55 protein-coding genes (2 of these 55 only partly in view) are annotated in these 56,651 nt (G+C 74.3%); 15 read left to right on the top strand and 40 right to left on the bottom strand.

Annotated features, from left to right (window positions below):
- On the bottom strand, window positions 1–172 hold the start of the coding sequence (locus HS048_RS14865; RefSeq protein ID WP_230880832.1) for an SDR family NAD(P)-dependent oxidoreductase. The gene continues 698 nt to the left of window position 1, outside the view; the window shows 172 of its 870 coding nt (coding positions 1–172); its start codon is at window positions 170–172; its stop codon lies off the left edge, out of view.
- 101 nt (window positions 173–273) lie between these two features.
- On the opposite strand from HS048_RS14865, the gene HS048_RS14860 reads away from it, so the two are divergent.
- Window positions 274–903 (top strand): ABATE domain-containing protein, encoded by a 630-nt coding sequence (locus tag HS048_RS14860; RefSeq protein ID WP_196467252.1) that lies wholly within the window; start codon window positions 274–276, stop codon window positions 901–903.
- A gap of 60 nt (window positions 904–963) precedes the next feature.
- On the opposite strand, the gene HS048_RS14855 is transcribed toward HS048_RS14860, so the two are convergent.
- The 20 genes from HS048_RS14855 to pyrR all read right to left on the bottom strand — a co-directional run bounded on the left by HS048_RS14855 (window position 964) and on the right by pyrR (window position 24,231).
- A complete protein-coding gene (locus HS048_RS14855; protein ID WP_196467251.1) occupies window positions 964–2,484 on the bottom strand; it encodes an RsmB/NOP family class I SAM-dependent RNA methyltransferase in 1,521 nt (506 codons plus the stop codon).
- 3 nt (window positions 2,485–2,487) lie between these two features.
- Complete coding sequence (fmt, locus tag HS048_RS14850; protein WP_068894187.1) at window positions 2,488–3,417, bottom strand: methionyl-tRNA formyltransferase; 930 nt, start codon at window positions 3,415–3,417, stop codon at window positions 2,488–2,490.
- A gap of 5 nt (window positions 3,418–3,422) precedes the next feature.
- Window positions 3,423–3,971 (bottom strand): peptide deformylase, encoded by a 549-nt coding sequence (gene def, locus HS048_RS14845; protein WP_068894188.1) that lies wholly within the window; start codon window positions 3,969–3,971, stop codon window positions 3,423–3,425.
- 144 nt (window positions 3,972–4,115) lie between these two features.
- Window positions 4,116–5,507, bottom strand: a complete 1,392-nt coding sequence (locus HS048_RS14840; RefSeq protein ID WP_068894189.1) for a hypothetical protein — start codon at window positions 5,505–5,507, stop codon at window positions 4,116–4,118.
- A gap of 40 nt (window positions 5,508–5,547) precedes the next feature.
- Window positions 5,548–7,197: a hypothetical protein gene (locus HS048_RS14835; protein WP_307832475.1), complete on the bottom strand. Its 1,650-nt coding sequence runs from the start codon at window positions 7,195–7,197 to the stop codon at window positions 5,548–5,550.
- 49 nt (window positions 7,198–7,246) lie between these two features.
- Window positions 7,247–9,331: a primosomal protein N' gene (locus HS048_RS14830; protein ID WP_196467250.1), complete on the bottom strand. Its 2,085-nt coding sequence runs from the start codon at window positions 9,329–9,331 to the stop codon at window positions 7,247–7,249.
- A gap of 109 nt (window positions 9,332–9,440) precedes the next feature.
- Entirely contained in the window at window positions 9,441–10,628 is a 1,188-nt protein-coding gene (gene metK, locus HS048_RS14825; RefSeq protein ID WP_068894191.1) for a methionine adenosyltransferase, read from the bottom strand.
- Between the two features lie 332 nt (window positions 10,629–10,960).
- A complete protein-coding gene (locus tag HS048_RS14820; protein WP_068894192.1) occupies window positions 10,961–11,329 on the bottom strand; it encodes a hypothetical protein in 369 nt (122 codons plus the stop codon).
- Between the two features lie 81 nt (window positions 11,330–11,410).
- Window positions 11,411–12,637 carry a bifunctional phosphopantothenoylcysteine decarboxylase/phosphopantothenate--cysteine ligase CoaBC gene (gene coaBC / locus HS048_RS14815; protein WP_068894193.1) on the bottom strand — a complete coding sequence of 409 codons (1,227 nt, stop codon included), beginning with the start codon at window positions 12,635–12,637 and terminating at the stop codon, window positions 11,411–11,413.
- 10 nt (window positions 12,638–12,647) lie between these two features.
- The gene (gene rpoZ, locus HS048_RS14810; protein ID WP_068894194.1) at window positions 12,648–12,911 is read right to left on the bottom strand and encodes a DNA-directed RNA polymerase subunit omega; all 264 of its coding nucleotides are present in this window, start codon (window positions 12,909–12,911) and stop codon (window positions 12,648–12,650) included.
- A gap of 11 nt (window positions 12,912–12,922) precedes the next feature.
- Window positions 12,923–13,495, bottom strand: coding sequence for a guanylate kinase (gmk, locus tag HS048_RS14805; protein WP_068894456.1), 573 nt, complete (start codon window positions 13,493–13,495; stop codon window positions 12,923–12,925).
- 213 nt (window positions 13,496–13,708) lie between these two features.
- Complete coding sequence (mihF, locus tag HS048_RS14800; RefSeq protein WP_068894195.1) at window positions 13,709–14,032, bottom strand: integration host factor, actinobacterial type; 324 nt, start codon at window positions 14,030–14,032, stop codon at window positions 13,709–13,711.
- A 186-nt stretch (window positions 14,033–14,218) separates the two neighbouring features.
- Window positions 14,219–14,932, bottom strand: coding sequence for an orotidine-5'-phosphate decarboxylase (pyrF, locus tag HS048_RS14795; RefSeq protein WP_068894196.1), 714 nt, complete (start codon window positions 14,930–14,932; stop codon window positions 14,219–14,221).
- A complete protein-coding gene (locus tag HS048_RS14790; RefSeq protein ID WP_196467249.1) occupies window positions 14,929–15,903 on the bottom strand; it encodes a dihydroorotate dehydrogenase in 975 nt (324 codons plus the stop codon). The genes pyrF and HS048_RS14790 overlap by 4 nt, the downstream gene beginning before the upstream one ends.
- Complete coding sequence (locus HS048_RS14785; protein WP_068894198.1) at window positions 15,893–16,768, bottom strand: dihydroorotate dehydrogenase electron transfer subunit; 876 nt, start codon at window positions 16,766–16,768, stop codon at window positions 15,893–15,895. The genes HS048_RS14790 and HS048_RS14785 overlap by 11 nt, the downstream gene beginning before the upstream one ends.
- A gap of 15 nt (window positions 16,769–16,783) precedes the next feature.
- Window positions 16,784–20,077, bottom strand: coding sequence for a carbamoyl-phosphate synthase large subunit (carB, locus tag HS048_RS14780; protein ID WP_068894199.1), 3,294 nt, complete (start codon window positions 20,075–20,077; stop codon window positions 16,784–16,786).
- Complete coding sequence (gene carA / locus HS048_RS14775) at window positions 20,070–21,296, bottom strand: glutamine-hydrolyzing carbamoyl-phosphate synthase small subunit (RefSeq protein ID WP_068894200.1); 1,227 nt, start codon at window positions 21,294–21,296, stop codon at window positions 20,070–20,072. Before carA ends, carB begins: the two co-directional genes overlap by 8 nt.
- Window positions 21,297–21,413: 117 nt before the next feature.
- Entirely contained in the window at window positions 21,414–22,724 is a 1,311-nt protein-coding gene (locus HS048_RS14770; RefSeq protein WP_231647119.1) for a dihydroorotase, read from the bottom strand.
- Window positions 22,721–23,653: an aspartate carbamoyltransferase catalytic subunit gene (locus tag HS048_RS14765; RefSeq protein ID WP_191893176.1), complete on the bottom strand. Its 933-nt coding sequence runs from the start codon at window positions 23,651–23,653 to the stop codon at window positions 22,721–22,723. Before HS048_RS14765 ends, HS048_RS14770 begins: the two co-directional genes overlap by 4 nt.
- On the bottom strand, window positions 23,650–24,231 hold the full coding sequence (gene pyrR, locus HS048_RS14760) for a bifunctional pyr operon transcriptional regulator/uracil phosphoribosyltransferase PyrR (protein ID WP_068894202.1): 582 nt from the start codon (window positions 24,229–24,231) through the stop codon (window positions 23,650–23,652). The genes HS048_RS14765 and pyrR overlap by 4 nt, the downstream gene beginning before the upstream one ends.
- 330 nt (window positions 24,232–24,561) lie before the next feature.
- On the opposite strand from pyrR, the gene HS048_RS14755 reads away from it, so the two are divergent.
- The 3 genes from HS048_RS14755 to HS048_RS14745 all read left to right on the top strand — a co-directional run bounded on the left by HS048_RS14755 (window position 24,562) and on the right by HS048_RS14745 (window position 28,034).
- Entirely contained in the window at window positions 24,562–25,806 is a 1,245-nt protein-coding gene (locus HS048_RS14755; RefSeq protein ID WP_068894203.1) for an arginine deiminase, read from the top strand.
- A gap of 397 nt (window positions 25,807–26,203) precedes the next feature.
- Complete coding sequence (locus tag HS048_RS14750; RefSeq protein ID WP_068894204.1) at window positions 26,204–26,698, top strand: transcriptional regulator; 495 nt, start codon at window positions 26,204–26,206, stop codon at window positions 26,696–26,698.
- Between the two features lie 148 nt (window positions 26,699–26,846).
- Window positions 26,847–28,034: a PP2C family protein-serine/threonine phosphatase gene (locus HS048_RS14745; RefSeq protein ID WP_084007932.1), complete on the top strand. Its 1,188-nt coding sequence runs from the start codon at window positions 26,847–26,849 to the stop codon at window positions 28,032–28,034.
- A gap of 268 nt (window positions 28,035–28,302) precedes the next feature.
- Here HS048_RS14745 and HS048_RS14740 read toward each other — a convergent pair whose 3' ends face one another.
- Both HS048_RS14740 and HS048_RS14735 read right to left on the bottom strand, forming a co-directional pair.
- Window positions 28,303–28,662 (bottom strand): ArsC/Spx/MgsR family protein, encoded by a 360-nt coding sequence (locus HS048_RS14740; RefSeq protein ID WP_191893173.1) that lies wholly within the window; start codon window positions 28,660–28,662, stop codon window positions 28,303–28,305.
- Window positions 28,659–29,135 (bottom strand): YbaK/EbsC family protein, encoded by a 477-nt coding sequence (locus HS048_RS14735; protein ID WP_068894206.1) that lies wholly within the window; start codon window positions 29,133–29,135, stop codon window positions 28,659–28,661. Before HS048_RS14735 ends, HS048_RS14740 begins: the two co-directional genes overlap by 4 nt.
- A gap of 120 nt (window positions 29,136–29,255) precedes the next feature.
- On the opposite strand from HS048_RS14735, the gene HS048_RS14730 reads away from it, so the two are divergent.
- The 3 genes from HS048_RS14730 to HS048_RS14720 all read left to right on the top strand — a co-directional run bounded on the left by HS048_RS14730 (window position 29,256) and on the right by HS048_RS14720 (window position 31,642).
- Complete coding sequence (locus HS048_RS14730) at window positions 29,256–30,065, top strand: L,D-transpeptidase family protein (protein ID WP_307832474.1); 810 nt, start codon at window positions 29,256–29,258, stop codon at window positions 30,063–30,065.
- A 326-nt stretch (window positions 30,066–30,391) separates the two neighbouring features.
- Window positions 30,392–30,838: an SAV_6107 family HEPN domain-containing protein gene (locus HS048_RS14725; protein WP_068894207.1), complete on the top strand. Its 447-nt coding sequence runs from the start codon at window positions 30,392–30,394 to the stop codon at window positions 30,836–30,838.
- A gap of 252 nt (window positions 30,839–31,090) precedes the next feature.
- Window positions 31,091–31,642, top strand: a complete 552-nt coding sequence (locus tag HS048_RS14720; RefSeq protein WP_153054052.1) for a GNAT family N-acetyltransferase — start codon at window positions 31,091–31,093, stop codon at window positions 31,640–31,642.
- A 64-nt stretch (window positions 31,643–31,706) separates the two neighbouring features.
- On the opposite strand, the gene HS048_RS14715 is transcribed toward HS048_RS14720, so the two are convergent.
- On the bottom strand, window positions 31,707–33,041 hold the full coding sequence (locus HS048_RS14715) for a S41 family peptidase (protein WP_196467248.1): 1,335 nt from the start codon (window positions 33,039–33,041) through the stop codon (window positions 31,707–31,709).
- Window positions 33,042–33,129: 88 nt separating this feature from the next.
- Here HS048_RS14715 and HS048_RS14710 point away from each other — a divergent pair, with 88 nt between their 5' ends.
- Both HS048_RS14710 and HS048_RS38525 read left to right on the top strand, forming a co-directional pair.
- Window positions 33,130–33,783 carry a response regulator transcription factor gene (locus HS048_RS14710; protein WP_068894209.1) on the top strand — a complete coding sequence of 218 codons (654 nt, stop codon included), beginning with the start codon at window positions 33,130–33,132 and terminating at the stop codon, window positions 33,781–33,783.
- On the top strand, window positions 33,780–34,895 hold the full coding sequence (locus HS048_RS38525) for an ATP-binding protein (protein ID WP_068894210.1): 1,116 nt from the start codon (window positions 33,780–33,782) through the stop codon (window positions 34,893–34,895). The genes HS048_RS14710 and HS048_RS38525 overlap by 4 nt, the downstream gene beginning before the upstream one ends.
- On the opposite strand, the gene metF is transcribed toward HS048_RS38525, so the two are convergent.
- A complete protein-coding gene (gene metF, locus HS048_RS14700; RefSeq protein ID WP_196467247.1) occupies window positions 34,885–35,844 on the bottom strand; it encodes a methylenetetrahydrofolate reductase [NAD(P)H] in 960 nt (319 codons plus the stop codon). The two genes, HS048_RS38525 and metF, sit on opposite strands and share 11 nt — an antisense overlap.
- A 102-nt stretch (window positions 35,845–35,946) precedes the next feature.
- On the opposite strand from metF, the gene HS048_RS14695 reads away from it, so the two are divergent.
- Window positions 35,947–37,014 (top strand): polyprenyl synthetase family protein, encoded by a 1,068-nt coding sequence (locus tag HS048_RS14695; RefSeq protein ID WP_196467246.1) that lies wholly within the window; start codon window positions 35,947–35,949, stop codon window positions 37,012–37,014.
- Window positions 37,015–37,170: 156 nt separating this feature from the next.
- Here HS048_RS14695 and thiE read toward each other — a convergent pair whose 3' ends face one another.
- Genes thiE through HS048_RS14680 form a run of 3 tightly spaced genes read right to left on the bottom strand, consistent with a single transcriptional unit; the run spans window position 37,171 to window position 39,406 of the window.
- On the bottom strand, window positions 37,171–37,815 hold the full coding sequence (gene thiE, locus HS048_RS14690) for a thiamine phosphate synthase (RefSeq protein WP_068894213.1): 645 nt from the start codon (window positions 37,813–37,815) through the stop codon (window positions 37,171–37,173).
- On the bottom strand, window positions 37,793–38,167 hold the full coding sequence (locus HS048_RS14685; protein WP_068894214.1) for an Rv2175c family DNA-binding protein: 375 nt from the start codon (window positions 38,165–38,167) through the stop codon (window positions 37,793–37,795). The genes thiE and HS048_RS14685 overlap by 23 nt, the downstream gene beginning before the upstream one ends.
- Window positions 38,168–38,227: 60 nt before the next feature.
- Entirely contained in the window at window positions 38,228–39,406 is a 1,179-nt protein-coding gene (locus tag HS048_RS14680; RefSeq protein ID WP_196467245.1) for an NAD(P)/FAD-dependent oxidoreductase, read from the bottom strand.
- A gap of 303 nt (window positions 39,407–39,709) precedes the next feature.
- Between HS048_RS14680 and HS048_RS14675 the strand changes: the two genes are divergently transcribed.
- The 5 genes from HS048_RS14675 to pgeF all read left to right on the top strand — a co-directional run bounded on the left by HS048_RS14675 (window position 39,710) and on the right by pgeF (window position 45,022).
- Window positions 39,710–41,017, top strand: a complete 1,308-nt coding sequence (locus HS048_RS14675) for an FAD-dependent oxidoreductase (protein ID WP_196467244.1) — start codon at window positions 39,710–39,712, stop codon at window positions 41,015–41,017.
- Window positions 41,014–41,214 carry a sulfur carrier protein ThiS gene (thiS, locus tag HS048_RS14670; RefSeq protein WP_068894216.1) on the top strand — a complete coding sequence of 67 codons (201 nt, stop codon included), beginning with the start codon at window positions 41,014–41,016 and terminating at the stop codon, window positions 41,212–41,214. The genes HS048_RS14675 and thiS overlap by 4 nt, the downstream gene beginning before the upstream one ends.
- 109 nt (window positions 41,215–41,323) lie before the next feature.
- Window positions 41,324–42,082 (top strand): thiazole synthase, encoded by a 759-nt coding sequence (locus HS048_RS14665; RefSeq protein WP_189234915.1) that lies wholly within the window; start codon window positions 41,324–41,326, stop codon window positions 42,080–42,082.
- An 85-nt stretch (window positions 42,083–42,167) separates the two neighbouring features.
- Window positions 42,168–44,126, top strand: coding sequence for a Stk1 family PASTA domain-containing Ser/Thr kinase (pknB, locus tag HS048_RS14660; protein WP_068894217.1), 1,959 nt, complete (start codon window positions 42,168–42,170; stop codon window positions 44,124–44,126).
- 170 nt (window positions 44,127–44,296) lie between these two features.
- On the top strand, window positions 44,297–45,022 hold the full coding sequence (gene pgeF, locus HS048_RS14655; protein WP_307832473.1) for a peptidoglycan editing factor PgeF: 726 nt from the start codon (window positions 44,297–44,299) through the stop codon (window positions 45,020–45,022).
- 37 nt (window positions 45,023–45,059) lie between these two features.
- Here pgeF and HS048_RS14650 read toward each other — a convergent pair whose 3' ends face one another.
- The 12 genes from HS048_RS14650 to uraD all read right to left on the bottom strand — a co-directional run.
- Window positions 45,060–45,716, bottom strand: a complete 657-nt coding sequence (locus HS048_RS14650; RefSeq protein ID WP_196467243.1) for a response regulator transcription factor — start codon at window positions 45,714–45,716, stop codon at window positions 45,060–45,062.
- Window positions 45,717–45,781: 65 nt separating this feature from the next.
- On the bottom strand, window positions 45,782–47,032 hold the full coding sequence (locus HS048_RS14645) for a histidine kinase (protein ID WP_196467242.1): 1,251 nt from the start codon (window positions 47,030–47,032) through the stop codon (window positions 45,782–45,784).
- Between the two features lie 13 nt (window positions 47,033–47,045).
- Entirely contained in the window at window positions 47,046–48,188 is a 1,143-nt protein-coding gene (locus HS048_RS14640; protein WP_196467241.1) for a DUF418 domain-containing protein, read from the bottom strand.
- A gap of 60 nt (window positions 48,189–48,248) precedes the next feature.
- The gene (gene alc / locus HS048_RS14635) at window positions 48,249–49,283 is read right to left on the bottom strand and encodes an allantoicase (protein WP_196467240.1); all 1,035 of its coding nucleotides are present in this window, start codon (window positions 49,281–49,283) and stop codon (window positions 48,249–48,251) included.
- Window positions 49,284–49,470: 187 nt separating this feature from the next.
- Window positions 49,471–50,763: an allantoinase AllB gene (gene allB, locus HS048_RS14630; RefSeq protein WP_196467239.1), complete on the bottom strand. Its 1,293-nt coding sequence runs from the start codon at window positions 50,761–50,763 to the stop codon at window positions 49,471–49,473.
- A 140-nt stretch (window positions 50,764–50,903) separates the two neighbouring features.
- Window positions 50,904–52,238, bottom strand: coding sequence for a glycerate kinase (locus HS048_RS14625; protein ID WP_196467238.1), 1,335 nt, complete (start codon window positions 52,236–52,238; stop codon window positions 50,904–50,906).
- Between the two features lie 96 nt (window positions 52,239–52,334).
- Window positions 52,335–53,732 carry an 8-oxoguanine deaminase gene (locus HS048_RS14620; RefSeq protein WP_196467906.1) on the bottom strand — a complete coding sequence of 466 codons (1,398 nt, stop codon included), beginning with the start codon at window positions 53,730–53,732 and terminating at the stop codon, window positions 52,335–52,337.
- A 128-nt stretch (window positions 53,733–53,860) separates the two neighbouring features.
- Window positions 53,861–54,346 carry a (2Fe-2S)-binding protein gene (locus HS048_RS14615; RefSeq protein WP_196467237.1) on the bottom strand — a complete coding sequence of 162 codons (486 nt, stop codon included), beginning with the start codon at window positions 54,344–54,346 and terminating at the stop codon, window positions 53,861–53,863.
- On the bottom strand, window positions 54,346–55,221 hold the full coding sequence (locus tag HS048_RS14610) for a xanthine dehydrogenase family protein subunit M (protein ID WP_196467236.1): 876 nt from the start codon (window positions 55,219–55,221) through the stop codon (window positions 54,346–54,348). The genes HS048_RS14615 and HS048_RS14610 overlap by 1 nt, the downstream gene beginning before the upstream one ends.
- Window positions 55,222–55,235: 14 nt before the next feature.
- Window positions 55,236–56,132, bottom strand: a complete 897-nt coding sequence (pucL, locus tag HS048_RS14605) for a factor-independent urate hydroxylase (RefSeq protein ID WP_068894222.1) — start codon at window positions 56,130–56,132, stop codon at window positions 55,236–55,238.
- Between the two features lies 1 nt (window position 56,133).
- Window positions 56,134–56,448, bottom strand: a complete 315-nt coding sequence (uraH, locus tag HS048_RS14600) for a hydroxyisourate hydrolase (protein WP_196467235.1) — start codon at window positions 56,446–56,448, stop codon at window positions 56,134–56,136.
- Window positions 56,445–56,651, bottom strand: the 3' portion of a protein-coding gene (uraD, locus tag HS048_RS14595; RefSeq protein WP_196467234.1) for a 2-oxo-4-hydroxy-4-carboxy-5-ureidoimidazoline decarboxylase. 378 nt of this gene lie beyond the right edge of the window; 207 of the gene's 585 nt are visible here — the last part of the coding sequence; its start codon lies off the right edge, out of view; the stop codon is at window positions 56,445–56,447. The genes uraH and uraD overlap by 4 nt, the downstream gene beginning before the upstream one ends.

Below are 56,651 nucleotides of genomic sequence, written 5' to 3'. Positions count from 1 at the left end.
GGAAGCGCTGGGCGAGCTCCGCGAGGCCGTCGACGCGCCGTGCCGCGGCGGCGACGCGGTCACCGCGGCCGAGGGCGGCGAGCGTCAGCTCGCGACCGATGCCGGAGGAGCCTCCGGTGACGAACCAGGAACGGGGGACGGACGTGGCCATGGTCTCTGCTTTGATCGACATGGTTGTGACCGTACAGCGTTTACTCATAACTATCAAATGTTTTGGTCGACCTGCGTTATGGTCTAATAAGTTTCGCTCAGTTCCCGACTATCATGGTGGGCGTGGTCACCGATCAGGGACGGCACAGTCCTCTCAGCCCGCCCGAGGCGGCGGATCTCGTGCTCGACTTCGTCAACACCCGCCCGATCGACGGACGCGAGGAGCGGCTGGCCGACGCCCCGGCGGCGGCCCGATGGCTGCGCGCGGCCGGGCTGGCCCGCGAGGGGACCCTGGTCACCGAGGCGGACGCCGCCGCCGCCCGGGAGCTGAGGCAGGCTCTGGTCACGGTCCTGCTCGCCCACGCCGGCGAGCACGCCGGCGGCGGACCGGGTGACGGCGGACCGGGAGGCGGCACGGCGCTGGAGGAGGCGGAGGCCCACCTGCGCCGGAGCGGTGCTCTGTATCCCCTGTCGCCCGTCGTCACCGCGCACGACGTACGGCTCGTCCCGGCCCAGGAGGGCGTGCCCGGAGCGTTCGGCGGCCTGCTCGCGGCCGTGTCCGAGCTCGCCAGGGGCGGCATCTGGGCACGGGTGAAGGCGTGCCGGAACCCGCCCTGCCATCTCGGGTTCTACGACCGCACCCGCAACTGCTCCGCGGCGTACTGCAGCCCGAAGCGCTGCGGCGCGCAGGTGGCGATGCGCTCCTACCGCAGCCGCCGCGCGGCGGACCCGGCGGACGCCGCCCGGGAGTGAGATCGGCCCGCCGCGGACTCCGCGGCGCTCCGGAGCCGCCACCGCCTCACGGGCGGACGGTCAGCGGCGGCGCAGCAGGGCCAGGAACATGGCGTCGGTGCCGTGGCGGTGCGGCCAGAACTGGGCGTACGGGCCCTCGCCGAGCCCCCCGACCTCCGGGAGGTACGCGCGGGCGTCCAGCGCCTCGGCGTCCTCGCGGCCGCGCAGCACGTCGCCGACCACGGTGACCGTCTCGGCCAGGTGCGGCGAGCAGGTCACGTAGGCCACCACGCCGCCCGGGCGGGTGGCGTCGAGGGCGGAGGCCAGCAGCTCGCGCTGGAGCCGGCCCAGCTCCGGGAGGCTGCGGGGATCACGCCGCCAGCGGGCCTCCGGGCGGCGGCGCAGGGCGCCGAGGCCGGTGCAGGGGGCGTCCAGCATGACCCGGTCGAAGACGCCCGGGCGCCAGGCCGGGACCCGGCCGTCGGCGGCGACCACCGCGGCGTCCCGGGTCGTCTGCCTGACCAGGCGGGCGCGGTGGTGCTGGAGCTCGGCCGCGAGCAGGCGGGAGCCGCCCTCCGCGGCGAGGGCGTCCAGCAGTCCCGCCTTGCCGCCCGGCCCGGCGCACATGTCGAGCCAGCGGGAGTCGCCGCCCGCCACCGGGACCCTGGTGAGTGCGACCGCCACGAGCTGGCTCGCCTCGTCCTGTACGGCGGCGCGCGACTCGGCCACGGCGCGGACCGCGCCGGGGTCGCCCTCGGGCAGGTAGGCGGCGTAGGGGGAGAAGTCGGCCGGCTCGGCGCCGGAGTCGAGGAGCTCCTCCACCGACGAGCGGCCCGGGCGGGCCACCAGGGTGACGCGGGGGCGCTCGTTGTCGGCGGCCAGCAGGGCCGCGGTCTCCTCGGCGTCCCCGCCGACGGCGTCGCGCAGCGCGGTGACGATCCACCGGGGGTGGCTGTGCGACACGGCCAGGTGGCCGACCGGGTCGTCGGCCGGGTCCGGGGCCACGATCGGCAGCCATTGCTCCAGGGAACGGGTGGAGACCTTGCGGAGCACCGCGTTGGCGTATTTCGCGGGGCCCGCGCCGACCCGGAGCCGGACCAGGTCGACGGTCGTGCCGACGGCGGCGTGCGGGGGCACGCGGGTCTTGAGCAGCTGGTGCACGCCCAGCCGGATGGCGTCCAGCAGCGGCGGGTCCAGCTCCTCCGGGGCCCGGTCGCTGCAGGCGGCGATGACCTCGTCGTAGGTGCCCAGCCCGCGCAGGGTGCCGTAGGCCAGCTCGGTCGCCAGCCCCGCGTCGCGCCCCGACAGGCGGCGCTCGCGCAGCAACGCGGGCATCAGCAGGTTGGCGTAGGCGTCCCGCTCGTCCACGGCGCGCAGCAGGTCGTAGGCAGTGTTGCGGGCCTCGTCGTGGACCGGGCGGGGCGGGCGCCCGCCCCGGTTCCCGCCGCCTCCGCGGCCGCCCGCGGGACCCCGGCCGCGGCCGCCCGGCCCCTGGCGCCGGCCTCCGCCGGAGCCCTGCCCTCCGCCGCCGGACCCGCCGCGCGGCCGGCCTCCCTCACGGTCCCCGCCGCGCGGAGCGCCGCCGTTCCCCCGATCGCTCATCGCTCAGACCAGCCGATCCTCGTCGGTGGGCCGTACGCCGCGGGCCCACTCCCCCGCGGTCATCAGGCGCTTGCCCTGCGGCTGCACCTCGCCCAGCTCCACCGGGTGCGTGGCCGTGCCGACCAGGACGGAGTCCTTGGCGGCCGCGACCTGGCCGGGGGCCAGCGCGGGCGCGTCGGGCGCGGGCCGCACCGGGCCGAGCTTGACCCGCTGGCCGCGGAACTCCGTCCACGCGCCGGGGGCGGGGGTGCAGGCGCGAACCAGGCGGTCCACCCGCATCGCCGGGGCGGTCCAGTCGATCCGGGCGTCCTCGACGCTGATCTTCGGAGCGAGGCTCACGCCCTCGGCGGGCTGCGGCCTGGCCTCCAGCGTGCCGTCCTCGATCCCGTCGAGGGTGGCCGCCAGCAGCTCGGCGCCGGACTCGGCCAGCCGGGCCAGTAGCCCGCCGCTGGTGTCGGTGGCGCGGATCTTCTCGGTGACCACGCCGTAGACGGGTCCGGCGTCCAGTTCCTTGACGATCTGGAAGGTGCTCGCGCCGGTGATCTCGTCGCCGTGCAGCACGGAGTGCTGCACGGGGGCCGCCCCCCGCCACGCGGGCAGGATCGAGAAGTGGAGGTTGATCCAGCCGTGGCGCGGGACGTCCAGCGCCGCCTGGGGCAGCAGGGCCCCGTAGGCGACCACCGGGCAGGCGTCGGGCCCGATCTCCCGGAGCCGCTCCAGGAACGCGGGATCACCCGCCTTCGGCGGCCTGAGGACCTCGATGCCCGCCTCCTCGGCCAGCTCGGCGACGGGGCTGGGGTGGACCTTCCGCCCCCGGCCCGACGGGGCGTCCGGGCGGGTGACGACGGCGACGACGTCGTGGCGCGGCGAGTCCAGCAGCGCGCGCAGCGAGGGCAGGGCGGTGTCCGGGGTTCCGGCGAAGACCAGGCGCAAGGTTCCTACAGAGCCTTCCCGTGGGTGGCGTGCGGGGAGAACTTGAACGTGGGCGCGGACAGCCCGCTCCACTCGGCCTGGCGGATCTCCCGCATCGCGAGCTTGCGCTGCGCGGGGTCCATCCGGTCGATGAACAGGATGCCGTCCAGGTGGTCGGTCTCGTGCTGGAAGCAGCGGGCCATGAGGTCGGTGCCCTCGAGGGTGACCGGCTCGCCGTGCATGTCGAAGCCCTTGGCCACCGCGCGGATCGCCCGGGGCGTCGGGTAGGACAGGCCGGGGAAGGACAGGCAGCCCTCCTCCCCCTCCTCGTCGAGGTCCTCGGACAGGTCGAGGTTGGGATTGATCAGATGGCCGAGCTGGTCGTCCACGTAGTAGGTGAAGACCCGCAGCCCGACCCCGATCTGCGGTGCGGCCAGGCCCGCTCCGGGCGCGTCCATCATGGTGTCGGTGAGGTCCTTGACGAGCTTGCGCAGCTCCTTGTCGAAGTCCTTCACCGGCTCCGCGGGCGTGCGCAGCACCGGGTCGCCGAAGAGGCGGATTGACTGAATGGCCAACAGGGCTCCTTCCACGGAATCCCCCCAGTTTAGGGGCCCCGGCGGCGCGGATCGCGCTCACGTCCGCCGCCGGGGGCGGCACGGCGACACCGGACACCGCGGGAGCGCGCCCGGGACCGACCGGGCCCCGACCCGACGGGACCACTACCTGGAGCGGGCCTTCATGACCGCCTTGCGCGCGGCCTTGGCCACGGCGGCGTCGGCGTGGTGCGCGCCGAGCATGTCGAGCACCACGATCGCGTCGGGATGCTCCACGAGGGCCATCTCCTCTACCAGGCGGACCAGGTCCTCGCCCGGCTCGAGCGCGGCGAACTCGCCCATCCCCTCGGGGGCCCGGCCCTGGTGGATCAGCGAGGCGAGCGTGTCGACCGCGATCCAGGTGTTGTCGGCGGGGGTGAGGGTGGGCGCGGGCAGGTCGCGGATGTGCAGCCAGGAGGCCGCGTAGCGCCACAGGGAGGGCTCGGCGAGGGCCTCCCGGACGGGAGTCTCGGCCTCGGGTCCGAGCTCCTCCAGGATCGTGCTCACCACGCCGCGCTGCCCGGCCGCGCCGGAGGCGGCGACCCCGAGCAGCTCCCGGGCGGCGGTCTCGGGGCCGCGCGACTCCAGCCACACGGTGACGGCGCTGGGCGCGGCGGAGCCCTTGACGATCGCCTCGACGAGCTCGCCCGCGCCGAGGTCGGCGAAGACCGCGACCTCCGCGCCGGTGGGCGCGTCGTGGCCCTCCCGCATCAGGTCCTGGCGGACCGCCCACACGCCGAGCGGGGTCAGCCGGGGCCAGCCGGCCGGCGAGCGCTCGACCAGCCCGCAGTAGCCCAGCAGGTCGAGCGCGGCCGCCAGCTCTCCCGGCAGGGAGGCCGCCAGCTGCCGCATCTGCGCCGGGCGGGCCTCGCAGGCCACCTCGTGCGACTGGAGGATGCCCTTGACCAGGGTGGCGGGGGACAGGCCGTCGCTCACGGCGTACATCGTCGCGAGCATCTCGGCGAGGTGCTCGTCCACCACGGCGGACCCCGTCAGGCTCTCGTCGGCCCGGTCCAGCACGTCCATGACCACGCCGTCCCAGAACTCCAGCAGCGCCCGCGGGGGCAGGTCGCCGGTCAGGACGAGCGGCCCGGGGGCGGCCGTGCCCCGGGAGATCCGGAGCATGCCGGTGTTGACCGCGACGACCCAGAGCAGGTGGACCCGGGCGGGACCGGGCAGGCCGAGCTCGGCGGCCGCCAGGAACGGGTCGGGCAGCAGGCACTCGGGGGTCACCTGCCGGGTGCCGGTCCAGGCCGCCAGCCGCCGGGCGTCCCGCACCAGCGGGACCCGGAGCACCGCCCGGGCCAGCTCGGCGTCGGGGGCGAGCTCGACCGGCGGGAAGCTCAGCGCCTCGGTGCCGCAGCTCGGGCAGTCGCAGTCCGCGTCCCCCGCGTCCCCCGCGACGGCCTCGTCGAGCACCGCCGCCCGCGCCTCCCGGGGCGCGGTTCCCAACTCGTCGACCAGCCTCCGCAGTTCGCCGAGATCGAAGACGTTGCCGGTGTTCCCGCTCTTTGCCACCCGTGAAACTTACTCCACAAGAGCCCCACGGATGTACGGCTCAGCCGATCGCGCGCGAACGGGCCTTGAAGGCCGCCTTGCGCGCCGCCTTGGCCGCGTTCTGGTCCGGCAGGGAGCGCCCGAGGAGTTCCAGCACGTCGACGGCGTCGGGGTGGTCCACCCGCCACATCTCCTCGATCATGTGCGACGGAGGGCCGGAGGCCGCCATGTTCTCGGCGAACGCCTCCGGGTCCTCCTCGGCCGCGGGCAGGGCCAGGGCGAGCATGTCCACGCTCATCCAGAGCACCTCGTCCGGGGTGAGCGTCGGTGCGGCCAGTCCGCGCGCGGACAGCCAGTGCACGGCGTGCGGCCGCAGCTCGGCGTCCTCCAGGAAGCCCCGGACGGACTCCTCCGCCTCCGCGCCGAGCCGGTCGACGATCGTGACCGCGATCCCCCGGGCGACGGCGGGCGCGCCCGAGACCGCCCCCAGCAGCTCGGCGGCGGCCTCGGCGGGACTCCGGCGGGACAGCCAGCCGGCGATGTCGGACTCGGCCACGTCGGGGAGCACGCCGGCCAGCAGCCCCTCGATCAGGCCGGTCGCGTCGGCCGCGGCCAGGTCGGGGGCCTCGGGCGCGTCGATGCCGAAGACGTCGTAGAGCTCGTGCAGGCCCCAGACCGCCAGCGGGGTCAGCTCCAGCGTCCCCTCGCCCCGGCTGAGCAGCCCGCAGTAGGCCAGCCGCCGCCCGACCTCCTCCAGGTCGAGCTCGGCGCCCTCGTCGGCCAGGCCGATCTCGTCCTCGAGGTACTCCCGGACGACGGGCACGGGCACGGGCGCCTGCACCCGGTAGAACAGGTCGAGCAGGGTGTAGAGCTCCTCGTCGACGAGCCGGTCGCCGCTGAAGGCCCCGCCGGTGTCCTTCTCCACGGCGAACCGCACCGTCGCGGCCCACACCTCCAGGGGGTCGGGGTCGTCCCCGTCGAAGACCGCCGCGCCCTCCGTCTCGACCAGGCCGGTGTGCACCGCCAGGTCCCACAGGAACGCGGGGTCGCCGACCGCCAGCTGCGCGTTCGCCTCCGCGGCGTCGCGCACCCGCAGGGCGCCCTTGCGGGTGGGCGTGCGCCCCCCGGCCAGCATCCACTGGACCAGGCGGCGGGCGTCGGTCAGCAGGGGGACCCGCAGCGCGGCCTCGGCCAGCGCCTCGCGGGAGGCGAGCCGTACCGGCGGGAGGGGGGAGCAGCCCGGGCACTCGCAGTATTCCCCCTCCTGGGCGTCCTCGGCGGGCGGGGAGTCCTCGCCCGCGTCCAGCGAGTCGGCGCCCATCGCGCTGAAGAGGCTCTTGGCCATGCCGAACCGGGAGGTGTCGGCCAGGGCGGCCGGCATCTCGGGTTCGATCCGGTCCAGGGTGGCGCGCATGCGCGCGGCCATCTTCCCGCCGATCTCCTCGGTCTCGAGAAGGAAGTCGACGAGGGTCCGGGCGGCGGCGACCGTCTCCGGGGCGCTTTCCGGAGGAGCGATGACCTTGCGCGGATAGATGTTGAGCAGCAGCTCCTCGAAAGTGACCGAGGTGAAATCCCCCAGCTCGTTCACGTCCAGGTAGTCGCTGGCGTAGTCGCAGAGCAGACGCGCCTCGTCCGCGTCGACCTCGCGGCCGTGCGCACGCCCCCACGCCCGAAGATCGTCGATGGCCCGATTCACCCATTCAATCGACACAGGGAGAAATTAACGGCTTACTGTCAGCACCGCGAATCGGGGAAACTACTCAAATGGCGTCCATAGGGTCAATGCATACCCTGACCACCTCCGGCGCCTTACGCGCGGAACGCACGCCGGCGGCCCCCTTCAGCGCGGAGGCGAGCACCGGGGCGGCCCCCCACGGCACCCGCACGATGGCGCGTTCCCGCACCTGATCGCCCCGGGGCGTCTCCACGGGCACCGGCCCGAGCACCCGCGCGCTTTCCGGCAGCGCGGTCTCCCCCAGCATCTCCCGGACCGCCGCCGGGGACCCGGTCAGCGTGGCCATCCGCACCGCCGGGGGGAAACCGAGTTCTGTCCTGTCGGCCAGTTCCCGCTCGGCGTGCGTGACCGGGTCCCAGCGCAGCAGCGCCTGCACGACGGCGAGCGAGGAGTCGGCCAGCACGACCAGCTCGGCCCCGGGCCGCAGCAGGGCCGCGGCGTTCAGCCACCGGCGCAGCGTCTCCTCGGCCACCCGCAGGTCCGGCCGCCCCAGCAGGGCCCACCCGTCCAGCAGCACCGCCGCCGCGTAACCGCCCTCCGGCACCGGCTCGGCCCCCGGGGTGGCCACCACCAGCGCCCTGCCCGGCCCGACCGCGGCCAGCACGCCGTCCCGGCCGGACGTCCTGACCGGGACCGAGGGGAAGGCCCGCCCCAGCTCCTCGGCCGTCCGGCGGGCGCCCACGACCCGGGCGCGCACCCGCGTCCCGCCGCAGGCCGCGCAGCGCCACTCCCCCGCGATCCGCCCGCACCAGCGGCAGTACGGCGCCGCGTGGCCGCCCCGCAGCGCGAGCGGCCCGGCGCAGTGCCCGCAGCGCGCCGCGGCCCGGCAGCCCTGGCAGGACAGCGCGGGCAGGTAGCCCCGCCGGGGGACCTGCACCAGCACCGGGCCGTGCTCCAGCCCGGCCCGCAGCGTGCGCCAGGCGAGGCTGGGCAGCCGGGCCGCCCGCGCCGCCTCGTCCCTGGCCAGCTCCGCGTCGTCGCCGGCCGGCCGTACCCTCGGCGCCCGGGCCCGGACCGCCTCGCGGGGCGCGACCAGGGCGGCGGCCCAGCCGGTGGCCACCAGCCGGGTGGCCTCCGCGGTGCGGGCGTGGCCGCCGACGAGCAGGCCCGCCCGCCCCCGGTGGGCGCGCAGGGCCAGGACCTCGCGGGTGTGCGGGTACGGCGCCAGCCGCTCGGCGTGCAGGTCGTCACCGTCGTCCCAGACGACCGCCAGGCCCAGGTCCCGCACCGGGGCGAACGCCGTGCCCCGGGTGCCCAGCGCCACCCGGGCCTCGCCGCGCAGCACCCGCAGCCAGCGCCGGTAGCGCTCGGCGGGACCCAGGTCCGCGGTGAGCGCCACGTGCCGGCCCGGGCCCAGGACCGCCTCCAGCGCCGCACCGGCCAGCGCCACGTCCTTGCCGTCGGGCACCACCACGAGCGCGCCCCGGCCGCCGCGCAGCGTCTCGCGCACCGCCACCGCCACCGCCTCCGGCCACTCCGGGCCCCGCGGCCCGGTCCCCGGCAGCGCGGTCCACACCGCCCGCGGGGCGCGCCCGGTGGCCAGCTCCGCCAGGAACGCCTCCCCGCCCGGGTAGTCGGCCCAGGGGCCCGGCCCGGCGACCTCCAGGGGCTCCTGCGCCTCCTGCGGCTCCCTCGTGCGCGGCTCGGCCTCGACCCTGGCGTGGCGCGGCGGGACGGCCAGGCGCAGGACGTCGGCCAGGGTCCCGGCATAGCGGTCGGCGACGGCGCGGGCCAGGGCGGCGATCTCCGGGGTCAGCACCGGCTCGGCGGAGACCACCCGCTCCAGCCGGGCCAGCTTCCCGGGGTGCTCGCTCGTCTCCACCCGCTCCAGCAGGAACCCGTCGGCGAGCTTGCCCGCGAACCGGACCCGGACCCGGCAGCCCGGGACGGCCGCGGCGTCCAGGGTCGCGGGGACGAGATAGTCGAACGGCCGGTCCAGGTGGGGCAGCGGCGTGTCCACGGCGACCCGAGCGACGGGCAGCTCCGCGGCCGGCTCCGGCACGCCCCGCGCCGGTCCGGCGCTGCGCGCGGGGGCGGGCCGCTCGCGGACGGCGTCCAGCGGGAGCAGGGCGCCGTCGTCCGGGGAGGGGATCGTGTGGGTCACCCCCATGTCCTACCAGACCCCGCGGGCACCTCTCGCCGATCCGCCGGGACCGCCCGGGGACACGGCGAGAGCCCCCGGCGGAACGGGTCCACCGGGGGCTCCTCTCGCGACGGGACTACAGACCGGCGGCGGCGCGCAGCGCGTCGGCGCGGTCGGTGGCCTCCCAGGAGAACTCCGGCCGGCCGAAGTGGCCGTAGGCGGAGGTCTCGGAGTAGATCGGGCGGAGCAGGTCGAGGTCGCGGATGATCGCGGCCGGGCGCAGGTCGAAGACCTGGAGCACGGCGGCCTGGATCTTGGCGATGTCGGTCTTCTCGGTGCCGAAGGTCTCGACGAACACGCCGACCGGGTGCGCCTTGCCGATGGCGTAGGCGACCTGGACCTCGGCGCGGTCGGCCAGACCGGCGGCCACGATGTTCTTGGCGACCCAGCGCATGGCGTAGGCGGCCGAGCGGTCGACCTTGGACGGGTCCTTGCCGGAGAAGGCGCCGCCGCCGTGACGGGCCATGCCGCCGTAGGTGTCGACGATGATCTTGCGGCCGGTCAGGCCGGCGTCGCCCATCGGGCCGCCGATCTCGAAGCGGCCGGTCGGGTTGACCAGCAGCCGGTAGCCCTCGGTCTCCAGCTCCAGGCCGGCCAGGACCGGGTCGACCACGTGCTCCTTGATGTCCGGCGCGAGCATCTCCTTGAGGTCGATCTCGGCCGCGTGCTGGGTGGAGACGACCACCGTGTCGAGGCGGACCGGCTTGTCGCCGTCGTACTCGATGGTGACCTGGGTCTTGCCGTCGGGGCGCAGGTAGGGGACCGTGCCGTCCTTGCGGACCTGCGACAGGCGCTCGGCCAGGCGGTGCGCGAGCTGGATCGGGAGCGGCATCAGCTCGGGGGTCTCCCGGCAGGCGTAGCCGAACATGAGGCCCTGGTCGCCGGCGCCCTGGCGGTCGAACTCGTCGCCGGCCTCGCCCTCGCGGGCCTCGTAGGCGGCGTCGACGCCCTGCGCGATGTCGGGGGACTGCGCGCCGATGGACACCGACACTCCGCAGGAGGCGCCGTCGAAGCCCTTGTGCGAGGCGTCGTAGCCGATCTCGAGGATCTTCTCGCGGATGAGACCCGGGATGTCGACGTAGGTCTCCGTCGTCACCTCTCCGGCGACGTGGACCTGACCGGTGGTGATCAGCGTCTCGACCGCGACCCGGCTCTTGGGGTCTCCCTTGAGCATGGCGTCGAGAATCGCGTCGCTGATCTGGTCTGCGATCTTGTCCGGGTGGCCCTCGGTGACCGACTCGGAGGTGAACAGGCGACGGGACAAGTCAGTGGCTCCTCATGCAGCGGCTGCTGGCGACGGGGCTCCGGTGCGGGGGCGCACCGCGAGCACTCCGCCGAAGTCTAGCCGCTCACCGGCCGTTCGCGATTCTCCCTTCCGCCTCCGGTCGGCGGGAGGACGGCGGGAGTGCGGCGCACACCGGGGATCCGCCCTCTCCCGGCGGCGGTTCCGCACCCGAACCGCTCCCGGAGACCGCCCCGCGCAGAGCCTCCGCAGGCCGCGCGGGAGGTCCCGGGAAGGTCTTGCGGATCCTCGGATGGGCGCGGGAGGTTCCGCTCGGGCCGTCCGCACGCCGTCGGGCGCGGCGGACCGGCGGGTCACAGGTCGGGCAGCGGGTCGGGCGGCAGCGTCTCGGGCGCGAAGACCTCGGCGTCGGCGGCGTGGACCACCGCGGCGTACTCCTCCTCGATCTCGAACACCGTGCCGCCGAGCTCGATGGCCGCGCCCGCGGAGAACTCCACCGGGCCGATCCGGGTCCGCCGGGCGTGGGTGGAGTGGATCGCGGTCGGAACGTTCCTGTCGAAGAAGGCCGTGGACAGCACGTGGATCGCCTGGTCGGACACCACGACCAGGAAGGCCGCCATCCCCGGCGGCCCCACCGACAGCGCGGGCAGGACGTAGCGGATGTCCTGCCCGGGGGGGAGCAGCGCGCGGCAGCGCGCCCTGACGGCGGCCGGCACCGGCATATCGGACCCCTCCCTGACACGGCGTTCCGGGTCGCTCTGTCCGACGCAGTATCCGCCGGGAGGCGATCTCCGGCAAGCGGATCAGGGAAGCCGCTCGGCCACCAGGTCCCAGACCACGTCGGCCAGCGCTTCCTTGGGCCCCCGCGGGATCTCCACCGGCTCCGCGTCCGCGGACAGGACGACCGCCGCGTTGTCCGGGGTGCCGAAGGCGAGGTTCTCCCCGACCTGGTTGACGACGAGCAGGTCGCAGCCCTTGCGGGCGAGCTTGGCCCGCCCGTTGGCGAGCACGTCGTCGGTCTCCGCCGCGAACCCCGCGATCACCGCGGGGTACGGCGCGGCGCCCTCGCGGCGGCGCTCCCCCAGCTCGGCGAGGATGTCCGGGTTCTTCACCAGGTGGACGGCGCCGGGCTCGGCCGAGGTCTTCTTGATCTTCGAGTCGCTCCGCGCCGCGGGCCGGAAGTCCGCCACGGCCGCGGCCATGACCACGGCGTCGGCGTCGGCCACCGCCTCCAGCACGGCGTCGCGCAGTTGGAGCGCCGACTCGACCCGGACCACCGCGACCCCGGCGGGGTCGGGCAGCGCGACGTTGGCCGCGACCAGCGTGACCCGGGCGCCGCGGGCGGCGGCCGTCCGGGCCAGGGCGTATCCCTGCAGGCCCGAGGAGCGGTTGCCGATGAAGCGGACCGGGTCGATGGCCTCGCGGGTGCCTCCCGCGGAGACGACCACGTGGCGCCCGGTCAGGTCGAGGGAGCGGCCGGACAGGACCCGGCGGCAGACCTCGAAGATCTCCGCGGGGTCGGGCAGCCGCCCGCGGCCGGTGTCGGCGCCGGTGAGGCGCCCCACGGCCGGGTCGAGGACGAGCGCGCCGCGCTCGCGCAGGACGGCCACGTTGGCCTGCGTCGCCGGGTGCTCCCACATCTCGGTGTGCATCGCCGGGGCGAAGACCACCGGGCAGCGCGCGGTCAGCAGGGTGTTGGTCAGCAGGTCGCCGGCGATGCCGTGCGCGGCCTTGGCCAGCACGTCGGCGGTGGCGGGGGCCACCACCACCAGGTCGGCGCCCTGGCCGATGCGGACGTGCGGCACCTCGTGCACGGAGTCCCAGACGTCGGCGGTCACCGGGTTGCCGGAGAGCGCGGCCCAGGTGGGCTCGCCGACGAAGCGGAGCGCCTCGCGGGTCGGGACGACGCGGACGTCGTGGCCGGACTCGGTGAACAGGCGGAGCAGCTCGCACGCCTTGTAGGCGGCGATGCCAGCGCTCACCCCGAGCACGACGCTCGGCCTGGCGGGCGCGTCCTCGGACGTTCGCATCGGGCGGGTCTCAGCCCTCGATGGGCTCGGCGGTGAGCAGGCCCTCGCTGACCTCGCGCAGCGCGATGGACAGCGGCTTCTCCTGCGCGTGGGTCTCCACCAGCGGCCCGACGTACTCCAGCAGGCCCTCGCCGAGCTGGGAGTAGTAGGCGTTGATCTGGCGGGCCCGCTTGGACCCGAAGATCACCAGGCTGTACTTGCTGTCGACGATGTCGAGCAGCGCGTCGATCGACGGGTGGGTGATGCCTTCGGTATGAGCGGCGTTGGTTGCCACGTCGTGTCCCCCTAGCTAGTTGAACGTCCGGGGCTCGAAGCCTCGGGAGCACCAGCCAGCAAGGCTATCAGCCGCCGGCACACCTCCTGGACCGACGTGTTCACCAGTGTCAGGTCGAATTCGCGCTCGGCGGCCATCTCGATCCGGCCGGCCGCCAGGCGGCGGGCGATGACGTCCTCCGGCTCGGTGCCGCGGCCGCGCAGGCGCTTCTCCAGCTCCTCCCAGCTCGGCGGGGCCAGGAAGACCAGCAGCGCCTCCGGCATGGTCGCGCGGACCTGGCGGGCGCCCTGCAGGTCGATCTCCAGCAGGGTGGGGATGCCCGCGGCGAGCTTCTCGAGGACGGGCGCGCGCGGCGTGCCGTACCGGTTGCCGGCGAACTCGGCCCACTCCAGCAGCCCCCCGGAGGCGACGAGGCGGTCGAACTCCTCATCGTCGGCGAAGAAGTACTCCACCCCGTGGGTCTCGCCGGGGCGGGGCTTCCTGGTGGTCACCGAGACCGACAGCCACACCTGGGGGTGTGCCCGCCGAAGCTCGGCGACGACCGTGGACTTGCCGACGCCCGACGGCCCGGACAGGACCGTCAGGCGGTTGCCGGTCGGCCCGGCGGAGGCTCGCGCCTCCTCCGGACTCCCGGCCGGGGGTGTGGAGCCACCGGATCCGCTCGCCGCGGTCTCGTCCGGAGCCCGGCCCTCGTCGGGCCGCGATGCTCCGGTTGACGTTCCGGTCACTCCAGACCCCCGTGATGCCGTCCCCGCTGCGCGGGGTGAAGCGTGCGAACTGTGGAACCGAGACTAGTCCTAGCTCTCGGCTCCGCCGAACTCACGCTCCAGGGACGCGCGCTGGTTGGCGCCGAGGCCCCGCACGCGGCGGGACTCGGCGATGCCCAGCCGCTCCATGAGCTGCTTGGCGCGGACCTTGCCCACGCCGGGGAGCGACTCGAGAAGGGCCGACACCTTCATCTTGCCGATGACGTCATCGGCCTGCCCGTCTTTGAGCACCTCAGTCAGAGAGACCGCGCCGTGCTTCAGGCGGTTCTTGACCTCGGCACGCTCTCGGCGGGCCTTGGCAGCCTTTTCCAGGGCTGCGGCGCGCTGCTCGGGGGTAAGGGGAGGAAGAGCCACGCCGGGTCACCTCGAATTTCCTGTGGATGTACTCGGACGGGAAGGGAAACTAGCTGGTCATCGCGATCCAAGCAACGTCAACCCCGGTTTCTGCGCCCAGAAAGCCCGGTTCTTCACCCTGAGTAGTAGAGACATAGCTCACCGTCGGTCAAACGACGCCCGGCCCGGGGTTTTCCGCGACGAAGATCACATGTCCCGGCCGGCGGTGGGGGAGGCCTTCCGGAGCGCCGCGGCGATGCCGGCGGCCGCGGCGCCGGGGTCCGCCGAACCGGTGATCGGACGGCCGATCACGAGGAGGTCGGCGCCGTCGGCGAGCGCCCGCTCGGGGGTGGCCACCCTCGCCTGGTCCTGGGTGTCGGCCCCCGCGGGGCGCACGCCCGGGGTGATGAGCGTGATGTCCGGCCCGACCTCGGCCCGCACCGCGGCCACCTCCCGGGGGGAGCACACCAGCGCCTGCGCGCCCGCCCCGACGGCCAGGACCGCCAGGCGGCGCACGGCGTCGTCGGGGGGTCCCGAGATACCGGCCCGCTCAAGATCGGCCTCTGAGAGCGACGTGAGCACCGTCACGGCCGCGATGCGCGCCGCGGGGGCGGCCTCGACCGCCGCGCGGACCATCGCGGCCCCTCCCGCCGCGTGGACGGTCAGGATCGCGGGCTTGAGCCGCGCCACCGACCGCGCCGCGCCCGCCACCGTGTTCGGGATGTCGTGCAGCTTCAGGTCGAGGAAGACCTGCACCCCGCTCGCCCCCCGGACCGAGGCGATGACGTCCGGCCCGTAGCGGAGGTAGAGCTCCAGCCCGATCTTGACGGTGCTGACGTGCGGGGTCACCAGGCTCGCCCAGCGGGCCGCGGTCTCCAGGTCGGGCGCGTCCAGGGCGACGGCGATGGGGGCGGGGATCACAGCGGGCTCTCCTCGAAGTCCGTACGGTGCCGGGTGGTCGCCCCCGGCGGGCGGTGGGCCAGTCCGACCGCGTCGGCCAGCCGGTGGAACCCCCGCGCCGCCAGGATCTCCTCCAGCTCGCGCAGGACGCGCAGGCCGGCGTAGGGGTCGTGGAACAGCGCGGTGCCCACCGCGACGACGCAGGCGCCGGCCAGGACGAACTCGAAGGCGTCCCGGCCGGTCAGCACGCCGCCCATGCCGATGATGGGCACGCCGGGCAGCGCCGCGTGGACCTGCCAGACGCATCGTACGGCCAGCGGCCGGATCGCCGGCCCCGACAGGCCCCCGGTGACGGCGGCGAGCGAGGGGCGCATGGCGTCGGTGTCGATGCTCATGCCGAGCGGATTGTTGATCATGGACAGCGCGTCGGCGCCCCCGTCCACGCACGCGCGGGCGACGCTCACCACGTCCAGCGCGTCCGGGGAGAGCTTGGCCACCACCGGCACGTCGTAGCGCATCACCGAGCGCACCGAGGCGACCACCTCCGCGGAGGCGGCGCCGTCGAGGGCGAAGACCCGCCCGCGGTCCTCGATGTTGGGGCACGACAGGTTGACCTCCACGGCGGTCACGCCGGGCGCGTCGGTGAGCCTGCGGGCCAGCGCGGTGTACTCGGCGACGGTGCCGCCGCCGATGGACACCACGGTCCTGACGTTGCGCTGGGCCAGCCAGGGCAGCTCCCGCGCCAGGAACGCGTCCACGCCGGGTCCCTGCAGCCCCACGGCGGCCAGCAGGCCCGAGGGCGTCTCCGCCATCCGGGGGGTCGGGCGGCCCGCCCTGGGCGCCATCGTGATCGACCGGGTGGTCACCGCGCCGAGCCTGCCCAGGTCGAAGAACTGGGCCAGCTCGGCGCCGGAGGCCGCGCACCCGGCGGCGGTGGTGATCGGGTTGGCCAGTTCCACGTGCCCGAGGTAGGTCCGCATGTCAACCGGCATGCCGTGTGCCTCCGCCGGGCGCTCCGAGCGCGTCGAACGGGATCGTTCCCACGTCGTCGAAGCGGACGCGCTCGCCCCGGAAGACCGGGCCCTCGACGCAGGAGCGGACCATCCGGGTGACGCCGTCGTCGCCGATGACCGGGAGCACGCACGTCATGCACACGCCGATCCCGCAGGCCATCCGCTCCTCCACGGCCACCTGGACCGGGATGTCGAACTCGACCGCCACGGCGGTCACCCCGCGCAGCATCTCCATGGGGCCGCAGGCGTAGACCGCGTCGGCGCGGACGTCGGCGATCACCCCGGGCAGCACGTCGGTCACCCGGCCGCGCATGCCCAGCGACCCGTCCTCGGTGGTCAGCGTGGTCGTCTCCCCCATCCGGCGGGCGCGCAGCGCGCCGAAGACCCGGTCGGCCGAGGCCGCGCCGAGCACGAAGTCCACCCGGCAGCCGCGCCGCTGGAGGGCGTCGGCGACCGCGAAGAGCATCGCGGAGCCGTACTCGCCGCCGACCAGGACGCAGGTCACCGGGTCCCGGGGCAGCGGGAAGGGCCGGCCGAGCGGACCCACCAGGTCCAGGGTGTCGCGGGCGCGGCGCTCGGCGAGCCAGGCCGTGCCCGGACCGCCCGCGGTGAAGACGAACTCCACCGTGCCGCCGTAGTCGGGCTTGACGTCGTGGACGGAGAAGGCACGGCGCGTCAGCATCGACGTCCCCGGCCCGCCGACGGCCACCGCCACGAAGTGGCCGGGGCGGAACCGCTCGACGATGCCGGGCGCGACCACGGTCAGCGCATGGTAGGCGTCGACCCGGCGCGTCGTCAGCACCGTGCCCGTGACCTGTACCGGAGTGACAGGCGTCTCCCTCACCTCCCGCTCAGGGCATCATCCCCGCAGTCTCTGGGCGTGCTCCTGAAGGGACCGTACGCCGATGTCGCCGCGGACGACGGCCTGAACGCCCTGAACGGCGGCGGCCAGTCCCTGGACGGTCGTGATGCAGGGCACGCCCCGCAGCACGGCCGCGGTGCGGATCTCGTAGCCGTCCAGCCGGGGCCCGGACTGGCCGGGGCTGCCGAAGGGCGTGTTCACGATGAGATCCACCTCGCCGTCCAGGATCCGCCGGCCGATCGTCGGCTCGCCGTCGGGACCGGGTCCGTCGCTCTGCTTGCGCACGATCTTGGCATGGACGCCGTTGCGGCGCAGCACCTCCGCGGTTCCCTCGGTGGCCAGGATCTCGAAGCCGAGGTCCGCCAGGGCCTTCACCGGGAAGATCATGGCCCGCTTGTCCCGGTTCGCGACCGAGACGAAGGCCCGCCCCTTGGTCGGCAGCGAGCCGTAGGCGGCGGCCTGCGACTTGGCGTAGGCCGTGCCGAAGAACGCGTCGATGCCCATGACCTCGCCGGTGGAGCGCATCTCCGGGCCCAGGATGGTGTCCACGCCCCGGAACCGGTTGAACGGCAGCACCGCCTCCTTGACCGCGATCGGCGCGTCCAGCGGCATCGTGCCGCCGTCGCCCTCGGCCGGGAGCATGCCCTCGGCGCGCAGCTGCGCCACCGTCGCGCCCATCATCACCCGGGCCGCGGCCTTGGCCAGCGGCACCGCCGTGGCCTTGGAGACGAACGGCACGGTACGGCTGGCGCGCGGGTTGGCCTCCAGCACGTACAGGATGCCCGCCGACATGGCGTACTGGACGTTGAGCAGGCCGCGCACGCCCACCCCCCGGGCGATCGCCTCGGTGGCGGCACGGATGCGCTTGATGTCGAAGCTGCCGAGCGTCATCGGGGGCAGCGAGCAGGCCGAGTCGCCGGAGTGGATGCCGGCCTCCTCGATGTGCTCCATCACGCCGCCGAGGTACAGCTCCTCGCCGTCGAAGAGCGCGTCCACGTCGATCTCGACGGCCTCGTCCAGGAACTTGTCCACCAGCACCGGGTGGTCGCTGGCGGCGCCCGCCTTGGCCATGTAGGTGACCAGGGTGGCGTCGTCGTAGACGATGGCCATGCCGGCGCCGCCCAGCACGTAGCTCGGCCGCACCAGGACCGGGTAGCCGATCTCCGCGGCGATCTCCAGCGCCTCGGCCTCGGTCACCGCGGTGCCGTGCTTGGGCGCCGGGAGCCCGGCCTCGGCGAGCACGCGGCCGAACGCGCCGCGCTCCTCGGCCAGGTGGATGGACTCCGGCGAGGTGCCGACGATCGGCACGCCCGCGTCCTTGAGCGCCTGCGCCAGCCCGAGCGGGGTCTGCCCGCCGAGCTGGACGATGACGCCGGCGACCGGGCCCGTCTGCTGCTCGGCGTGGACCACCTCCAGCACGTCCTCCAGGGTGAGCGGCTCGAAGTAGAGCCGGTCGGAGGTGTCGTAGTCGGTGGAGACGGTCTCGGGGTTGCAGTTGACCATGACGGTCTCGTAACCGGCCCGCGACAGCTCGAAGGACGCGTGCACGCACGCGTAGTCGAACTCGATGCCCTGGCCGATCCGGTTGGGGCCGGAGCCGAGGATGAGGACCTTCGGGCGGTCGCCGTACGGGACCTCGGTCTCCTCGTCGTAGGTGGAGTAGAGGTACGGCGTGCGGGCGGCGAACTCGGCGGCGCAGGTGTCCACCGTGTTGTAGACCGGGCGGACGCCGAGCGCGTGGCGCAGGTCGCGCACCCGCGCCTCGTCCAGGCCGCGGATCCCGGCGATCTGCGCGTCGGAGAAGCCGTACCGCTTGGCCCTGGTCAGCGCGGCGGCGTCGAGCTGGGAGGCCTCGCGCAGCTCGGCGGCGACCTCGTCGATCGCCAGCAGCTGGTCGATGAACCACGGGTCGACGGCGGTGGCCTCGAAGAGCTCCCCGGCCGTGGCCCCGGCCCGGATGGCCTGCTGCATGGTGGTCAGGCGGCCGTCGTGCGGGGTGCGGCAGGCGGCCAGCAGCTCGTCCTTGTCGCCCGGCTCGCCGGTCCAGGAGAAGGGGGCGCCCTTCTTCTCCAGCGAGCGCAGCGCCTTCTGCAGCGCCTCGGGGAAGGATCGGCCGATGGCCATGGCCTCGCCGACCGACTTCATGTGGGTGGTCAGCGTCTGGTCGGCCCCGGCGAACTTCTCGAAGGCGAAGCGCGGCACCTTCACCACGATGTAGTCGAGCGTCGGCTCGAACGACGCCGGGGTCTCGCGGGTGATGTCGTTGGGGATCTCGTCGAGGGTGTAGCCGACGGCGAGCTTGGCCGCGATCTTGGCGATCGGGAAGCCGGTGGCCTTCGACGCCAGCGCCGAGGAGCGCGACACGCGCGGGTTCATCTCGATGACGACCATGCGGCCGGTCTTCGGGTCGACCGCGAACTGGATGTTGCAGCCGCCGGTGTCCACGCCGACCTCGCGGATGACCGCGATGGCGACGTCGCGCATGTTCTGGTACTCGCGGTCGGTCAGCGTCAGCGCGGGGGCCACGGTGACGCTGTCGCCGGTGTGCACGCCCATCGGGTCGATGTTCTCGATGGAGCAGACGATGACGACGTTGTCGGCCCGGTCGCGCATGACCTCCAGCTCGTACTCCTTCCAGCCGAGGATGGACTCCTCCAGGAGCACCTCGGTGGTCGGCGAGGCGTCCAGGCCCGCGCCGGCGATGCGGCGCAGGTCCGCCTCGTCGTGCGCGAAGCCGGAGCCCACGCCGCCCATGGTGAAGGAGGGCCGCACGACCAGCGGGTAGCCGAGCCCGCCGGCCGCGGCCAGGCACTCGTCCATGGTGTGGCAGACGACCGAGCGGGCCGACTCGGCGTTGAGGCCGCGCTCGGCGGCGACCTTGGCGACGATCTCCTTGAACTTCTCGCGGTTCTCGCCGGCCTGGATCGCGTCCACGTCGGCGCCGATGAGCTCGACCTCGTACTTGGCGAGCACGCCCGCCTCGTGCAGGGCGATCGCGGTGTTGAGCGCCGTCTGGCCGCCCAGGGTGGGCAGCAGCGCGTCGGGGCGCTCCTTGGCGATGATCTTCTCGACGAACTCGGGGGTGATCGGCTCGACGTAGGTGGCGTCGGCGAACTCCGGGTCCGTCATGATGGTCGCGGGGTTGCTGTTGACGAGGATCACGCGGAAGCCCTCGGCGCGCAGCACGCGGCACGCCTGGGTGCCGGAGTAGTCGAACTCGCAGGCCTGCCCGATCACGATCGGCCCGGAGCCGATCACCATGACCGACTGGATGTCCGTGCGCTTAGGCATTCTTCTTCGTCTCCGTGCTCATGGTCGCGCCCGGCTCCTCGCCCGCTGCGCCCGCTCGTCCCCTCGACCGCTCCATCAGAGCGCAGAACTGGTCGAAGAGCCCTGCGGAGTCGTGCGGGCCGGCCGCGGCCTCGGGGTGGTACTGGACGCTGAAGGCGGGCCGGTCGACCAGCCGCAGTCCTTCGACGCAGTCGTCGTTGAGGTTGACGTGGCTGACCTCCGCCGGGCCGTACGGCGTGTCGAAGGCGCCGTCCAGCGGGGCCTGCACGGCGAAGCCGTGGTTGTGCGCGGAGATCTCCACCTTGCCGGTGCGCCGGTCCTGGACCGGCTGGTTGACCCCGCGGTGCCCGTAGCGCAGCTTGTAGGTGCCCAGGCCCAGCGCGCGGCCGAAGATCTGGTTGCCGAAGCAGATGCCGAAGAACGGCCGGCCCGCGTCCAGCACGCCGCGCAGCGCCTCGACGGGGCCGTCGGCCGTGGCCGGGTCGCCGGGGCCGTTGGAGAAGAACACCCCGTCGGGGTCGAGCGCGAGGATGTCGGCGGCGGTGGCCGTGGCGGGCAGGACGTGCACCTCGCAGCCGCGCTCGGCCATCCGCTGCGGGGTCATGGACTTGATGCCCAGGTCCACGGCCGCCACGGTGTACTTCTTGGCGCCGCGGGCGGGCACGACGTACGGCTCGGCGGTGGAGACCTGCTCGGCCAGGTCGGCGCCCTCCATCGAGGGGCTGAGCCGGACCCGCTCCAGGAGCTCCTCGACCGGGGCCACGGCTCCGCCGGAGAAGATCCCGGCGCGCATGGCGCCGCGCTCGCGCAGGTGGCGGGTGAGCGCGCGGGTGCCGGGGATCGCGATCCCGACGACGCCGGAGTCGGCGAGGTAGTCGTCCAGGGAGCGGGTGGCGCGCCAGCTGGAGTGCACCCGGGCGGGCTCGCGGACCACGTAGCCCGCCACCCAGACGCGGGACGACTCGGGGTCGGCGTCGTTGACGCCGGTGTTGCCGATGTGCGGCGCGGTCATCGCGACGATCTGGCGGTGGTAGGAGGGGTCGGTGAGGGTCTCCTGGTAACCGGTCATCCCGGTGTTGAAGACCATCTCGCCGAAGGTCTCGCCCTCGGCTCCGTACGGGGTTCCGTGGAAGACGCGCCCGTCCTCCAGCACGAGAACCGCGGTCCCGGTCCCGCCGTCCGCCGGGCGGCCGCCGGTCCGCTCGCTTCGCTCACTCACAGAACATCCCACTCATCTCGGTCATTACTTCTGAAAGTATGAAATATCCGGCGCATGGGCGGAGGACGTCTCCACGATGTGGGACGCCCGCTGGCACCGCGCGGGCGGGCGCGGCCGTCACGCGAGCTTGCCGTCGAGGACGGTCGGGCGGCCCCGCAGGAAGGTGGCCACGACCCGGCCGGGCAGGGACCGCCCCTCGTAGGGGGTGTTGCGGCTCTTGGACGCGTAGGAGGACGGATCCACCCGCCCGCGCACGGAGGGGTCGTAGAGGGTGATGTTGGCCGGGGAGCCGGCCTCCAGCGGCCGGCCGTGCCCGGACAGGCGGCCGATCCTGGCCGGGGCGTACGACATGCGCTCGGCCACGCCGGCCCAGTCGAGCAGGCCGGTCTCCACCATGGCCTCCTGGACCACCGCCAGCGCCGTCTCCAGGCCGATCATGCCCATCGCCGCGGCGGCCCACTCGGTCTCCTTGTCCTCGACCGGGTGGGGGGCGTGGTCGGTGGCCACGACGTCGATCGTGCCGTCGGCCAGGGCCGCGCGCAGCGCCTCGACGTCGGCGCGGGTGCGCAGCGGCGGGTTCACCTTGTAGATCGGGTTGTAGGCGCCGACCGGCGAGTCCTCGACGAGGTCGTCGGTGAGCAGCAGGTGGTGCGGGGTCACCTCGGCGGTGACGTTCCACCCCTTGGACTTGGCCCAGCGGATGATCTCCACCGAGCCCGCCGTGGAGACGTGGCAGACGTGCAGGCGGGAGCCGACGTGCGCGGCGAGCAGGCAGTCGCGGGCGATGATCGCCTCCTCGGCGACCGCGGGCCAGCCGGTCAGGCCGAGCCTGCCGGAGACCGCGCCCTCGTTCATCTGCGCGCCGGCGGTCAGGCGCGGCTCCTGGGCGTGCTGGGCGACCACGCCGTCGAAGGCCTTGACGTACTCCAGGGCGCGGCGCATGAGCACCGCGTCGGAGACGCACTTGCCGTCGTCGGAGAAGACCCGGACGCGGGCCGCGGAGTCGGCCATCGCGCCGAGCTCGGCCAGCCGCTCGCCGCCGAGGCCCTCGGTGACCGCGCCGACCGGCTGCACGTCGCAGTGGCCGGCCGCCAGGCCCAGCCGCCAGACCTGCTCGACGACGCCCGCGGTGTCGGCGACCGGGGAGGTGTTGGCCATGGCGTGCACGGCGGTGAAACCGCCGAGGGCCGCGGCGCGGGTGCCGCTCTCGACGGTCTCGGCGTCCTCCCGGCCGGGCTCGCGCAGGTGGGTGTGCAGGTCCACCAGGCCGGGCAGGGCGACCAGGCCCGCCGCCTCGACGGTCTCGTCGCCGGCCAGGTCCGGTCCGACCGCGGCGATGACGCCGCCGTCGATCAGGATGTCGGCGGGCTCGCCGCCGAGGATCCGGGCGCCCTTGATGACGGTGGTCACACTGGTCTTCGCGCTCACTGGTCTTCTCCCCCGAGGTTGGCGCCGCCGAGCAGCAGGTACAGAACGGCCATGCGGGTGGTCACCCCGTTGGCGACCTGCTCGACGATCGTCGAGCGCGGCGAGTCGGCCACCTCCGCCGCGATCTCCATGCCCCGGTTCATCGGCCCGGGGTGCATCACGATGGCGTCGTCGTGCATCTTCGCGACGCGGTCGCGGTCGAGGCCGTAGCGGCGGCTGTACTCCCGCTCGGTGGGGAAGAAGGCCGCGTTCATCCGCTCGCGCTGCACGCGCAGCATCATCACCACGTCGGACTTGGGCAGCACGGCGTCGAGGTCGTAGGAGACCGCGCACGGCCAGGAGCCGACGCTCACCGGGAGCAGGGTCGGCGGGGCCACCAGCGTCACCTCGGCGCCGAGGGTGGCCAGCAGCAGCACGTTGGAGCGGGCCACCCTGCTGTGCAGCACGTCGCCGACGATCGTGACCCTCCTGCCGTCCAGCGAGCCCAGCCGGCGGCGCATCGTGAAGGCGTCGAGCAGGGCCTGCGTGGGGTGCTCGTGCGTGCCGTCGCCGGCGTTGACCACGCTGCCGCGCACCCAGCCGGCCAGCCGGTGCGGCGCGCCGGAGGCGCCGTGCCGGATGACCACGGCGTCGGCGCCCATCGCCTCCAGGGTCAGCGCGGTGTCCTTGAGCGACTCGCCCTTGGAGACGCTGGAGCCCTTGGCGGAGAAGTTGATCACGTCCGCGGACAGGCGCTTGGCCGCGGCCTCGAACGAGATCCGGGTCCGGGTGGAGTCCTCGAAGAAGAGGTTCACCACCGTGCGGCCGCGCAGGGTCGGCAGCTTCTTGATGGAGCGCTCGGAGATCTTCGCCAGCTCGTCGGCGGTGTCCAGGATCAGCAGGGCGTCGTCGCGGCTCAGGTCCGCCGCCGAGATGAGGTGCCGCCTCACTTGTCGCCCTCCTTCAGCAGCACGACCGCGTCCCGGCCGTCGTTCTCCTCCAGGTAGACCTTGACGATCTCGCTCTTGGAGGTGGGGAGGTTCTTGCCCACGTAGTCGGCGCGGATGGGCAGCTCCCGGTGGCCGCGGTCCACCAGCGCGGCGAGCTGCACGGCCCGCGGGCGGCCCAGGTCGCCCAGCGCGTCGAGCGCGGCGCGGACGGTGCGTCCGGAGTAGAGCACGTCGTCGACCAGGACGACCGTCCTGTCGTCGACCCCGTCGGCCGGCAGGTCGGTGCGCCCGAGCGGCCGGGCGGGCTTGGTGCGCAGGTCGTCGCGGTACATCGTGATGTCGAGGGAGCCGACCGGGACGGCGCGGCCCTCGAACTGCCGGATGTGCTCGGCCAGGCGGCGGGCCAGGTGGACGCCGCGCGTGGGGATCCCGAGCAGGACGACGTCCTCGCCGCCCTTGGTGCGTTCGAGGATCTCGTGGGAGATGCGGATCAGCGCCCGGTTGATGTCGGGGCCTTCGAGGACGGCGTGCGCGGGGCCGCGGATCTGATCGCGGGCACGCGAAACGGCGTCGGTCAAGAGAACACCACCTTTCCCGCCTCACGGGACGGGTCTTAAAGGAAGTCGACGTCCTCAAGGTATCAGCAGGAGGACGGCCGCTCAGAATCGGGCGTTTATTGCACTAATAGCAACAAAACCTGATCAAGATGACTATTCACCTGGATGGCCTCCGGCCGGCCTCGTGAGGGGCGTTCCGGCCCACCCCGCGGCCGGGAGCGGCGGCGAGGCGCGTGCTCCACAGCCGTCCCCCGCCTCACCGGAGAGACCGGGTTTCGTCCCTCCCCGCCCGGGAATCCCACTCGGCACCGCCCTCCCGCGGACCGTCCCACGGCGACCGAGGAGACTGCCATGGCCTTTCACGTCGGCTCCGAGGTGGGCCGGCTCAGGCAGGTCGTCCTGCACGAGCCGGACCTGGCGCTGAAGCGGCTGACCCCCGCCAACAAGGACGAGTTCCTCTTCGACGACGTGCTGTGGGTGCAGCGCGCGGTGGAGGAGCACGAGGAGTGGCAGCGGGTCCTGCGGGACCGGGGCGTCACGGTGCACCTGCTGTCGGACCTGCTGCGCGAGACGGTCGCCGTCCCCGAGGCGCGCAGGCACATCCTCGACGGCATCGTGGACCCCCGCTGGTTCGGGCCGCTGGCCACCGACGCCATCCGCAACACGCTCGACGCGATGGACCCGGCACAGCTGCAGCCGTACCTCACCGGCGGCCTGACCAAGCGCGAGTTCCTGGAGCTGTCCCCCGAACCCCGCAGCGTCGCCTTCCACACGCTGGGGATGGACGGCTTCGTCCTGCCGCCGCTGCCCAACCACCTGTTCACCCGCGACACCTCCTGCTGGATCTACGACGGCGTCTCGATCAACGCGATGCGCAAGAAGGCCCGCCGCCGCGAGACGGTCAACTACGAGGCGGTCTACCGCCACCACCCGCTGTTCGCCGGCGGCTACGACCGGCCCGGGCAGGGCGGATACCACGTGTGGATGCCCGGCATGGCCGCCGCGCCGGCCACCATCGAGGGCGGCGACGTACTGGTCATCGGGCACGGCGCGGTCCTGGTCGGGATGAGCGAGCGCACCCAGCCGCAGGCCGTCGAGATGCTCGCGTGCAGCCTGTTCGCCCAGGGCTCGGCGAGCCGGATCGTGGCGCTAGACATGCCGAAGGCGCGCGCGTTCATGCACCTGGACACGGTGATGACCCAGGTCGACGAGGGGACGTTCACCAAGTACGCCGGGCTGGGCATGCTGCCGTCCTACACGATCGAGCCGGGCGGCAACGACAAGGAACTCAAGATCACCGACCACCCGCCGGAGGAGATGCACCGGGCGATCGCCGCCGCGCTGGGCCTGGACGACATCCGGGTGCTGACCGCCGTCCAGGACGTGCACGCCGCCGCGCGCGAGCAGTGGGACGACGGCTGCAACGTGCTGGCGCTGGAGCCGGGCGTGGTCGTGGCCTACGAGCGCAACACCACCACCAACAACCACCTGCGCGCGGCCGGCATCGAGGTGATCACCGTCCGGGGCAGCGAGCTGGGCCGGGGGCGCGGGGGTCCGCGCTGCATGAGCTGCCCGATCGAGCGCGACGGCGTCTGACCGCCCGTCCGTTGCCCGCCGCCGTCCCGGACGGCCGCCTCCCCCGGCGCGGCCGCCACCGCCCCGTACGGCCGCCGGCGCTCCCGCCCGGAACGCAGGGTGAGGCCCAGATACCCCGGAGCGGATTCAGGGGCCCGACAGAGGGAACAAATACGACATTCACGGCGGAACCCGCCGGACCGGATTCGACCTCTTTTTTCCAATCAGCTTGACCTTCGGCGTCCGCCCCTTTACCGTCACTGTCCGTAACCACACGTCGTGACGTTACCGGGTGAACCCTCACTCTCCGGTCATCGCAGGCACCTACCCCTGGGCGCCGACCCGGTGACCGGAGCATACGGCGTGAGGTAGCACAATCAAGTGAAAGCAGTACATTAGAGAGCCGGGGGGCCACACGATGCCGTCTGAATACGCCAAGTCGCTGGGTGCACGACTCCGCGCCATTCGCACCCAGCAGGGATTGTCCCTGCACGGAGTCGAAGAGAAGTCCCGTGGACGTTGGAAGGCGGTCGTCGTCGGCTCCTACGAGCGTGGCGACCGCGCTGTCACGGTGCAGAAGCTTGCCGAGCTCGCGGATTTCTACGGGGTGCCCGTCTCGGAGTTGCTGCCCGGAGGCGCCGCCCCGAGTCCGCTGGGACCCACGCCGAAGCTTGTGATCGACCTTGAGCGCCTCTCCCAGCTCCCCAAGGAGAAGGCCGGTGCCCTCGCCCGTTACGCGGCGACCATCCAGAGCCAGCGTGGTGACTACAACGGCAAGGTGCTGTCCATCCGCCAGGAGGACCTGCGCTCCCTCGCGGTGATCTACGACAAGTCCCCCAGCGAGCTCACCGAGGAGCTCATCAACTGGGGCGTCCTGGACCCCGAGGCACGCCGGGCCGTCGACTCCTTCTGATTCCGGACCGTCTCATGGGTGCGCCGGTTCCGGCGTACCCATCCGGCCACGGATACGTTCTTCCGTTGAACCTCGCGTGTAGTCCGCCGCCGATGTCCATCGCTGTGGTAGGAAAAAACAAACGCGCTGTTTAACGAGACGTGGTGAGATGCTCAGGAGAGACGACCGCCAGGATCGCTCCCCGTCACGCCCGAAAAGCCGGCTCGCCTCTCTCCGCGCCTCCCTCTCCTCGACCAGGGCCCGCGCCTTCGTCAGGCTCCTCTCCTCCGTCGAGACCGGCAAGACCCACGCCGTCCTGAAGCTGCTGCCGTTCATCGTGATGGCCGTGGTGGCCACGATCGATTTCGGCACGGGCCCGACGACCGGTCTCCTCCCCCTGCTCGCCCTGGGTCCCGCCTTCGCCAGTGTGGCCTGCGGCCTGGCCCGCACCACGCTGGTCGGCGTCATCGCCCTCCTGCTCGGCGTGGCCCTCGGCGCCTACAACGACATCCTCTGGACGCCCCGCACCAACGTCACCGTCATCGCCATCCTCGGCGTGACCATGGCCAGCGTGCTGGCCAGCGCCGGGCGGCTCCGCCACGAACGGCGGCTCGCCGACGTCCGCTCGGTGGCCGAGGCCGCCCAGCGGGTCCTGCTCCGGCCGGTGCCGCGCCGCGCCGGACCGGGGATCGGCGTCGCCGTCTCCTACACCTCCGCCACGGCCGAGGCCCGGATCGGCGGCGACCTGTACGAGGTGGTCACCACCCCGCACGGGGTCCGGGTCATCGTGGGCGACGTCCAGGGCAAGGGGCTGGAGGCCGTCGAGACGGCCGCGGTGGTGCTCGGCGCCTTCCGGGAGGCCGCCTACGACGAGTCCAAGCTCCAGGGCGTGGTGTCCCGCCTGGAGAACGCGCTGAGCCGGGAGCTGTCCGGTGAGCAGTTCGTCACCGCCGTGCTCGCCGAGATCACCGGCGGCGCCTCCATCACCGTCCTGAACTGCGGCCATCCGCCGCCCATGGTGCTCACCGCCGAGGGCGACCACTGGTTCGCCGATCCGCCCGAGGACGCGCTTCCCTTGGGGATGGGCGCGCTGAAGGCCGGGGAGCCGGCGCCGTACCAGATCCCGTTCGCGCCCGGCCACCAGGTCCTCTTCTACACCGACGGGGTCATCGAGGCGCGGGACCGCTCGGGCCGGTTCTACCCCCTGGACTCCCGCGCCCATCTGCTGGACGGCGCCGACCCGCAGCTCGCCCTGGACGCCCTCCGCGCCGACCTCCTCCACCACGTCGGCCGCCCGCTGGCCGACGACGCCGCCATGCTCCTCCTCCGGCACCGCGCCGCCCACACCGCCGACTGACACCCCGTCCACGCGAGCCCCGGCCCCGTACGGCGGCCGGTCCCGGTGATTCGGCCTGGTCCCTTCGCACGGTTCGGCAGGTTCTTTCGCTCGGTGGTTCGTGGTGCGGCTGGCCGGTGGTTCGTGGTGGTCGGTGTTGGTGCGTACGGAGGCGGGCCGGTGGTCCTGGAGGCCGTCGCAGCTGAGGTCTGGTGGTTTCCGGCCTCCGGCCTGGACTCGGGCGCGCGGGGTTCGGGCCGCAGACTGGACCCGGCCGGAGGCCGGTCGGCTAGGAACCGTCCTCGAGGAGGGCCTTCAGGGTTTCCTCGTCGCGGGCGATCACGGCGCGGCCGTCGTCGGTGAGCACGATGGGACGCTGGATCAGGACCGGATCGGCGGCCAGGAGGGCGATCCACTCGTCGCGGTCGCGCGGCCGCTCCGCCAGTCCGAGCTCCCGGGCCCGGGCCTCCCCCATCCGGGTGACGTCCCACGGCTGCAGGCCGAGCCGGTCGAGGACCTCGGTGAGCTCCGCGACCGTGGGCGGGTCGTCCAGGTAGCGGCGGACGGTCACGTCCCTGCCGACGCCGGCGAACGCGTCGAGGGCGCAGCGGCTCTTGGAGCAGCGCGGGTTGTGCCAGACGGTGGTCATGCGACCTCCGCCGGGACGCCGCCGGTGATGCGGAGCAGCTCGTCGTAGGAGGTGGGGAAGACGCTGTGCGGATGGCCGGCGGCGGCCCAGACCACCTCGTGCGCCTTCAGCCAGGTGTCGACCAGGGTGCGGATCGGGGCCGGGTGGCCGATCGGGGCGACGCCGCCGATGGGCTGGCCGGTGGCCGCGCGGACCAGCTCCGGTGTGGCCCGCCGTACCTCGGCCGCGCCGATCGTCTCGGCGACCAGGCCGGTGTCGACGCGGTGGGCTCCGCTGGTGAGCACCAGGAGCGGCTCGCCGTCGGCGTCGAAGACGAGGCTGTTGGCGATGGCGCCGACCTCGCAGCCGAGTTGCGCGGCCGCGGTCGCGGCGGTGGGGGTGGCCTGCGGGAACACGACGATCTCTCCGGAGACACCGTGCTCGCGCAGGGCGGCGGCGACCTTCTCGATGTTCGGATGCAACTTTTCTGGCACCCGGCCACTCTAAACAGATCGCCGGCCGGTCACCGCTTCATGACCGGCCGAAGGTGCATCCTGATGGTGCGCTATGTTCCGTTGATCCGGTTATCCAGCGGTGTGAGGGGATGAAGTCACGTGGAGGTTGGACGGCGGCTCGGAGTGGCCGCGCTCATGACGGGAGCGGTGCTCCTGTCCTCCTCCGGCGCCGCGAACGCGGTGTCCGCCGCGCCGGCGGTTCCGGTCACCGCGGTGGAGGCCTCGTTCGCGGCGGAGACGGCGGCGGCCGAGCCGGCCCCCTTCGCCGCGCCGGGCAAGACGCTCAGGGTCGGCGCCAAGGGGGCCGCGGTCAAGGTGCTGCAGACCCGGCTGAGGGAGCTCGGCTACCACCCGGGCCGGATCGACGGCCGGTACGGCGGGGCGACCCAGGCCGCGGTGTGGGCGTTCCAGAAGGTCAACGGCCTGAAGCCGGCGGGCGCCGTCACCCGGCGCACCTGGGACGCGCTGGAGACCCCGCGGGCCCCCAGGGTCCTGGTGCCCAAGGGCAGGCCGACGCGCGTGGAGATGAACCTCACCACCCAGGTGATGGTGCTCTACGTCGGCGGGCGGGTGAAGCTGATCAGCCACACCTCCTCGGGCAGCGGGGTCCCCTACTGCGAGACGGCCACCTGGCAGGGCAGGACGCAGAAGTTCTGCGGCGACGCCCGCACGCCGACGGGCGACTACAGGACGACCTGGCGCCGGGACGGCTGGCACCGGTCCTACCTGGGCCAGTTGTACAACCCGATCTTCTTCAACGGCGGCATCGCCTTCCACGGCGCGCTCTCGGTTCCGCTGGCGCCGGCCTCGCACGGGTGCGTGCGCCTGCCGATGCACGTGGCCGAGGTCCTTCCCGGCCTGCTCGGCACGGGGGTGCCGGTCCACGTCCGGGGCAGGTTCGCCCGGTAGCCGCGGCCGTTCGCGGAACGCGGGCCCCGGGAGATCTCGATCTCCCGGGGCTTTTCGTTTCACAGAGAGATCGAACTTCTGTTCGTCGACATACTTGACAGCATCGATGATCGAATTTATGTTCGATGTAGTGACGTGGGACTCGCGGCTCACGTTGAGGGCGGCCGACCCGGCCCCGCCTCCGCCGGAGGCGGGGCCGGGTCGGGACGGACGGGGAGAGGGGAAGCTCCTCGTCCGGCCGCCCGGCGGAATTGTCGGTGGGGTCTGCGAACGTGATACCACCGGCCAGACTGCCGGGAGCCGCTTGCGACCAAGGAGGCGGAAGCATGACCCCACGGTTCGACGGCCCCGCCGGGCCCCGGTTGTCGCCCACGGTGCGGGCGCGCCTGGCCGACGCGCGCGACTGCCTGGAGGAGGCGGCGAGCGCCCGCACCTCGGCCATGCGCTATGTCTCGGCGCACCTGGCGGCGCTCCGGGCCGCGGCGGCCGTCCTGGCCGCCCGCCCCAAGCCGATGGACGGCCGCCGGCGCAGGTTGCGCAGCGCCTGGGAGCTGCTCCCCGAGGCCGAGCCCAGGCTGGCCGACTGGGCACCCTATTTCGAGGTGAGCGCCGCCAAGCGGGCCTCGATCGAGGCCGGGATGACCCACGCCGTGTCGGCCCGCGACGCCGAGGAGCTGATCTCGGAGGCGGAGCGGTTCGTCGTGGCGGTCGAGGAGATGCTCGGCGTGCCGATCCAGCCCGCTCTCCCGGGCCGCGTCCCCCTGGCGGGGTAGGCCCGCCGGGTGTCCTTCCTGTGCGCTCCCGGACCCTGCACACTCCCGGACCCCGCACACTCCCGGACGGCGGCGAGGGCCGTGGCGGGAGCCGGGCGGCTCCGTCCGGCGGGTCTGCCGTCCCGGAGCGGCGACCGCGTCCGTCCCGGCCCGTAGGCCGGGGCCGTCCGCGGACCCCAGGTAAAAGAACCCGAACGTCCCGTCAGCCGTTTTCCTCGAATCCGGCCGGATCGCCCCTGCTAGGGTGCGACGGTGATCGGACTGCGACGAGTCGGCCCCGACGAGTTCGTCTCCCGGCTGGATTCCGTCCTCGACATCTACACGGCGGCGATGGCCCCTCCCGTCGATCAGCTGTCCGGCCGGAAGGCGATAATGGGCAACCACGCCGCCCACCCCGGTTTCACCTGCCTGTTCGCCGAGCTCGCCGACGGCACCCCGGTCGGCCTCGCCTACGGTTTCCACGGCGTCCCGGGGCAGTGGTGGCACGACGTGGTCCACCAGGCCGTCGCCGAACGGCGCGGCGAGACCAGCGCGCGCGACTGGCTGGGCGACGCCCTGGAACTCGCCGAGGTCCACGTCCACCCCGACCACCAGGGAAAGGGCGTCGGCAGGGCCCTGGTCCTGAACGTGTGCGAGGGGCGGCCGGAACGCACGGTCGTGCTGTCCACCCGCGACCTGCCCACCGCGGCCCGGCACCTCTACCGGAACATCGGGTTCGTGGACCTGCTCACCGCGTTCGTCTTCCCCGGCGGGTACGAGCGCTACGCGATCGCCGGGGCCATGCTCCCGCTGCCCTCCGGCTGACACCACGGAGGGCGCGGTCACGAGCGGCGGGAGCCGGCGCGGTCCGCCCGCCGCGGCGGGCGCGTCAGAGAAGCGCGAGCGCCTTGGCCAGGCCCGGATCGCGCCCGGTGGCCAGATCGAGGGCGGTCATCGGGGCGTGGTGGTCGACCGGTACGCCGATCGTGTCGATGATCTCCCGGGCGGGGCCGAGGTGCCGGACCTTGGGCAGGATCAGGACGCTGCCGTCGTCGAGGAGGTATCCCATGCCGGGACCGGAGACGGCCCCGGCGGTGCGGGTCCCGACCAGGGTGCCCAGGCCGTTGCCCTTGACCGCCGCGCTGAAGTCGTCGCAGGCCGAGGCGCAGCCGCGGTCGGTGAGGACGACCAGGCGCGAGCCGAGCAGCGGGACGCTGTCGTCGGTCCGGTTGGGCACGCAGTCGCCCTTGAGCGGGCAGAAGTGGCTGGTGACCTTGCCCTGCGCGAACGCGCCGAGCAGCCGGGTCACCTCGCGGGGCGACCCGCCGCCGTTGCCGCGCAGGTCCAGGACCACCGCATTCGGCCTGTCCCGCAGTTCGGCGATGACCCGGTCGGCGCCGCCTTCGTGGAATCCGGGCAGCCGGACGTAGACGACGCCGCCGGGAAGCCTCTTGGAGGTCACCTCCGGAGGCCGCCGGGTGAGGGGCCCCTGCCCGATCTCGACGGTGCGGGTCCGTCCCGTCGTGGGGCGCTTGAGCGTGAGCCGTACCGGGTCGGCGGCGAAGGCGCCGATGATGGCCTGGTTCACGGTGTCGCCGATGAACACCGGCATGCCGTCGACCTTGAGGATGATGTCGCCGGGTCTGACGCCGGCCTCGGCGGCGGGGCTGCCGGGCACGACCTCGGTGATGAACAGCGGCGACCGGGCCGCCGGGTCGAGCTGCGGGCCCTGCTCGGCCGACACGCCCACGATGCCCGTCCCGGTCGGCCCGCCCTGCTGCAGCGGGGGCGGGTTGATCCAGCGGGCGTGGTTGTCCTGGAGTCCGGCGACCATCCCGGTGATCGCGGCACGCAGCGCGGCGGGGTCGCCGGTGCCGAGGACCTTCGCGAAAGCGGCCCAGTCGGTGTCGCGGTCACCGGTCAGTGCGGGCAGCCCGAGGTCGGCCCGGTCGGCACCGCGCCGGATCAGGTTCTGGGTGTAGGCGGCCATGGCGCTCTTCAGCAGCGTCCTGGAGTCCAGGACCGGGCCGCTGTAGTAGTTGTCCAGCACGCAGAAGTACGCCTGCCGGAGCGTGTTCACCGAGGTCGGGGGCGGTGACTGCGGCGGTGGCGCCGCGACGGCGGTGCAGCCGGCGTTCCCGGCGGGGACCGGCTGCGGAGCCGGGGCGGAGGCGGACACGGTGCAGGCCGTCACCAGGACGGCGGCGCAGAGAGTTCTGATCATGGCCGCCAGCGTGGCCGGAAGCGGGTTTCCCGGCCGTGAACGCAACCGTTAACGCCGTTGTCACCTCATTTCGTATAGGAACGTCGGCATGCGAGTGCTGGTGGTTGAGGACGAACGAGATCTGGCCGATCTCGTGGCGGTGGGACTGCGCCGCCACGCCATGGCCGTCGACGTGGCCTACGACGGGGCCGCCGCGGCGGAACGGCTGGCGGTGCACGACTACGACGTTCTGGTGCTGGATCGGGATCTGCCCGGGATGCACGGCGACCTCGTCTGCCGTGAGCTGGTGGCGCGCGGGAGCCGTACGCGGATCCTGATGATGACGGCGGCGGCGTCGGTGCCGGACCGGGTGGCGGGTCTGGGGATGGGAGCCGACGACTACCTGCCCAAGCCGTTCGACTACGCCGAACTGGTCGCGCGGGTGCAGGCGCTGGGACGGCGCAGCCGGTCGGCGGTGCCGCCGGTGCTGACGCGGCACGGAATCGTGCTCGACACCCACCGGCTGCAGGCCTCGCGGGACGGCCGGCACCTGCACCTGTCGCTCAAGGAGTTCGCCGTCCTGGAGGTGCTGATGCGGGCCGACGGCGCGGTCGTGAGCTCCGAACGGCTGCTGGAGGAGGCCTGGGACGAGCACACCGACCCCTTCACCACGGTGGTGCGGGTCGTGATCAGCCGCCTGCGGACCAAGCTCGGCGACCCGCCCTGCATCCAGACCGTCCCCGGCGCGGGATACCTGCTGTGACGACGATCAGGGTACGGCTCACGCTGACCTACTCCGGACTGTTCCTGCTGACCTCGGTCGTGCTGCTGGTCACGGTCAACCTCCTGCTGTACCAGGCGCTGCGCACGCGGATCGCGCGGCTGCCCGTGGCGCCCGCGGCGCCCCCGGCGCCGGGGACGACGGCCGGCCGGCTCCCGCCGCGCCCGCCGCTGCCCGATCTGGTGGACGACGTGATCGGCTACCAGTGGGAGGTGACCGCGCTGACGGTCGGGATCCTCACGCTGGTCTCGCTGGTCGTCGGATGGCTGGTCGCCGGGCGGATCCTGCGGCCCCTCCACCGGATCACCGCCACCGCGCAGCGGCTGTCCCTGTCGACCCTGCACGAACGGATCGCGCTCGCCGGGCCGGAGGACGAGCTGAAGGAACTGGCCGACACCTTCGACGCGATGCTCGACCGGCTCGAACGCTCCGTCGCGGCGCAGCAGCGGTTCATCGCCAACGCCTCCCACGAGCTGCGGACCCCGCTGGCCGTCCAGCGGGCGGCGATCGAGATCGGCCTCCCCGAGGACGTCGGCGAGATCCGCAGCACCCTCCTGCTCCACAACCGCCGCGCGGAGAGCCTCATCGACGCCCTGCTGGTGCTGGCCCAGGCGGAGCACGGCCTGGACGGCAGGAGTCCGGTGGCCCTGGACCAGGTGGTACGGCTCGCCGTGGCGGAAGGGGGTTCGGACGGCGTCACCGTGACGGTGCGGACCGAGCCGTTCGTCGTCGAGGGGGACCCCGTCCTGCTGAACCGGCTCGTCACCAACCTGCTCGACAACGCGGTCCGCTACAACCGCCCCGGCGGGACCGTCGAGGTCGCCCTCTCCCGCGGAGTCCTGACGGTCCGCAACACCGGCCCGCACGTGCTCCAGGAGGATCTCGGCGACCTCTTCGAGCCCTTCCGGCGACTGCACACGGCCCGCGGGCGGGGCGCCGGACTCGGCCTGTCGATCGTCGCGGCGATCGCGAAGGCGCACGGGGCCGACGTGCGGGCGAACCCCAACCCGGGTGGCGGGCTGGAACTCGTCGTGGTCTTCGCGGGATCCGGGGACGCACCCCCCGCAGGAGGCGACGGCGGGCTCACCCGGTGAGCGAGGCGGTCTCCGGCACGTGGTCGGGGGCCGCATCGGCGGCCGCGTGGTCGAGGGCGCGGAAGACCTCGCGGGTCGCGCTGGAGCGGTTGAAGGTGATGAAGTGGATGCCGGGCGCGCCCTCGTCGAGCAGGGTCCGGCAGAGCTCCGCGGCGTGCTCGATGCCGAGGGCGCGCACGGTGGCGGGGTCGTCGGAGACGGCCTCGAACCGCGCGGCCACCTCCGGCGGGAACGGGGCGCCGGAGAGCTGCTCGGAGCGGGCGATCGTGCTCATCTGGGTGACGGGCATGATGCCGGGGATGATCGGGGTGTCGCAGCCCCTGGCCGCCACCCGGTCGCGCAACCGCAGGTAGTCCTCCGCCCGGAAGAACATCTGGGTGATGGCGTAGTCGGCGCCCGCCCGGCACTTGCGGACGAAGTACTCGGTGTCGGCCTCGACCGAGACCGACCTAGGGTGCTTGTAGGGGAACGCGGCGACGCCCACGCAGAAGTCACCGGACTGGCGGATCAGCCGGACCAGGTCCTCGGCGTAGAGCACCCCCTCGGGGTGGCGCACCCACTCCCCCGTCGGGTCGCCGGGCGGGTCACCCCGCACGGCGAGGATGTTGCGCACACCCGCCCCGGCGAACCGGCCGATCAGGTGGCGCAGCTCGCGGATCGAGTGGTCGACGGCGGTGAAGTGCGCCACCGGGGTCAGCGTGGTCTCGTGGGCGATCCGCTCCACGATCTCGACCGTGCGGTCCCGGGTCCCGCCGCCCGCGCCGTAGGTGACGGAGACGAACGTGGGACGCAGCGACTCCAGCTCCCGGATCGCGCGCCAGAGCTGCCGCTCCCCCTCGGCGTTCTTCGGCGGGAAGAACTCGAAGGAGAACGACCGGCCACCTGCGGCGAGAAGCTCGCGGACGGTGGGCACGCGGTCGGGAAGGATTGAGGGGCGACCCAGAGCCATGCCCTCTAGCCTACTGGTCCGGCCGCCGGGCGGGCCGCCGTCACCCTGCCGGCCCCGCCCCGCTTGATCCGTGTCCGGTGCCCGGCCCGATAATCTCTGGGTATGCCCACTTCCGCAGCCCTGCTGGACACCATCCGCTCCGAAGTGGATCGTTCGCTGAGAGGTTTCCTCGATCGGCAGCGTCCGCTGGTCAACGCGCCCGAGATCGCCCCTCTCGTCGCCGCGGCCGAGGACTTCCTCTCCGGCGGGAAACGGCTCCGTCCGGCGTTCTGCTACTGGGGCTGGCGGGGGGCGGGCGGCGGCGACGATCCCGCGCTCTTCACCGCGGCCGCCTCCCTGGAGCTGCTCCAGGCCAGCGCGCTCGCCCACGACGACGTGATGGACGCCAGCGACCTGCGCCGGGGCATGCCGTCGGCGCACCGCCGGTTCCAGGCCATGCACGAGAAGGAGGGCTGGAGCGGCTCGGCCGAGCAGTTCGGCGAGAACGCCGCGATCCTGCTGGGAAACCTGCTGCTGGTGTGGTCCGGCGAGATGTGGCGGACCAGCGGCCTGCCTCCGGCCGCCCTGGCCGCGGCCCAGCCGGTCTACGACCACATGCGCACGGAGCTGATGTGCGGCCAGTACCTCGACCTGCTGGAACAGGTCCGCGGCGCCAGCACCTTCGACAGCGCGCTGCGGGTCGCGCTGTTCAAGAGCGGCAAGTACTCGGTGGAGCAGCCCCTCCGGCTCGGCCTGGTGCTGGCCGCGCGCGGGCGCGAGCCGTGGATCGACCGCCTCTGCGAGGAGTACGGCCGCAACGTCGGCATCGCCTTCCAGCTGCGCGACGACATCCTCGGCGTGTTCGGCGACCCGGCGGAGACCGGCAAGCCCGCGGGCGACGACCTGCGCGAGGGCAAGCGGACGATGCTCATCGCCCGCGCGCTCGCCGCGGCCTCGCCCACCCAGGCGGAGGAGGTCCGTCTCACCCTGGGCGACCCGGAGCTGGAGAGGGGCGGGGTCGACCGGCTGCGCCGGGTGATCGAGGAGACCGGGGCCCTCGCCGCCTGCGAGAAGCTGATCGACGACTATCTCGGGCAGGCGCTGCGCTCGCTGGACGACGCCCCGATCACGCCGGAGGCCCGGACGGCCCTGGCCGACCTGGCCGTGGCCGCCACCGCCCGGCGGACCTGACCGGCGGGCCCGGCGCGCCCGCACCGGGCGCCGGACCCGGCCGCACCGGACCTCGACCCGGCACGACCGCACCCGGTCCGGGCGCACGGCGCACCCGGTCCGGGCACCGGCGCGTCCGCACGGCCCCGCCCGGCGCGCACCGGGCCGGGCCGCTCGTCAGCGGTGCGGCGCCGCCAGCCTGCGCTGGAACTCCTCGGCGGCCGCCTTCGGGTCGTCCGCCTCGGTGATGGCCCGCACCACCACGACCCGGCGCACGCCGTACGACATGACCTCGTCCAGGTTGGCGAGGTCGATGCCGCCGATGCCGAACCACGGGCGGTCCGTTCCCAGCGACGCGGCGTGCGCGAGCAGGGGCGGTCCGGGCGCGTGGCGTCCGGGTTTGGTGGGTGTGGGCCAGATCGGGCCGCAGCAGAAGTAGTCGACTCCGGGCTCGGCTGCCGCGGCGGAGACCTCCTCGGGGGCGTGAGTGGAACGCCCGATCAGGATGTCGTCGCCGAGGATGTCCCGTGCGACGTGCACCGGCAGGTCGCCCTGGCCGAGATGGAGCACGTCCGGGCGGGCGGCGTAGGCGATGTCCGCCCGGTCGTTGACCGCCAGGAGCCTGCCGTGCCGGTCGCAGGCGTCGCGGAAGACCTCCAGGAGTGCGAGCTCCTCGCGCGCCTCCAGCCCCTTCTCGCGCAGCTGCACGATGTCGACGCCGCCCGAGAGGGCGGCGTCGAGGAACTCCGCGAGGTCCCCCCGGTCCCGGCGGCCGTCGGTGCACAGGTAGAGGCGCGCGTCAGAAACCGAGGGTCTGGGCACGCCGCTTGACTTCGGTGTGGCGGCCGGCGCGGATCGCGTCGACCGGCGACCCCGGCAGGGTCTCGTCGGGGGTGAACAGCCAGCGGAGCGCCTCGACGTCGTCGTATCCCGCGTCGAGCAGCACGGTGAGCGTGCCCGGCAGGCCCTTGACGACGTCGCCTCCGGCGATGAACGCGGCGGGCACCTGGGGCTCACCACCGCCCCGCCGGACTCCGATGATCTTGTGGTCCTTGAGGAGCTGCTTGGCGCGACCGGCACTGAGGTCGAGTCTCCTGGCGACCTCGGTCAAGGTGAGCCACTCGCCCACCAGTTCGTCGGTTTCCCGGTCGATCTGCGCAACAGAAAGCGTCACGAACCCACCACTACCACATTGAGCCCTTCACCAAACACCTCGCGGCATCTCACGGTGCGGTCACACCGCCGTACAGTCGCGCAACGCTACAGCAGGATCGGCCAGACGATCGACGTCGAGGCGCTGGCCGCCCTCGATGAGGCGGCGCCCCTGCATCAGGTCGCGGGGGAGGTTCACCGCCAGGACCGCGGCGAGCGTGCCCCCGTCGGTGACCCAGCAGGCCGACCACCGGGTGCCGGCGGGGTCTCCGCGCATGACGAGGCGGGCGCCGGCGTGGTGCCCGGCGTACTGCACCATGTGGCCGAACTGCTCGGACCAGAAGTACGGGACCGGGTCGTAGACCGCGCCCTCCCCGGGGCCGCCCAGCAGCGTGGCCGCGGCCACCTCGGGGGAGTTCAGCGCGGTGTCCCAGTGCTCCACCCGCAGGCGGCGGCCGTACCGGCGCGACCACCAGGCCGCGCAGTCGCCCACGGCGACCACCCCGGGCAGGGCGGTGCGCAGGTGCTCGTCGGTGACGACCCCGTCGTCCAGCTCGATCCCGGAGCCGGCCAGCCAGTCCACCGAGGGACGCACCCCGACGCCGGTGACGACGACGTCGGCCTCGATCGTGGAGCCGTCGACGAGGGTGAGCCCGCCGGGGTCGACGGAGGCCACCATCGTGCCCGTCCGCAGGTCGATGTCGGCCCGTTCGTACCAGGGGGCGGTGTGGGCCCCCACGGGGCCGAGCGCGGCGGCCAGCGGGCACTCGGCCGCCTCCACGACGGTCACCTCGCAGCCGGCCCTGCGTGCGGCGGTGGCGACCTCCGCGCCGATCCAGCCCGCGCCGACGACGGCGACCCTGCGCCCCTGGCGGAGCAGGGCGCGCAGCCCGAGCGCGTCGTCGATGGTGCGCAGCACGTGCTGCGGGCCCTCCCCGCGCAGCCGGATCGGGCTCGCGCCGGTGGCGATGACCAGCGCGTCGTAGGCCAGCTCGCCCTCGGTCGTCTCCAGCACGCCCGCCCGCAGCCCCTTGGCGGCCACTCCGGGGCGGTGGTCCACCGCCAGCGCGCCCAGGTCGGAGTCGACGACGGTGGAGTCGATCTCGCCGAGCAGCACCGCCTTGGACAGTGGCGGGCGGTCGTAGGGCCGGTGCGGCTCCTCCCCGATCAACGTGATCGCACCGCCGAACCCGTGCGCCCTCAGCGCCTCGACACTCCGCACCCCGGCCAGGCCGGCGCCCACCACCACGACATGATTCACACTTCATGACCCTAAGCGGCGGGGCCGACCTCGGCCATCAGGTCCGCGATAACGAAAACGGCATTTACCTCACATCCCGTCGATAAGTGTGCTCCACGAGCCCTTAGGGTGGAGGACGTAAGACGCGCGGGAGCCCGGCACGCACCGGGCTGAGAGGAGGGCGACGGACCTGCCGGACCGGTGGGCCCGCGGTGCGCGGCACGCGCTCCGCCGGGTGCACGGGCTCCGCGGCACGGCCGTCGGCGGGCCCTCGACCGCCAGGAACCTGATCCGGATCATGCCGGCGAAGGGAGCGGAGCATCCATGCCGCACGAGACCGCAGTGCCGGTGTCCCCCGCACCGACCGCGTCCGCCGGGCCGTCCGCCGGGCCGTCCGCGTCCGGCCCGGTGGCCGACGCCTACGACCTCGTCGTCGTCGGCGGCGGGGTCGCCGGCCTCTCCGTCGCCTGGCGTGCGGCCCGCCGGGGACTGCGCGTGGCGGCGGCCGACCCCGCCCCCGCCTCCGGCGCCTCGCACGCCGCGGCGGGCATGCTGGCGCCGGTCAGCGAGGTCACCTACACCGAGGAGCCGCTGCTCCGGCTGGGCCTGGCCTCGCTGGCCCGCTGGCCCGCCTTCGCGGCCGAACTCGCCGCCGACAGCGGTCTGGGCGCGGACGCCCTCGACTACCGCACCGACGGCACGCTGGAGGTCGCCTTCGGCTCCGACGACCTGGCGGCCCTGGACGAGCTGGCGGCGTTCATGGGCGTGCTGGGGCTGCCGGTCGAGCGGCTGACGGGCCGGGAGTGCCGCCGGCTGGAGCCGATGCTCGCCCCCGCCGTCCGCGGCGGCCTGCTGGCCCGCGAGGACGCCTGGGTGGACCCCCGCCGGGTCACCGCGGCGCTCCTGGCCGCGCTGGAGCGCCGCGGCGTTCCCGTGGTGCGCGCCCGGGCGACCGCGCTGGAGCGCTCCGGCGGCACCGTCACCGGCGTACGGCTCGCGCCCGCCGCCGGTGCCGGCACCGGCGGCGGCACCGCGCCCGGCCGGGGCGGATCCGGTGAGGGCGCCGGCGGCGATCGGGTGCTCCGCGGCGACCGGGTGGTCCTGGCGACCGGGGCCTGGTCGGGGACCGCGCTGGAGGGGCTGCCCGCCGAGGCGCTCCCGCCGGTCCGGCCGGTCAAGGGGCAGATCATGCGGCTGCGCTCCGCCCAACCGGTGCTCTCGCGGTGCGTGCGCGGGGCCGTGCACGGCGCACGGGTCTACCTGGTCCCGCGCGGTGACGGGGAGCTGGTCCTCGGCGCCACCCAGGAGGAGCTCGGCTTCGACACCCGCGTGACCGCCGGCGGCCTGTGGGAGCTGCTGCGCGACGCGCGGGAGCTGGTCCCGGGCGTGACCGAGCTGGAGGTGGCCGACGTCACGGCCGGGCTGCGCCCCGGCACGCCGGACAATCTGCCGCTGGTCGGCCCCTCGGCCCTGCCGGGCCTGCTGATGGCCACCGGGCACCACCGGGGCGGCGTCCTGCTCGCCCCGCTCACCGCCGACCTCCTCCTCGAGGAGTCCGGCGATCCCGAAGGACTGGCGGCCCTCTGCTCGCCTCTCCGTTTCCAGGAGCACCGTTCGCAGGAGCAGTCTTGAACGTGACGATCAACGGCACCCCGCACGAGCTGCCCGCGGGGGCCAGCGTGGCGCAGGCCGTACGGAGGTTGACCGACGCCGGGAGCGGCGTGGCCGTGGCCGTGAACGACGAGGTCGTCCCGCGGGGCGCGTGGGACTCCACCGCGCTCGCCGAGAGCGACCGCGTCGAGGTGCTCACCGCGGTCCAGGGAGGGTGACGTGAGCGGCGACCGAGGCCGCGGGGGCGGCGGGGGAAGGGACGGGATCGGAGACGTGGACGGCATGGGCGGCGTAGGCGGCATGAACGGTGCGGGCGGCATGGACGGCATGGACGACGGGCTGGTCATCGGCGGGGAGAAGTTCTCCTCGAGGCTCATCATGGGCACCGGGGGCGCCCCTTCGCTGGAGGTGCTGGACGGCGCGCTCGCCGCGTCGGGCACCGAGCTGACCACGGTCGCGATGCGGCGGCTGGACCCGTCCGCCCGGGGGTCGGTGCTGGACGTGCTGCGCCGGCGCGGCATCAAGGTGCTGCCGAACACCGCGGGCTGCTTCACCGCCGCCGAGGCCGTGCTGACCGCCCGGCTGGCCCGGGAGGCGCTGGAGACCGACTGGGTCAAGCTGGAGGTCATCTCCGACGAGCGCACCCTGCTGCCCGATCCCATCGAGACCTTCGACGCGGCCGAGCGGCTGGTCGCCGACGGTTTCACGGTCCTGCCGTACATCGGCGACGACCCCGCCCTGGCCCGGCGGCTGGAGCAGGCGGGCTGCGCGGCGGTGATGCCGCTGGGCGCGCCCATCGGGTCCGGGCTGGGCATCCGCAACCCGCACAGCATCGAGCTCATCGTCGAGGCCGCGGGCGTGCCGGTGATCCTGGACGCCGGGATCGGTACGGCCAGCGACGCGGCGCTGGCGATGGAGCTGGGCTGCGACGCGGTGCTGCTGGCCACGGCGGTGACCAGGGCGCAGCGGCCGGAGCTGATGGCGCGGGCCATGCGGGCGGCGGTGGACGCGGGCCGGGCGGCCCGGCTGGCCGGACGGATCCCCCGTCGCCGGTACGCGGAGGCATCATCCCCCATGAATCCATAAAGATCCGGATAAAACTGGCGGCTCTGCGCATCGGTTTGGAACACCCCGACCATGCGGACCGCAAAACGCCCTTAAACTCGGGCGGGTGGACACGACGCCAACCGATCCCCTCGTCGGGAGACTCCTCGACGGGCGTTACCGCGTCGAGTCCCGGATCGCCCGGGGCGGCATGGCGACCGTCTACCTGGCCCTGGACGTCCGGCTCGACCGCACGGTCGCCGTCAAGGTGATGCACCGCGGGCTCGCCGAGGACCCCGCCTTCGTGCGCCGGTTCATCGGCGAGGCCAAGTCGGTGGCGAGCCTGTCGCACCCCAACGTGGTGCAGGTCTTCGACCAGGGCACCGACGGCGACGTCGTCTACCTGTCGATGGAGTACGTCCCGGGGCGCACCCTGCGCGACGTGCTCCGCGACCGGGGCAGGCTGCCCGCCCGCGAGGCCCTGGAGGTCATGATCCCGGTGCTCGCGGCCCTGGGCGCCGCGCACCAGGCCGGGCTGGTCCACCGCGACGTCAAGCCGGAGAACGTCCTGCTCGCCGACGACGGGCGCGTCAAGGTCGTGGACTTCGGCCTGGCCCGCGCGGTCGAGGCGACCAACCAGACGCGCACCGGCGTCATGATCGGCACCATCGGCTACATGTCGCCCGAGCAGGTGACCTCCGGCGCCGCCGACGCGCGCAGCGACGTCTACGCGGCCGGGATCATGCTGTTCGAGCTCCTCACCGGCCGCCAGCCGTACGAGGGCGAGACCCCGATGTCGATCGCCTACCGGCACGTCCACGACACCGTGCCGGTGCCCTCCGCCCTGCTGCCGGGCTCCCCGCCGCTGCTGGACACCCTGGTCGCGCAGGCCACCGCCCGCGACCCCGCGACCCGTCCGGCGGACGCCAAGGCGCTGCTGGTCGCCGCGGTGGACGCGCACCGCATGCTCCCCAGGGAGAGCGGCCCGATCCCCTCGGCCCCCGTCCCGCCGCTCCCTCTCCCGTCCGGCCCGCTCTCCCCGCCGTACGGCGTCGCGGCCCACCCCGCGCCGGTCAACCCGACCCTGATCCAGCCCCGCGCCGAGGTGCTGACCGGGCCCGCCGCGGGCGGCGCCGCCGCCGTGCCCGAGCCCCGCGGGGGCCGCAAACGCGGGAGCTGGGTCCTGCTGACCGTGCTGGCCCTGGTGATGGTCGCCGCGGTCGGTGTGACCGGCTGGCTGTTCTCCCGGGAGACCACGGTCGTGGTGCCCAGCCTGGTCGAGCAGAACGTCACGCTCGCCGCGGGCGAGGCCCGCCAGAAGGGCTTCGCCGTCGAGATCGGACCGGCCGAGCACGACGAGAAGGTGCCCAAGGACGTCGTGCTGCGCACCGTGCCCGCCGCGGGCGCCGAGGTGAAGCCCGGCTCCCGGCTGACCCTGATCGCCTCGGCGGGCCCCAAGCGGGTGAACGTGCCCAACGTGGTCGGCCTGGAGCTCAACGCGGCCCGGGAGAAGATCGCCGCGGCCGGGCTGACCGTCGACGACGTCAAGAAGCAGGCCAGCGAGACCGTCCCGCGCGGCCAGGTGATGAGGACCAGCCCCGCCGTGGGCAACCGGGTCAAGGAGGGCAGCAAGGTCGACCTCTACGTGAGCGCGGGCCTGCTGATGCCCGACGTCATGGGGATGCACCGCGACCAGGCCAGGACCGTCCTGGAGAGCGCCGGCTTCGTGCCCGAGTTCGTCGAGCAGACCGACTCCGCCCAGCCGTGCACGGTCATCGCCCAGGACCCCCGGGCGGGCGCGGAGGTCGACAAGGGCGCGGTGGCCCGGATGACCCTGTCGGCCTGCAACAACGGCGAGTGGCACTGGCCCTGGGAGAACAACGGCGAGAACGCCAACGAGGACGACAACGTCATCGTCATCCCCAACGTGGTCTACAAGGACGTCCGGGCCGCGCGCGACGAGCTCAGCGCGGCCGGATTCCGGGTGAAGGTGAAGAAGGGGCTGAACCGCGGCCGGGTCCTGGCGCAGCTCCCGCCGGGCGGGCAGCAGGTCCCCCAGGGCACCCAGGTCACTCTCTGGCACTGATCCCCGCCCGGGGCCGGGGACACCGGCCCCGCCCGGACCTGGGCGCGCCCGCTCCGTCCCGGCCCGGACCTCCGCCCGGCCTTCGCCCCGCCCGCGTCCCGCCCCGGCCCGGGTCTCCGTGCCAGCCCCGCCCCGGGCTTCCGGCGCGCCCGTCCTGATACCCTCCCCCGGTGGACCGCATCCAGCTCGCCCCCGGTGTCCAGGCCGCATTCACCGACCGGCACGGCGGGGTGAGCGCCGAGCCGTACGACAGCCGCAACCTCGGCGGGGCCGTCGGGGACGACCCGGGGGCGGTGCTGCGCAACCGGGACAAGACGGCCGCCGACCTCGGTGTGGACCCGGCCCGTGTGGTGTTCATGCGCCAGGTCCACGGAGCCGACGTACGCCATGTCACCGGGCCGTTCGGAGAGGACCCCCCGCCGCTGGACGCCGTCCTCACCGATGTCCCCGGGCTGGCGCTGTGCGTGCTGGTGGCCGACTGCGCCCCCGTGCTGGTGGCCGACCCGGTCGCCGGGATCGTGGGGGCGGCGCACTCCGGACGGCCCGGCACCGTGGCCGGGGTGGTGCCCGCGCTGGTCGCGGCGATGGCGGAGCGCGGGGCCGAACCGGCTCGGATGACCGCCCTCGTCGGGCCGTCGGCGTGCGGGCTCTGCTACGAGGTCCCGGCCGCGATGCGGGACGAGGTGGCCGCGGCGGTGCCCGAGGCCTGGGCCACCACCCGCCGGGGCACGCCCGCCGTGGACGTGCGGGCGGGCATCGCCGCGCAGCTCGCCGGGGCCGGGGTCGGCGACGTACGGCACGACGCCCGCTGCACGATCGAGTCGCCCGAGCTGTTCTCCCACCGCAGGCGGCGTCCCACCGGCCGGTTCGCCGGCTACGTCTGGCTGGAGGGCTGAGACCGCCCCCGGACGCGCCGGCCGCCGCGCCGGGGCGTCACGGCAGCAGGCCGCGGTCGTAGGCCGCGGCCACGGCCGAAGCCCGGTCGGAGACCCCCAGCTTCGTGTAGATGTGCGCCAGATGGGTCTTCACCGTCGTCTCGCTGATGAACAGCGCGGCGGCCGCCTCCTTGCTGGTGGAGCCGCGCGCGACCAGGGCGAGCACGGTCCGCTCGCGTTCGCTCAGCCCGGCGGGGGCGGGCGCGCGGACCCGGTCGAGCACGCGGGCCGCCACGGCCGGGGACAGCACCGTCTCCCCCGCCGCCGCCGCCCGTACCGCGCGGAAGACCTCCTGCCGGGGGGAGTCCTTGAGCAGGTAGCCGATCGCGCCCGCGGTCAGCGCGGGCAGCACGTCGTCGTCACCGTCGTAGGTGGTCAGGACCAGCACCCGGGCCGAGGGCACCCGCCGCGTCAGCAGCCCGATGAACTCCGCTCCCCCCAGGCCGGGCATGCGCAGGTCGGTCAGCACGACGTCGGGGCGCTCCCGCACGGCCACGGCCAGCCCCCGCTCCCCGTCCTCCGCCTCGCCCACGACCTCCAGGTCCGCTTGCTCCACGAACATGCCCCGCAGTCCGTCCCGAACCACGGGGTGGTCGTCCACGATCACCAGGCGTACGCGGCCGCCGTCCGCGACTCGCCCGCTCCGCTCGCTCATGCGCCCTCCTCCACCGGCCGCGTCCGCGGTGCCGCCGTGCCTGCCGGCCCGCTCGGCCCGCTCGCTCACGGCTCCTCCCGCCCGGCCTCGGCGGGGATCGCGGGGACCGTCACGCTGACCGCGGTGCCCTGGCCGGGGGCGGACTCCACCTCGGCGCTCCCGGCGAGCCTGACGACCCGCTGCCGCATCGCGGTGAGCCCGAAGCCTCCGCCGCCCGCTCCGGCGGGATCGAATCCCACTCCGTCGTCCCGGACGTCGGCCACCACCACATCCTCCATGTACGACAGGGTGACACCGGTCTTGCCGGCCCGGGCGTGCCGGGCCACGTTGGCCAGCGCCTCCTGCACGGCCCGGTACACGGTCACCTCGACCTCGGGGTGCAGCAACCGGGCGGTGCCGGTGACGGTGAGCGTGGCGGGCAGCTCGTGCGTGGCGCTCCAGCCGGTGACCAGCGCCGACAACGCCTCGGGCAGCCGGGTCTCCACCAGCGGCCCGGGACGCAGGCCGTCCAGGGAGCGGCGGACCTCGGTGAGGCTCTCCCTGGCGAGGCTCCGGGCGGCGGCCAGCCGCCGCCGCACCGCGTCGGCGTCGCCGACGGCCTCCTCGGCGGCCTCGAGCTGCATGACGATGCCCGCCAGGCCCTGGGCCACGGTGTCGTGGATCTCCCTCGCCAGCCGGCCGCGCTCCCCGGCGACACCCGTCCGGCGGGCCGCGGCCAGCAGCCTGCCCTGCAGCTCGGCGTTCTCCTCCCCGAGCCGGACCAGGCGGAGGTTGGCGCCCTCCAGCTCCCGGTTGGCGCTCTCCAGTGCCCGGTTGGCGGCGCGGCGCCGCTCCACCTCGGCCTCCAGCGCCCTGATGCTCCAGCCGATGAACGCCGCCAGCGCCGCTCCGGTGAGCGCCAGGACGCCCGGCCACGGGCTTCCGGCGTCCAGCAGTGCGGCCGGGCCGCCCACCGCGACCAGCGCCGTGGCGGCCACCCCGAGGTAGGAGTACCGGCCGGGAAGCACCGCGAAGGCCGTGGGGAAGCAGGCGAGCACCAGGAGCGCGTACGCCGGGTGGCGCGAGGAAAGCGTCCACGCCAGCGCGAGGAGCCCGCCGAAGTAGCACGCCATCGGCGCCAGCACCCGCTCCGGCCAGCCGGGGTGCGCCAGCACCATCCACCAGTGCCACCCCGCCACGGCGGCGGCCAGCGCCGCCGTGACGCCCCGGTCGCGCCACGGCACCGACGGGTCGGCCGCCGCGATCAGGGTCGCCGCCCCGAGGAGGACGAGCGGCAGGGTGCGCCATGCCCTCTCCCAGTCGTGGACCCGCAGCATGCCGCCCTCGCTCTCACCCGCGCCGGTAGGTCAGGCGCCGCAGCAACGTCTCGGCGGGCCCGCGCGCTCCGGCCCTGCGCATGAGTTCGGCCGCGGCCACCGTCGCGGCCCACGTGCCGACGGCCAGCGCGACCGTGGCGGCCGATCCCAGCCGTCCGCCGAGCCCGATCGCATAAGGGGGGAGAAGCGCCGTGAACACCACCGACTGCAGAAGGTAACACGTCATCGAGCGCTGACCGCAGGCCGCCAGCGCGGTCACCGACCGGCCGCGCCGCATCCCGATGCGCCGCGCGAGCAGAGCGATCAGGGCCGCATACCCCAGACCGGCGGCGATGCCCGAAACCACGTGGACGGCGTTGAGCGCCATCACCCCGGCGGGTCCGGCCACGTCGAGGAAACCGGTCGCGACCAGCCCCACGGGCAGTCCTCCGAGCACCCCGATGAGCGGTCCCCACACCGCGGCCCGCCGTACCGTCCGGTCCGGCGCGGCCAGGAGGTCCCGCCGTCCCGCCCAGACGCCCACGAGCGCGGCGGTGAACACGCCCGTCATGCCGACCGGGGTCATCACCCACTCGATCGGCCGCAGCGCCAGCGCCGTCAGCGGGTCCTCGGCCGCGAGCGACCAGAAGATGGTCCGCTCCGTCGTGGCCCGGGGCGTGTCGTAGGCCAGCGCGGACAGCAGGGCGACGGGGACGAGCCAGACTCCGGCGAGGACCAGCAGGGTCCGGTCGCGCACCCGCAGCAGCCCGCATATCGCGAGCCCGAGCAGCCCGTACACCCCGAGCACGTCCCCGGAGAACAGCAGCACCGCGTGGACCGCCCCGAAGGCGATCAGCCACCGGCTCCGCCGCCTCAGGACCCGCCGTCCCTCGGCGTCGTCCCGCCGCCGGTTCCAGATCTGCACCATGCCGTAGCCGAACAGCGCGGCGAACATCGGGTAGGCCCGCCCGTCCACGAACGTCATGGTCAGTGCCGCCGCCACCCGGTCCGGCAGGTCGTGCTCGATGATGTGCTGCCGGACGCCGTACGGGCGGCCGTACAGGTAGACGGCGGAGTTGGCCACGGCGATCAGCGCCAGCATGACGCCTCTGGCGAGGTCGGGGGCGAGCGTGCGCTCGCCCTCCCCGACCGGCCGCAGCCCCAGGGTGGAGACCATTTCCCCTCCTCGGCTCGATGGGTTCCCACCGAGTGTGCGAGGAGGACCCCGGTCATCGGATCATGCGACCGTGCGCGATCCACCGGCGGACGGACGATGGCCGGCATCCTCCGTTCGGAGGATGCCGGCGCCGCCGGAGGCCCGTCCCGCCCGGCTCAGCACACCGTGCAGCCGGACGCGGGCGAGGCCCCCGTCGGGGTAGACGTCGACCCTGACGTGGGTGGCGGCCGCGTCGCCGTCCAGGCGGAAGCGGTGCCGCGTGTCGGGCTGCAGGCGGGTCCTGGGCAGCAGCTCGAACTCCCGTCCGTCCGCCATTCCGGTGAGCGAGACCCAGCCGGGGGCGTTGAACACCAGGTTGGTGGTGTCGATCTCGGCGAGTTTCACGACTCCGGCGCCCGCCAGGCGGATGACCAGCCAGTCGTTGCCCCCGTCGCGGCGGCGGCGGGTCTCCCAGCCCTCGGCCTGGGTGCGGGCCGAACCGGGGACGATGACGTTGCCGGGCGAGGAGTAGAAGTCATCGGAGCAGCCGGTGACCAGCCCGCCGTTCTCCAGGGCGGCCAGGTCGAGGCCGAGGCCCTCGTAGACGGACAGGTCGGGCCGGACCTCCCCGTGCACCCGCAGGCGGGCGATGCCCCCGTCGGGGAACATGTTCAGCCGGACGTGCGTACGGCGGTGCCCGTCGGCGACCTCGAAGGGATGCTCGGCGTCACCCGTCAGGGCGCTCCGCGGAACGATCTCCGTCCATTCGGCGGCCCGGAGCTCGGCGACCGTGGGATACCCCTCCACCGAGGCGGCCTCCACCGACGCGTACGGCGGGTGGTTGCCGGTGAACCACGCGGTGTCGATCACGATGCCGCGGACCACGCCGGGCAGGCCCAGCCGGACCAGCGCCCAGTCGTGGCCCGGCTCCCGGCGGCGGCGGGTCTCCCAGCCGTCGTAGACCTGTCCCCTGGCTCCGAAGGTGTGCGGCTGGAAGGCGGGGCGCCCGGGGCGGATCAGGCTCTCCTTCTCGGCGAAGGACTCGTCGCTGGCCGCGACGACCGAGCCTCCGTGGGTGCGCAGGGCCAGGTCGGGCAGCGAGGTGAACGCGTTCACGGGAGAGCCTCTCCGGTGCGGGCGGGCCGTGGCGGACGGGGCGGCCGGCGGGGCGTGCGGCCCCGTCCGGCGTACCGGCGGGAGCGTGCCGCGGACGGGACGACCGCCGGGGCGTGCGGTCCCACCCGGCCGCACCGGCGGGGGCGGGACGGCCGGTCGGGTGCGCGGCCCCGGTACGGCCCGCCGGTCACAGCAGCCTGCCCAGGGGTGTCCCGCCCGCGAGCCGGCCGCGCAGCCAGGTGGCGCGGACGACCCCCCGGAGCGTCCTGCCGTGGTACGGCGTGACCGGGTGCCGGTGGTGCAGGGACGAGGCGTCCACGGTGCGGCTCGCGCCGGGGTCGAAGGCGACCAGGTCGGCGTCGGCCCCCGCGGCGATGGCGCCCTTGCCGTCCAGCCCGGCCAGTGCCGCGGGGTTGCGGGCCATCCAGCGGACCACGTCGCCCAGGCCGTGGCCGCGCCGGGGCGCCTCCGTCCACACCGCCGCGAGCCCCAGCTGCAGGGAGGAGATCCCGCCCCAGGCGGCGGCGAAGTCGGGCACCTTCAGGTCGGGAGCGGACGGCGAGTGGTCGGAGACGACGCAGTCCAGCACCCCGTCGGCCAGCCCCCGCCAGAGCGCGTCCCGGTTCTCCCCGGAGCGGATCGGCGGGCAGCACTTGAACGCGGTGTCGCCCTCCGGCACCTGCTCCGCGGCCAGGGTGAGGTAGTGCGGGCAGGTCTCGGCGGTGATCCCGACCCCGGCCCGCCGGGCCCGGGCCAGCGGCTCCAGGCAGAGCGCGGACGACACGTGCAGGATGTGCGCCCGCGCGCCGGTCTCCCGCGCCAACCGGATCACCAGCTCGACCGCGCGGCGCTCGGCCTCGCCCGGCCGGGAGGCGAGGAACTCCGGGTAGGCGGGCCCGGCGGGCTCGGTGAGCAGCTCCGGGGCCTCCGCGTGCACGATCACCAGGCCGCCGAAGGAGGCGGCCTCCGCCAGCGCGGCCCGGAGCCCGGCGGCGTCCAGCGGCGGGAACTCCTCCACTCCCGACGGGGACAGGAAGCACTTGAAGCCGCGGACCCCGGCCTCGTGCAGGGGGCGCAGCCGGCCGAGGTTGCCGGGGACCGCCCCGCCCCAGAAGCCGACGTCGACCGCGCACCGCCCGGCCGCGGCCCGCCGCTTGGCCGCCAGCGCGGCCGGGTCCACGGTGGGCGGCAGCGAGTTGAGCGGCATGTCCACGATCGTGGTCACCCCGCCCGCGGCGGCGGCCCGGGTGGCGGTGGCGAAACCCTCCCAGTGTGTGCGGCCGGGCTCGTTGACGTGCACGTGGGTGTCGACGAGTCCCGGCAGCAGCGCGACGTCTCCCAGGTCGACCCGCTCGGCCGCCTCCGGGGCGGCGCCGGGGTCGTGCACCCCGGTGATCCCGCCGTCCCGTACGGCCACCGCCGCGGGCCGCTCCTCGTCGGGCAGCACCACCCGGCGGGAGGTGATGACCAGATCGTGCACGGGTGTCCTCCAGCGGGTCCCGGGGCGGAGCGGTCGGCCGGTCCGGCCCGATCCACCCGGACCGGGCCGGACCGGCCGGTTCGGACGGGGTGGTCGGTTCGGGGTGGTCGGTTCGGGGTGGGTCGGGACGGTCAGGGCGGTCAGAGCCAGTCGGCGGCCAGCTTGGCGGTGAGGCGTTCGAGCAGCGGGCCCGCCTCGGCCATGCAGCGCTCCGGGTCGGGCTCGACGTCCGTGAGGGCGTAGGCCGCCCGGATGCCGGCCCTGCGCAGCTCGTCGTCGCCGAGGGCGCGGCGGCCGCAGACCGCGACGACCGGGACGCCCGCCAGGCCCGCGGCGGCGGCGACCCCGGCCGGCGCCTTGCCGCGCAGGGTCTGCTCGTCCAGCGAGCCCTCTCCGGTGACCACCAGGCGCGCCCCGTCGAGCCGCCGCCGGAAGCCGAGCAGGTCGAGCAGGTACTCGATGCCGGGGCGGATGTCGGCCCGCAGGAAGGCGACGGCGGCGAAGCCCACGCCTCCGGCGGCCCCGGCCCCCGGCTGCGCGGCGACGCCCATCGGCCGGACGACGCCGTCGTGCTCGATCGCGCCGGTCAGGCCGTGGGTGTGCGCGGCGACGGCGGCCAGGCGGGCCAGCGCGGCCTCCAGCAGCCTCACCTCCTCGCCGGTGGCGCCCTTCTGCGGCGCGTAGACGGCGGCGGCGCCGTACGGGCCGAGCAGCGGGTTGTCCACGTCGCAGGCCACCACGAACTCCACGCCGTCCAGCGGCACGAGCCCGGAGGTGTCGATCCGCGCCAGGTCCCGCAGGGCGGCTCCGCCGGGCGGCAGTTCCCGGCCGTCCGCGTCCAGGAAGCGCACGCCGAGCGCCGCCATCATCCCGGCGCCGCCGTCGGTGCAGGCGCTGCCGCCCAGGCCGAGGACGATCCGGCGGGCGCCGCGCCGTACGGCGTGCGCGATGAGCTCGCCGGTGCCGCGGCTGGTCGCGGTGAGCGGGGCGAGCCTGACCCCGCCGTGCGCGGCCGGGCCCGCCGGTCCGGGCGATCCCGGCGCCTCCCCGGAGGAGGTCCCGGCGGGCGTACTCCCGGCCGGAACCCCTGCCGGAACCCCGGCGGGCGTCTCTGCGGGCGGCAGGCGCCGGAGCCCGGAGGCCTCGGCCAGCTCGATCACCGCCGTGGGTACCCCCGGCCCGGCCGGGCCGGACGGATCGGGCCCGTCCGCCGTGCCGGACGGGTGCCAGGCGTAGGCGGCGTGGACCGGTTCGCCGACCGGCCCGGTCACCTGGACCTCCACGCGCTCGAATCCGCAGGCCACGACGGCGTCGACGGTCCCGTCGCCGCCGTCGGCCACCGGCAGCGCGACCACGGCGACCTCCGGGTCGGACCGGCGCAGACCCGCCGCGACGCGGGCGGCGACCTCGGCTCCGGTCAGCGATCCCTTGAACTTGTCCGGGGCGATGACGATGTGCCCCGACGGCTCAGACAACCTTGCTCCCTGGTGGAGAATCACAGGGCGTGCGGCCCAGCCCGGTGCGAGCGGGCAGGGCCGCACGCCCGGATCCGGTGATGTGGAGCACCATCATCACATTTGTCCCGGCGGAGGTCCGACCTCCCCGGCGGTCGCGAGCCCCTGCTCCCCGGCCAGGCGCATGAGCCGGCGGTGGGCGGCGCCTCCCGTCCGGCCGAGTTCGTCCTGGGCGACGGTGCGCAGCTCGTCGTCCGCCACGATCGTCTCCCCGCCCACCAGCAGCCGGGCCAGCGGCGGCTGCCGGGCGCCGAGGACGAGGGCGGCGACCGGGTCGGCCACGGCCGAGGCGAAGGGGGTGTCCGTCCGCCAGAGCGCGACGTCGGCGAGCTTGCCCGGCTCCAGCGAGCCGATCTCGGCCTCGCGGCCGAGGTTGCGCGCGCCGCCGAGGGTGGCGATCTCCAGGGCCTGACGGGTGGTCAGCGCGGCGGGACCGTACCGCGCCCGCTGCAGGAGCAGGGCCTGGCGCATCTCGCCGGACATCGAGGTCAGCTCGGCGGAGGCGCTGCCGTCCACGCCGAGGCCGACGACGGCGCCGCGCCGGAGCATCTCCGCCACCCGCGCGACGCCCGCGCCGAGGCGGCCGTTGGAGCTGGGGCAGTGCGCCGAGCCGGTGCCGGTCTGCGCGAAGACGTCGATGTCGGCGTCGCCGAGGTGCACCGCGTGGGCGACCCACACGTCCGGGCCGAGCCAGCCGAGCCGCTCCAGGTAGCCGACCGGGCGCAGCCCCAGCTGCGCCAGGCAGTGCTCCTCCTCGTCCAGGGTCTCGGCGAGGTGGGTGTGCAGGCGCACGCCCTTGTCCCGGGCCAGCGCGGCGGCCTCGGTCATCAGGTCGGCGCTGACGGAGAACGGCGAGCAGGGCGCGACCGCGATGCGCAGCTTCGACGAGAAGGACGGGTCGTGGTGGGCGTCGATCGCCTCGGCCGTGGCGGTGAGGATGTCGTCGAGCCGCTCGACCACGCTGTCCGGCGGCAGGCCGCCCGCCGAGCGGCCCCGGTCCATCGAGCCGCGCGCGGGGTGGAAGCGCACGCCCACCTCGCGGGCCGCCTCGATCTCGGCGGCGAGCAGATCGCCGCGGCCCTTCGGGAAGACGTAGTGGTGGTCGGAGGAGGTGGTGCAGCCGGACAGGGCGAGGAAGCCCAGGCCGGCGCCCGCCGCGCCGTGCACGACCTCGGCGTCCATCGCCGCCCAGACCGGGTAGAGCGCCACCAACCAGTCGAAGAGCGCGGCGTCCTGGGCGAGCCCCTGGCTGGCCCACTGGTAGAGGTGGTGGTGGGTGTTGACCAGGCCCGGGGTGGCCAGGCAGCCGCTCCCGTCGATCCACTCCACCCCCTGTGTGGCGCTCATCGCCGGGGCCGGGCCGGGGCCGAGGGCCGTGATCCGGTCGCCGTCGATCCTGATGTACCCCCGGGGGATCTCCTCGCCGGTCACCGGGGCGATGTACGCGTTCTCGATCAGGACGGTGCCCCCGCGCCGCCCTCCGCCCGCGCCCGTACCGGTACTCCGGCCCGTACCGGTGCTCCGGCCCGCGCCCGCACCCGCGCTCCGGCCCGCGCCGCCGGGCTCGGGAGCCGCCGCCGGGCTCACCGGTGGGCCTCCCCGCTCTCGGCCCTGCGGGCCGCGGCGAGCCGCACCGCGTCGAGGATCTTCTCGTAGCCGGTGCACCGGCACAGGTTGCCGGCGAGGGCCTCGCGGATCTCCGGGTCGGAGGGGCGCCCGGTCCGCTCGATCAGGTCGTGCGCCTGGACGACGAGGCCGGGGGTGCAGAACCCGCACTGCACGGCGCCGCACTCGACGAAGGCCCGCTGGACCTCGTCGAGTCGGTCGCCGTCGGCGAGCCCCTCGACGGTGCGGACCTCGCGGCCCTCGGCCTGGCCGGCCGCGACCAGGCAGGCGCAGACGGTCACACCGTCGAGGTAGACCGTGCAGGAGCCGCACTCGCCCTGCTCGCAGGCGTTCTTGGAGCCGGGCAGGCCCAGGCGCTCGCGCAGGACGTACAGCAGGCTCTCGCCCTCCCAGACGTCGTCGGCCGTCCGGCGGCGGCCGTTCACGGTGAAGGTGACGCGCATCAGCCGGTCCTCCTCTCGGGGCCCGCGGCCCGCAGGTCGTTCCAGGCCCAGGTCAGGGTGCGTCGGGCCAGCACGGCCAGGGCGTGCCGGCGGTAGGCGGCGGTGCCGCGCACGTCGTCGATCGGGGCGGCCGCCCCGGCCACCAGCTCACCGAAGCGGACGAGCACGGCCTCGTCGAGCGGCCCGTCCCAGTCGAGCTCGGCGGCCAGGAACTCCTCGGCGGCCGCGGCCCGGCGGGGCGTCGGGGCGGCCGAGCCGACGCCGGTGCCCACCCGCCGCTCACCGGGGCGGAGCACCAGGGCGAACGAGCAGACCGCGATCACCATCGCGTTGCGGGTGCCCACCTTGGAGAAGTACTGGGGCCCGGTGGCCGGGTGCGCCCAGAACGCCCGGATCAGCTCGTCGGGCTCCAGCGCGCTGCGCTTGACCCCCAGGTAGAACTCCGTCACCGGGATCATCCGCACACCGCGGGCGGCGGACTCGACCTCGACCACCGCGTCCGCGGCCAGCAGCGGCGGGTGGCCGTCCCCGGCGGGGGAGGCCGCCCCCAGGTTGCCGCCCACGGTGCCCCGGTTGCGGATCTGCGGCGAGCCGACCGTCCGCGCGGCCTGCGCCAGGCCCGGCAGCCGGTCGCCGAGCTCGTCGATCAGCCGCGCGTACGGCACGCCCGCGCCGACCCGGAGCCGGCCGTCCTCCTCGGCGGACCAGGCGGCGAGCTCGGCGACCCGGTTCAGGTCCAGGAGCGCCTCCGGGCGGCGGACGGCGAAGTTGATCTCGACCATCACGTCGGTGCCGCCCTGGACGGGCAGCGCCTCCGGCCGCTCCGCCTTGGCCGCCAGCGCCTCCGCCCAGCTCCGGGGCCGCAGGAAGTCCATCGCCGTCACCTCCGTCAGTCCCACGCGAAGCCGGCGCCGGGGGCGCCCTCGGACAGGACCGCGCCCTCGATCAGCCCGTAGGGGCGGTCGGCGGCGTAGAAGACCTCCCCGGGGTTGTCCAGCCCGAACGGCTCCAGGTCCACCGGGAAGTGGTGCCGGTTGGGCAGCGCGAGCCGTACCTCGCAGATCTCCGGACGGGTCTCCAGCGCCCTCCTGCCCATCGCGTAGAGGGTCTGCTGGAGGGAGAGGCTGTGCGTCTGCGCGAACGCCTCCAGCAGGCAGCGCCGTACCTCGGCGTGGGACTCCGCGTAGGAGCCGCCGGGAGGCGGGTCCGGCGAGGCGTGCCGCCAGCGCGCCGTCACGGCGGTGGCCAGGATCCGGTCGGTGGCGGGCGCCAGGGTGGTGTACTCGTCGCGGGCGAACCCGTGGAACTCCGAACCGGTCGTGTTCATGACCGTCAGGTCCGCCAGGCCGGAGACCACGGTGGTGCGGCCGTCGGCGTCGTGGTGGACGACGCAGGTGCGCACCCCGGCGCCCGAGCGGACGAAGGAGTGCCGCCGGTCTCCGGGGTCGCCCGCGGGTGTGATCCGGTCCCAGGAGTACTCCTCGATCTCCACCCGGGCGTGCCGGATCGACGGCTGGGAGCCGACGTGGTGCCGGGCCAGCAGGAGCGCGAACTCCTCGATCTGGTCCACCCCGTGCCTGCGGGCGAAGGCGTAGACGGTGTTCTTCTGCGTGTCGGTCGGCAGCACCGCGGAGTTGTCCCCGGTCAGGTGGGTGTCCTCCATGTCGCCGGAGAGCGCCGTGCTGACGTTGAGGTCCTTGAGGTGGTGGACGCCGCCGTCGCGGGTGACGCGGACCAGGCGGGTCTCCGCCTTGCCGTAGCGGTTGGGGCCGAGGACGACGGTCACGCTAGCTCCCCCGGTAGGTCGAGTAGGCGAACGGGCTCAGCAGCAGCGGCACGTGGTGGTGCTCGTCCGGGTCGTCGACCCGGAAGGCCACGCAGACCTCCGGGTGGAAGGAGTCCGTGCCGCGCGCGGCGAAGTAGGCGCCGGTGCCGAAGACCAGCCGGTGCACGCCCGGCCCCGTCCGCCACCCGGTGATCCGGCCGTCGGCGTCGGTGCTCCCCTCCGCGAGGAGTGTCCCGTCGTCCGTCAGCAGCCGTACGGCGACGCCCTCGGCGGGTCGGCCGACCGCCGCGTCGAGCACGTGTGTGGACAGGCTCATGGCTCCTCCCCCAGCAGTCTCGCCAACCGCAGCAAGGTGATCTTCTCCAGTTCGGCCCGGACGGTCCGGCGCTCGGTCTCCTCGTCGCAGGCCAGCCTCCCCCGCAGGCGCTCGAGCAGCTCCGCGGCCGACAGGCCGGTGGCGCAGACCAGGTAGACGTGGCCGAAGCGCTCCTCGTAGCGGCGGTTGCCCTCGGCGAGCGC

This window comes from Planomonospora sp. ID91781, assembly GCF_015711595.1.
Classification (GTDB): Bacteria; Actinomycetota; Actinomycetes; order Streptosporangiales; family Streptosporangiaceae; genus Planomonospora; species Planomonospora parontospora.
Note: the sequence above shows the minus strand (reverse complement) of the source record. Positions and strands in the feature narration are given on the sequence as shown.

Excerpts from the sequence above, each read along its gene's own strand:
- carB (WP_068894199.1), bottom strand. The coding sequence starts at position 20,077 with ATGCCTAAGCGCACGGACATCCAGTCGGTCATGGTGATCGGCTCCGGG.
- HS048_RS14750 (WP_068894204.1), top strand. The coding sequence starts at position 26,204 with ATGCCGTCTGAATACGCCAAGTCGCTGGGTGCACGACTCCGCGCCATT.
- HS048_RS14745 (WP_084007932.1), top strand. The coding sequence starts at position 26,847 with ATGCTCAGGAGAGACGACCGCCAGGATCGCTCCCCGTCACGCCCGAAA.
- coaBC (WP_068894193.1), bottom strand. The coding sequence starts at position 12,637 with ATGCGAACGTCCGAGGACGCGCCCGCCAGGCCGAGCGTCGTGCTCGGG.
- HS048_RS14830 (WP_196467250.1), bottom strand. The coding sequence starts at position 9,331 with ATGGGGGTGACCCACACGATCCCCTCCCCGGACGACGGCGCCCTGCTC.
- HS048_RS14790 (WP_196467249.1), bottom strand. The coding sequence starts at position 15,903 with ATGCCGGTTGACATGCGGACCTACCTCGGGCACGTGGAACTGGCCAAC.
- HS048_RS14715 (WP_196467248.1), bottom strand. The coding sequence starts at position 33,041 with ATGATCAGAACTCTCTGCGCCGCCGTCCTGGTGACGGCCTGCACCGTG.
- HS048_RS14645 (WP_196467242.1), bottom strand. The coding sequence starts at position 47,032 with ATGCTGCGGGTCCACGACTGGGAGAGGGCATGGCGCACCCTGCCGCTC.
- HS048_RS14610 (WP_196467236.1), bottom strand. The coding sequence starts at position 55,221 with ATGGACTTCCTGCGGCCCCGGAGCTGGGCGGAGGCGCTGGCGGCCAAG.
- HS048_RS14820 (WP_068894192.1), bottom strand. The coding sequence starts at position 11,329 with ATGCCGGTGCCGGCCGCCGTCAGGGCGCGCTGCCGCGCGCTGCTCCCC.
- HS048_RS14675 (WP_196467244.1), top strand. The coding sequence starts at position 39,710 with ATGCCGCACGAGACCGCAGTGCCGGTGTCCCCCGCACCGACCGCGTCC.
- HS048_RS14755 (WP_068894203.1), top strand. The coding sequence starts at position 24,562 with ATGGCCTTTCACGTCGGCTCCGAGGTGGGCCGGCTCAGGCAGGTCGTC.
- HS048_RS14665 (WP_189234915.1), top strand. The coding sequence starts at position 41,324 with ATGGACGACGGGCTGGTCATCGGCGGGGAGAAGTTCTCCTCGAGGCTC.
- HS048_RS14650 (WP_196467243.1), bottom strand. The coding sequence starts at position 45,716 with ATGAGCGAGCGGAGCGGGCGAGTCGCGGACGGCGGCCGCGTACGCCTG.
- HS048_RS14855 (WP_196467251.1), bottom strand. The coding sequence starts at position 2,484 with ATGAGCGATCGGGGGAACGGCGGCGCTCCGCGCGGCGGGGACCGTGAG.
- uraH (WP_196467235.1), bottom strand. The coding sequence starts at position 56,448 with ATGAGCCTGTCCACACACGTGCTCGACGCGGCGGTCGGCCGACCCGCC.
- HS048_RS14695 (WP_196467246.1), top strand. The coding sequence starts at position 35,947 with ATGCCCACTTCCGCAGCCCTGCTGGACACCATCCGCTCCGAAGTGGAT.
- HS048_RS14640 (WP_196467241.1), bottom strand. The coding sequence starts at position 48,188 with ATGGTCTCCACCCTGGGGCTGCGGCCGGTCGGGGAGGGCGAGCGCACG.
- metF (WP_196467247.1), bottom strand. The coding sequence starts at position 35,844 with ATGGCTCTGGGTCGCCCCTCAATCCTTCCCGACCGCGTGCCCACCGTC.
- HS048_RS14725 (WP_068894207.1), top strand. The coding sequence starts at position 30,392 with ATGACCCCACGGTTCGACGGCCCCGCCGGGCCCCGGTTGTCGCCCACG.
- HS048_RS14615 (WP_196467237.1), bottom strand. The coding sequence starts at position 54,346 with ATGCGCGTCACCTTCACCGTGAACGGCCGCCGCCGGACGGCCGACGAC.
- HS048_RS14710 (WP_068894209.1), top strand. The coding sequence starts at position 33,130 with ATGCGAGTGCTGGTGGTTGAGGACGAACGAGATCTGGCCGATCTCGTG.
- HS048_RS14740 (WP_191893173.1), bottom strand. The coding sequence starts at position 28,662 with ATGACCACCGTCTGGCACAACCCGCGCTGCTCCAAGAGCCGCTGCGCC.